The sequence below is a fragment of the Janthinobacterium sp. GW460-12-1-14-LB5 genome, assembly GCF_059423585.1.
In genome coordinates, this window is record NZ_JBWKYD010000003.1 from 177,048 (window position 1) to 234,718 (window position 57,671).

45 protein-coding genes (2 of these 45 cut by a window edge) are annotated in these 57,671 nt (G+C 64.4%); 15 read left to right on the plus strand and 30 right to left on the minus strand.

The features are described 5' to 3' along the window. The 15 genes from AC07X6_RS03995 to AC07X6_RS04065 form a co-directional block, all read right to left on the minus strand. Positions 1–890, minus strand: the 5' portion of a protein-coding gene (locus AC07X6_RS03995; RefSeq protein WP_494790167.1) for a tetratricopeptide repeat protein. Its footprint begins 703 nt before the window's first position; only the first 890 of its 1,593 coding nucleotides appear in the window; its start codon is at positions 888–890; its stop codon lies beyond the left edge, outside the window. Positions 891–892: 2 nt separating this feature from the next. Continuing rightward, positions 893–2,950 (minus strand): phospholipase D-like domain-containing protein, encoded by a 2,058-nt coding sequence (locus tag AC07X6_RS04000; RefSeq protein WP_494790168.1) that lies wholly within the window; start codon positions 2,948–2,950, stop codon positions 893–895. Between the two features lie 25 nt (positions 2,951–2,975). After that, positions 2,976–5,669 carry a type VI secretion system Vgr family protein gene (locus tag AC07X6_RS04005; protein WP_494790238.1) on the minus strand — a complete coding sequence of 898 codons (2,694 nt, stop codon included), beginning with the start codon at positions 5,667–5,669 and terminating at the stop codon, positions 2,976–2,978. A 226-nt stretch (positions 5,670–5,895) separates the two neighbouring features. Continuing rightward, positions 5,896–8,043, minus strand: a complete 2,148-nt coding sequence (locus tag AC07X6_RS04010; protein ID WP_494790169.1) for a S46 family peptidase — start codon at positions 8,041–8,043, stop codon at positions 5,896–5,898. Positions 8,044–8,130: 87 nt separating this feature from the next. Further along, the gene (locus AC07X6_RS04015; RefSeq protein WP_494790170.1) at positions 8,131–10,254 is read right to left on the minus strand and encodes a PAS domain-containing sensor histidine kinase; all 2,124 of its coding nucleotides are present in this window, start codon (positions 10,252–10,254) and stop codon (positions 8,131–8,133) included. Further along, the gene (locus AC07X6_RS04020; RefSeq protein WP_230540421.1) at positions 10,251–12,833 is read right to left on the minus strand and encodes a chemotaxis protein CheB; all 2,583 of its coding nucleotides are present in this window, start codon (positions 12,831–12,833) and stop codon (positions 10,251–10,253) included. The genes AC07X6_RS04015 and AC07X6_RS04020 overlap by 4 nt, the downstream gene beginning before the upstream one ends. A 128-nt stretch (positions 12,834–12,961) precedes the next feature. Beyond that, positions 12,962–14,392, minus strand: coding sequence for an efflux transporter outer membrane subunit (locus AC07X6_RS04025; RefSeq protein WP_494790171.1), 1,431 nt, complete (start codon positions 14,390–14,392; stop codon positions 12,962–12,964). Further along, positions 14,389–17,640: an efflux RND transporter permease subunit gene (locus AC07X6_RS04030; protein WP_494790172.1), complete on the minus strand. Its 3,252-nt coding sequence runs from the start codon at positions 17,638–17,640 to the stop codon at positions 14,389–14,391. The genes AC07X6_RS04025 and AC07X6_RS04030 overlap by 4 nt, the downstream gene beginning before the upstream one ends. Beyond that, positions 17,637–20,756, minus strand: coding sequence for an efflux RND transporter permease subunit (locus AC07X6_RS04035; RefSeq protein WP_494790173.1), 3,120 nt, complete (start codon positions 20,754–20,756; stop codon positions 17,637–17,639). Before AC07X6_RS04035 ends, AC07X6_RS04030 begins: the two co-directional genes overlap by 4 nt. Next, the gene (locus tag AC07X6_RS04040) at positions 20,753–22,120 is read right to left on the minus strand and encodes an efflux RND transporter periplasmic adaptor subunit (protein ID WP_494790174.1); all 1,368 of its coding nucleotides are present in this window, start codon (positions 22,118–22,120) and stop codon (positions 20,753–20,755) included. The genes AC07X6_RS04035 and AC07X6_RS04040 overlap by 4 nt, the downstream gene beginning before the upstream one ends. Before the next feature lie 438 nt (positions 22,121–22,558). Then, positions 22,559–23,098: a GNAT family N-acetyltransferase gene (locus AC07X6_RS04045; RefSeq protein WP_474292057.1), complete on the minus strand. Its 540-nt coding sequence runs from the start codon at positions 23,096–23,098 to the stop codon at positions 22,559–22,561. A 75-nt stretch (positions 23,099–23,173) separates the two neighbouring features. Further along, on the minus strand, positions 23,174–25,048 hold the full coding sequence (gene sppA / locus AC07X6_RS04050; protein WP_494790175.1) for a signal peptide peptidase SppA: 1,875 nt from the start codon (positions 25,046–25,048) through the stop codon (positions 23,174–23,176). Positions 25,049–25,111: 63 nt separating this feature from the next. Beyond that, a complete protein-coding gene (locus AC07X6_RS04055; RefSeq protein WP_494790176.1) occupies positions 25,112–26,590 on the minus strand; it encodes a sodium:solute symporter in 1,479 nt (492 codons plus the stop codon). A 68-nt stretch (positions 26,591–26,658) separates the two neighbouring features. Continuing rightward, a complete protein-coding gene (locus tag AC07X6_RS04060; RefSeq protein WP_494790177.1) occupies positions 26,659–27,876 on the minus strand; it encodes a YeeE/YedE family protein in 1,218 nt (405 codons plus the stop codon). A gap of 75 nt (positions 27,877–27,951) precedes the next feature. After that, positions 27,952–29,163, minus strand: coding sequence for an MFS transporter (locus AC07X6_RS04065; RefSeq protein ID WP_494790178.1), 1,212 nt, complete (start codon positions 29,161–29,163; stop codon positions 27,952–27,954). Positions 29,164–29,307: 144 nt separating this feature from the next. Here AC07X6_RS04065 and AC07X6_RS04070 point away from each other — a divergent pair, with 144 nt between their 5' ends. Continuing rightward, a complete protein-coding gene (locus AC07X6_RS04070; RefSeq protein ID WP_034749909.1) occupies positions 29,308–29,544 on the plus strand; it encodes a DUF3820 family protein in 237 nt (78 codons plus the stop codon). An 8-nt stretch (positions 29,545–29,552) separates the two neighbouring features. Here the strand turns inward: AC07X6_RS04070 and AC07X6_RS04075 are convergent, their stop codons facing one another. Next, a complete protein-coding gene (locus tag AC07X6_RS04075) occupies positions 29,553–29,936 on the minus strand; it encodes a glutaredoxin (protein WP_494790179.1) in 384 nt (127 codons plus the stop codon). Positions 29,937–30,055: 119 nt separating this feature from the next. Between AC07X6_RS04075 and AC07X6_RS04080 the strand changes: the two genes are divergently transcribed. Beyond that, complete coding sequence (locus tag AC07X6_RS04080) at positions 30,056–30,604, plus strand: hypothetical protein (RefSeq protein ID WP_494790180.1); 549 nt, start codon at positions 30,056–30,058, stop codon at positions 30,602–30,604. A 13-nt stretch (positions 30,605–30,617) separates the two neighbouring features. Here the strand turns inward: AC07X6_RS04080 and AC07X6_RS04085 are convergent, their stop codons facing one another. Next, positions 30,618–31,439 (minus strand): APH(3') family aminoglycoside O-phosphotransferase, encoded by an 822-nt coding sequence (locus tag AC07X6_RS04085; protein ID WP_494790181.1) that lies wholly within the window; start codon positions 31,437–31,439, stop codon positions 30,618–30,620. Positions 31,440–31,443: 4 nt separating this feature from the next. Continuing rightward, entirely contained in the window at positions 31,444–31,932 is a 489-nt protein-coding gene (locus AC07X6_RS04090) for an Lrp/AsnC family transcriptional regulator (protein WP_494790182.1), read from the minus strand. Positions 31,933–32,009: 77 nt separating this feature from the next. Here AC07X6_RS04090 and AC07X6_RS04095 point away from each other — a divergent pair, with 77 nt between their 5' ends. After that, the gene (locus AC07X6_RS04095; RefSeq protein ID WP_494790183.1) at positions 32,010–32,903 is read left to right on the plus strand and encodes an EamA family transporter; all 894 of its coding nucleotides are present in this window, start codon (positions 32,010–32,012) and stop codon (positions 32,901–32,903) included. Here the strand turns inward: AC07X6_RS04095 and AC07X6_RS04100 are convergent. Together AC07X6_RS04100 and AC07X6_RS04105 are read right to left on the minus strand one after the other, a co-directional pair. Beyond that, a complete protein-coding gene (locus AC07X6_RS04100; RefSeq protein WP_494790184.1) occupies positions 32,884–34,185 on the minus strand; it encodes an ATP-binding protein in 1,302 nt (433 codons plus the stop codon). The two genes, AC07X6_RS04095 and AC07X6_RS04100, sit on opposite strands and share 20 nt — an antisense overlap. Then, positions 34,182–34,859, minus strand: a complete 678-nt coding sequence (locus tag AC07X6_RS04105) for a response regulator (RefSeq protein WP_092794982.1) — start codon at positions 34,857–34,859, stop codon at positions 34,182–34,184. The genes AC07X6_RS04100 and AC07X6_RS04105 overlap by 4 nt, the downstream gene beginning before the upstream one ends. A gap of 203 nt (positions 34,860–35,062) precedes the next feature. Between AC07X6_RS04105 and AC07X6_RS04110 the strand changes: the two genes are divergently transcribed. The 3 genes from AC07X6_RS04110 to AC07X6_RS04120 are packed head-to-tail and all read left to right on the plus strand — an operon-like array spanning position 35,063 to position 37,103. After that, positions 35,063–35,641: a porin family protein gene (locus AC07X6_RS04110; protein WP_494790185.1), complete on the plus strand. Its 579-nt coding sequence runs from the start codon at positions 35,063–35,065 to the stop codon at positions 35,639–35,641. A gap of 8 nt (positions 35,642–35,649) precedes the next feature. Next, positions 35,650–36,417 (plus strand): MipA/OmpV family protein, encoded by a 768-nt coding sequence (locus AC07X6_RS04115; protein WP_494790186.1) that lies wholly within the window; start codon positions 35,650–35,652, stop codon positions 36,415–36,417. Between the two features lie 5 nt (positions 36,418–36,422). After that, positions 36,423–37,103 carry a hypothetical protein gene (locus tag AC07X6_RS04120; RefSeq protein ID WP_494790187.1) on the plus strand — a complete coding sequence of 227 codons (681 nt, stop codon included), beginning with the start codon at positions 36,423–36,425 and terminating at the stop codon, positions 37,101–37,103. Positions 37,104–37,115: 12 nt separating this feature from the next. On the opposite strand, the gene AC07X6_RS04125 is transcribed toward AC07X6_RS04120, so the two are convergent. Further along, a complete protein-coding gene (locus AC07X6_RS04125) occupies positions 37,116–38,339 on the minus strand; it encodes an MFS transporter (RefSeq protein WP_494790188.1) in 1,224 nt (407 codons plus the stop codon). Between the two features lie 85 nt (positions 38,340–38,424). On the opposite strand from AC07X6_RS04125, the gene AC07X6_RS04130 reads away from it, so the two are divergent. Then, the gene (locus AC07X6_RS04130) at positions 38,425–39,351 is read left to right on the plus strand and encodes a LysR family transcriptional regulator (protein WP_494790189.1); all 927 of its coding nucleotides are present in this window, start codon (positions 38,425–38,427) and stop codon (positions 39,349–39,351) included. Here AC07X6_RS04130 and AC07X6_RS04135 read toward each other — a convergent pair. Both AC07X6_RS04135 and AC07X6_RS04140 read right to left on the minus strand, forming a co-directional pair. After that, entirely contained in the window at positions 39,348–41,507 is a 2,160-nt protein-coding gene (locus tag AC07X6_RS04135; protein ID WP_230540401.1) for a putative bifunctional diguanylate cyclase/phosphodiesterase, read from the minus strand. The genes AC07X6_RS04130 and AC07X6_RS04135 overlap by 4 nt on opposite strands. 154 nt (positions 41,508–41,661) lie before the next feature. Next, complete coding sequence (locus AC07X6_RS04140; RefSeq protein WP_230540400.1) at positions 41,662–42,588, minus strand: LysR family transcriptional regulator; 927 nt, start codon at positions 42,586–42,588, stop codon at positions 41,662–41,664. A 166-nt stretch (positions 42,589–42,754) separates the two neighbouring features. Here AC07X6_RS04140 and AC07X6_RS04145 point away from each other — a divergent pair, with 166 nt between their 5' ends. The 6 genes from AC07X6_RS04145 (at position 42,755) to AC07X6_RS04170 (ending at position 49,564) form a co-directional block, all read left to right on the plus strand. Further along, positions 42,755–43,456: a pirin family protein gene (locus AC07X6_RS04145; protein WP_230540399.1), complete on the plus strand. Its 702-nt coding sequence runs from the start codon at positions 42,755–42,757 to the stop codon at positions 43,454–43,456. A gap of 27 nt (positions 43,457–43,483) precedes the next feature. Beyond that, a complete protein-coding gene (locus tag AC07X6_RS04150) occupies positions 43,484–43,870 on the plus strand; it encodes a DoxX family protein (RefSeq protein WP_230540398.1) in 387 nt (128 codons plus the stop codon). A 156-nt stretch (positions 43,871–44,026) separates the two neighbouring features. After that, on the plus strand, positions 44,027–46,270 hold the full coding sequence (locus AC07X6_RS04155) for a PhoX family protein (protein WP_494790190.1): 2,244 nt from the start codon (positions 44,027–44,029) through the stop codon (positions 46,268–46,270). A gap of 225 nt (positions 46,271–46,495) precedes the next feature. Continuing rightward, the gene (ribA, locus tag AC07X6_RS04160; RefSeq protein ID WP_230540396.1) at positions 46,496–47,149 is read left to right on the plus strand and encodes a GTP cyclohydrolase II; all 654 of its coding nucleotides are present in this window, start codon (positions 46,496–46,498) and stop codon (positions 47,147–47,149) included. A gap of 70 nt (positions 47,150–47,219) precedes the next feature. Further along, positions 47,220–48,587 (plus strand): S1 family peptidase, encoded by a 1,368-nt coding sequence (locus tag AC07X6_RS04165; protein WP_494790191.1) that lies wholly within the window; start codon positions 47,220–47,222, stop codon positions 48,585–48,587. After that, positions 48,584–49,564 carry an FHA domain-containing protein gene (locus AC07X6_RS04170; RefSeq protein ID WP_474292069.1) on the plus strand — a complete coding sequence of 327 codons (981 nt, stop codon included), beginning with the start codon at positions 48,584–48,586 and terminating at the stop codon, positions 49,562–49,564. The genes AC07X6_RS04165 and AC07X6_RS04170 overlap by 4 nt, the downstream gene beginning before the upstream one ends. Positions 49,565–49,656: 92 nt before the next feature. On the opposite strand, the gene AC07X6_RS04175 is transcribed toward AC07X6_RS04170, so the two are convergent. Then, entirely contained in the window at positions 49,657–50,313 is a 657-nt protein-coding gene (locus AC07X6_RS04175) for a CCXG family PEP-CTERM protein (RefSeq protein WP_494790192.1), read from the minus strand. Positions 50,314–50,834: 521 nt separating this feature from the next. On the opposite strand from AC07X6_RS04175, the gene AC07X6_RS04180 reads away from it, so the two are divergent. Beyond that, the gene (locus AC07X6_RS04180) at positions 50,835–51,173 is read left to right on the plus strand and encodes an MmcQ/YjbR family DNA-binding protein (protein ID WP_230540392.1); all 339 of its coding nucleotides are present in this window, start codon (positions 50,835–50,837) and stop codon (positions 51,171–51,173) included. A 12-nt stretch (positions 51,174–51,185) separates the two neighbouring features. Here the strand turns inward: AC07X6_RS04180 and AC07X6_RS04185 are convergent, their stop codons facing one another. Further along, on the minus strand, positions 51,186–51,806 hold the full coding sequence (locus AC07X6_RS04185) for a TetR/AcrR family transcriptional regulator (RefSeq protein ID WP_494790193.1): 621 nt from the start codon (positions 51,804–51,806) through the stop codon (positions 51,186–51,188). 92 nt (positions 51,807–51,898) lie between these two features. On the opposite strand from AC07X6_RS04185, the gene AC07X6_RS04190 reads away from it, so the two are divergent. Beyond that, on the plus strand, positions 51,899–53,113 hold the full coding sequence (locus tag AC07X6_RS04190; protein WP_494790194.1) for an MFS transporter: 1,215 nt from the start codon (positions 51,899–51,901) through the stop codon (positions 53,111–53,113). Positions 53,114–53,116: 3 nt separating this feature from the next. Here AC07X6_RS04190 and AC07X6_RS04195 read toward each other — a convergent pair whose 3' ends face one another. The 5 genes from AC07X6_RS04195 to ispD all read right to left on the minus strand — a co-directional run. Continuing rightward, positions 53,117–53,419 (minus strand): hypothetical protein, encoded by a 303-nt coding sequence (locus AC07X6_RS04195; RefSeq protein ID WP_494790195.1) that lies wholly within the window; start codon positions 53,417–53,419, stop codon positions 53,117–53,119. Between the two features lie 57 nt (positions 53,420–53,476). After that, complete coding sequence (locus AC07X6_RS04200; RefSeq protein WP_494790196.1) at positions 53,477–54,652, minus strand: PQQ-dependent sugar dehydrogenase; 1,176 nt, start codon at positions 54,650–54,652, stop codon at positions 53,477–53,479. A 115-nt stretch (positions 54,653–54,767) separates the two neighbouring features. Continuing rightward, a complete protein-coding gene (locus AC07X6_RS04205; protein ID WP_494790197.1) occupies positions 54,768–56,741 on the minus strand; it encodes a PKD domain-containing protein in 1,974 nt (657 codons plus the stop codon). 220 nt (positions 56,742–56,961) lie between these two features. Further along, entirely contained in the window at positions 56,962–57,462 is a 501-nt protein-coding gene (gene ispF, locus AC07X6_RS04210; RefSeq protein WP_494790198.1) for a 2-C-methyl-D-erythritol 2,4-cyclodiphosphate synthase, read from the minus strand. Between the two features lie 11 nt (positions 57,463–57,473). Beyond that, on the minus strand, positions 57,474–57,671 hold the end of the coding sequence (gene ispD, locus AC07X6_RS04215; protein WP_494790199.1) for a 2-C-methyl-D-erythritol 4-phosphate cytidylyltransferase. 510 nt of this gene lie beyond the right edge of the window; 198 of the gene's 708 nt are visible here — the last part of the coding sequence; its start codon lies off the right edge, out of view — the gene reads right to left on this strand; it ends in the stop codon at positions 57,474–57,476.

The following is a 57,671-nucleotide window of genomic DNA, read 5'->3' on the forward strand; positions in this document are numbered from 1 at the left end:
ACGCCGTAACGTTCCGCTCGCGCTTTATCAATGTACGGAACCAGCATGTTTGCAAGATCAAACGGATCGCCGAATTCAATCTTGAGTTTGTTTGCGCATTTCTCACAGCCCAGCCTTACTCCGGTATGTAATACCTGCAAAGCACGTTCTTTGGTTTCAGTTGTTCTTTCCCCATCAGACGTGCCGTCAGGCGTTCTTACTACAACATATAAATAAGATAAATCATATGCGGATGGGCCATATCCCTGCCCCAGCGCGCACTCCATCATCTTGATTGCCACAGGAATATTCCCCCACATTTCAGCACCTGGATAATCCTTCCCCGCAGTGAGTTTTTCTCCTAAAAAACCCAGCGCTTGCGGGTTACCCATCTGCGCCGCCTTTTGCCAAAAGGCATAGGCACGCGTGATGTCGCCATTAACACCCGTGCCATTCGCGTAATACGTTCCCATCCGGTCATATGCCGCCGGTATGCCCAGCCGCATCGCCTTTTCCACCAGTTGCACCGCCTCTTCCTCGCCAAATAAAGGATCGCGCCCTTCCACATACAGGCTGGCCAGATTGAGCATCGCCTTCCAGTGCAATCGCTCTGCCGCCTGACGCGTCAGAGCGACGATTTTTTTGTAGTCGCGGTCTTCCACGAAAATTTCAGGATCTTCCATGGCGCGCGCTTCGAGGAACCAGTCCTCGGCTTGCGCATCGATGGGCGGCACCTTGTTTGCCTCGATTTCGCAAATGAAATCAGGAGCATGCGGATTGAAGAGCGGCAGGCTTTGGTTACGTGGCAGGACTTTGTCGTTAGGCATTTTGCAAGCAATCAAAGGAACAAAGAGAAGAACTGCCAATGCAAGAAATGGCAGGCGAAAAAAGACGATACTTTTCTTATTCATGATCAACCCAGACGTATGGTGGAGCTGCGTTTATCTTCCAATGGCAGCAGGAAACCGGTCATTTTCTTTAAAAGTGCATTTTCAGATTTATCCCATTTTTTCCGGCGATTTGCGCCCATCAGCTCCACCCACTTCTCAAAAGCATCCACAATCTCCGCCTTCGTCCCGCCCCCTCCATCAACCAATCCCCCGCTATGCATGCGCCACACCCGCTTGCGCAAATCGCGGGCCACGCGGTGGTCGACGGTGGCGATATTGATTTCGCTGTCGACGGCCATGCTGCGCTGGTTCAGGTTGGCGCTGCCCAAGGTCATGAACGCGTCGTCGACCAGCATCAATTTGGAATGAATGTAGATTTCACGGTAGCGCCAGCGGTCCTTGTCAAACGCGCTGACATTGAGCATGGCCACCGACACCTTCAGCCCGAATTCGCTTTCGAGCGTCATCGCGCCGGGTTTGTTGATGCCGTTGGAATGCTGCACCACGTCGGGCAACTTGACTTCCGCCTCGGTGGAAATGCCGAATCCCGCCCTGACGCGCCGGGTTTTCGGTCGCTTGTTGTAGTCGTCGATCATGGTGTTTTGCCCCGTCATGCCGGCATGCTGCCCCAGCGCAGCCAGCGTGTCGTGGGTGCGCGGCACCATCTGCGCGCGCTCCGGCACGGGAATGACGATGAATACGTGCATGACCGGCATATCTTCAAGACTCTTGCCCGCCTTGACACTGCCGGCCTTCCAGGCGGCGACCACCTTCTTGCGCTCGGCCAGCAAGTGCCGGGCCCATTCTTCATACTGGAAATACTGGTTTTCCACGTACAGGTAGCCGGCCGCCAGGCTGGCCTGGGTCACGGCGCGAAAATAGGTTTCCTTGATCGTCTTGTCTTGTTCCTCGGGCTGCGTCAGAACGATCTGCACGGTGGAGTCGCCCGGCCCGGCCTTGCGCAACAGCCGCGCCGGTGGGCTGCCACATGGCAACTCCCGGCTAACACAGTCGGTGGAAGCCGAACGCGTGCGGTCGTCGATCGCGCGGTCCCATGCCTTCACGAAATTGTTGTAGAGCGCGATCAGCGCACGGCCGCCGTCGATGCGGCAGGCGTAATCCTGATAGGGCTTCAAGGTGGCGAAGCCGCCGTCCTCGGCCACTCCCTGCACACACTCGCGCCGCTCGTTGGCGCCGCCCTGTTCGCGGCGCGTATCGTCGAGCAGATGGGCCGTCGTATCCCAATAATCGGTCACCGAGTTCAGTCCCATCACGTAACCGACGGCCTTGGCTCCCTCTTCGTGGGCGAAATCGATCAGGACCGGCTTCTGGTGATGCGTGCCCAGGTATTGCATGCCGGGCTTTTCGATTTCCCCCATCGTCAAGCCGTGCGGCTGGTTGATTTCGGTCGCGATACTCTTGCTGATCGCGGCGCTGTCGCCGTGCCGCAAACGAATTTCCAGCCCCCCGAACAGGCCCTTGAAAGCGGCCGCATACCAGCTGTAACAATATTCTTGACGTGCCATTATCGGAATATCCTCAGGCCGGAGGTACTCGCCCCAATAACCGTTGCCTAAAATATGTTTCTTTTTTTGGACAGCATCGTGCAACATCGCCAGGCTGGCTTTTGCGCTGATGTCATCAAAGCGTTGTCCATCGGCTTTCCATGATGAGGTACCGTGCGAATAGCCCGGCATACTGCGCACCATCGGCGAACCGATCCGGTCATACCAGACCAGCAGGCGCACCCTGACGTGACGCCGTGCGGCGGCGATCAGCAAGTCGCCAAACGTTTCGCCGCGCGGCCAGGTGGCGCTGTTGCCGCGCACCAGTTCCATGCCCGGGTCGAAACCCCAGCAGCACAGGTCGATCGAATGTTTAGCCTTGGCGATCTCGCCGGCGATGTCGGCGAACCCTTCCTGTCCGCAGATGAACAGTGTCAGCTTGTTGTTATGCGTAATCGGATGAGTGGCCTTGCCCTTCAGGTTGCGGTTTTCCAGCAGCCACTGGAGCGAACTCGTCGCAGTGCGTCCGACTTCGTCGATGTGGGTGGTTTCGATGCGGCCGCTCGATTCCGGCATGGCGCTCTCCAGTCAGTGTCGTGAATCATTGAACCCCGCGGCCGTCGGCCGTGTCGTCAAACGCGCGCAAGCCGCGGTTCGACAGCGTGTGTTCGCCGTCCGGCGCCGCGTCCGGGTCGAAGCGTGCACTCGCCTGCAATGAAAACTCTTCGCCATTGCCAAGGACGACACGGTAGCGCGGCGTGCCGTCCTGATGCGCGATCAGGATGCGGCCGAATTCGTCGGTCAGGCCTTGCTCGACTTCGGCTTCCCCGTTGTACAGCGTGTACGGCACCTGCGCGTATTGCCCGCCATCCGCATGGGCCTGTATCGTATGCTGCAACTGCCCCGCTACCGGCGCGATGGGCGGCTCCTGCTCCGGTTGCGGCCGGTTCTTGGGCGCCAAGGTTTCCAGGTTTCCATGGAACAGCGTCGGCGACGCGGTAAAAAACTGTACCTTGTCGCTAATTTCAAGCATGCAATCGGCGCCATGCAGGCGCACGCCTTTGCGGCCGCGAATATGCACCCAGTCGGTCTGACTGATCAATTCCAGCACCTTGTTGGCGACGATATCGACCGTATCGGTTTGCGCCGCGATCTGCACCGGGCCAGCTGCGGCGATCAGTTTCATGCCAGCCTTGTGGACGAACAGGCGGAACGCTGCGCCGATGCTGGCGAACAGGCCGCCGCCGGCCGCCAGCGACAGGTCGCGCCCGGACGTCAGCGCAGTGTGCTCGGCGCTGGCAATGTGCGTCGATTGCGCGGTCGTCGTTTCGATACCGGCCGGACTGGCCAGCACCAGATGTGGTTTGGATAGTTCGGGAAATGCGCTTTCGCCACTGCCGGCACCGCCCTTGATCGCGGCATGCTGGGCATTGAGCACATCGGCGGCGGCGCCCTGCTGGGCGGCGCTTTCTTGCGCGCCGTAATGCTGCGCCAGGGCGGCAAGCGCCTTGTGCCGTTCAGCAGCCTCGGCCAACCGGCGCAAGGTTTCATCCATGCTCTTGATATGCGAGGCGGCGCCAGGGCGCGCTTCGGTGGTCAGCAACATGCCGCGGCCGGCGCGCGCCACGCCCCAGGCGTCCGACGCCAGTTCCCAGCCCTCGCCACGCGCATCCTTGCGCCCGCTGGCGTCTTCGATGCGGCTGATGCAGCCGAGCGACAATTGGCTGTGCTGATGATCGCTTTTCAGTTGCGCCTGGATACGCTGGTGCGTATCGTCGAGTACCAACTGGTTGCCGCGCACGCCGTAGCCGCCGCCAGGCATCAGCTCGGCGCTGCGCCAGCCGCCCAGCATGCGTTGCCCCGGCAAATTCCACGGCGGTGCATGGTTGCCGTTGTACACCCCGCCGACGATGACGGGACGGTCGATATTGCCGTCGAGAAATTGGATCAGCACTTCCTGGCCGATGCGCGGCAGCGCGATCTGGCCGAAGGTCTGGCCCGCCCATGGCGTCATGACCCGGATCCAAGGCGAACTGCCCGCGTCGAACTTGCCCAGCCGGTCCCAGTGAAATTGCACCTTCACCCGGCCCAGACCGTCGGTATGGATGGTTTCACCTGCCGGCCCGGTGACGATCGCCGTCTGCACGCCGGGCAAGGCACAAGGCGTGCTGTTGAACTGCCGCCCCGGATACCAGCGGATGCTCTTGCGGATGCAGCTAAAACGATTCTCATAATGCGACTTCGCTCCCGTGCCTGCCTGGTAATTGTTGCTGGCGAGATGATCGACCGACAGGATCAGGTATTCGCGCGAGCCGATGTCCGGGCGCGCCGCCTCACCTCTGGCCGGCATGGCTTGCTGGGCACTGAAGTGTCCGCCCAGCGTGAAACTGCGCCCGGCCTGGGCGCAGCGGTGATTGCCGCCAGCGTCGAAGTATTGCGCCTGGCAGTTCTGCTCCTCCAGGCGGCGTTGCGCCAGCGCTTCGCCGTCGCCCATGCCGGCATAGCCATAGCCGGTGTCTTGATACAGTTCATGGGCAAACACGTCGCCCTGCTCGTGCAGCGCGTAGCCGCTGGCGCGGCTGGCATACGGATGCTTGTAGTTGAAGCTGGCCAGCGTGAGCGAGCCTGAGGCGATCTTGCGTATTGCCTGCCAATCGCGTATGCCGTCGCGCTCCAGCGAGCCGGCGCCGCTGCGAAACGCCATCTCGTCGGCTTCGCCGGCATGGCCGTCGCCTGGATCGATGCTGTCGTTCAGCCAGGTATTGTCGCCCAGACACAGCGTATGGCCGTCGGCGCGATGTTCATACCAGTAATGGATACCCTGGTCTTCCCAGCGCCGGTGCAGATGGTTGTAATCGGTTTCATTATGCTGGTTGGCACAGCTTAATATCGCTTTTTCCTCCTGCAGCCGGTTTTGCCAGTCGCGCTGCAAATAATGATTGAAGGTCGTTTCGCTGATGTCGATGACCGTGCGTTCGTGGAACGAAACGTTGTCCATGCGCAGCCTGGAAAACGCCAGCCAGGGTTGCAGCACCATCTGGTAGAACGCGAAACCGCCATCGCTGCGCAACAAGCGAAATTCGCCGACGTAACCATTAAAATAGCGCAAGCTACCGTCATCGCGTACCAGCGAAATCGTGACCATGCGTCCCATCATCGCCGTCAGGGGAACGTGGAGATTGTCCGACAGCACTTCGACGTCGAAGCGGAAGTCGCGTGACATTTCCTCGTGTGCCCGCAAGCTGTTGACCAGCAGCGCGGTATCGGACGGACCGTCCTCGCGCGGAAAATCCATGCGCAGCAAGCGGCTGTCCTGAACTTGTCTACCTGCTCCGAAAAGGCGCGCAAGATCGGCTGCCAGCTCGCCATCATCCATATTGCCTCCATCGCATAGTCTCCCTGGTTCATGCTAACCATGGCGGACGCTGGCATATTGATGGAACTCAAAATAGTTGGCCATACGCAAAAAAGCCGCATCGGCCCTGAGGCGGATGCGGCTTTGCGCTAGCGCAAGCTGAAGATTACTTCTTGGTAGCTTTCGGATACTTGACCGTCATTTCCTGCAGCAAGTTATCCGCGTGGTCCACTTCCTTCATCACCCACAGCATGTAGCGGATGTCGAGGTGGATGGCGCGCGTGATGGCCGTGTCGAAGTACCAGTCCTTGGTGATCGATTCATACGTGGAATCGAAGTTCAGGCCGATCAGCTCGCCACGCTTGTTCATCACGGCCGAGCCGGAATTGCCGCCCGTGGTGTCCGCGCTGGTCAGGAAGTTGACGGGAACCGTGCCCAGGGCCGGGTCGCGGAACTGGCCGTAGCGTTTTTGCTTGACGGCGTCGATCAAGCCTTGCGGCGCTTCGAACGGGGCCTTGCCCGTGACTTTCTCGACGATGCCTTCCACGGTCGTGAACGGTCCCTTGGTGATGCCATCGCGCGGCGAGTACGGCGAGACCGTGCCGTAGGTCACACGCAGGGTCGAGTTGGCGTCAGGATACACCGGCTTGCCTTGTGTTTTCTTCCAGGCAATCACAGCTTGCATGTATTGCGGAATCACGCGTTCCAGGTTGCCGTCGATTTCCTTGCGGCGCTCTTCCAGCGCCGCTTCCACGGGTTGCAGCTTGATGGCCAGCTGCATGAAGGCGTCGTCGGACCGGGCCACGGCAACCTGGTCCTTTTCCAGCCAGGCCAGGCGCTTGGCCGTGTCAGCCAGTTGCGTCTGCTGGTACAGGGCCGCCACGGCGCCTGGGGCCGGCAGCAGCGCGTCCAGGCCTTGCGGATGGCTCTTCGCCGCCAGCTGGGCATAGCGCTTCAGGCCGGCTTCAAAACGCGCCTGGTCCACCTTGTTGACGTACGACTGTTCCAGGCGCGCCAGGCGGGCCTTGATGAAAGCCAGGTCGCGCTGCTGGAAGCCCGATTCGCGCTCGGCGTCCGCTTTCTGGCGCTCCAGCGACAGGCGGTAGACGGTGCGGGCGCTCTTCAGCAAGTCGCTGTTGGTGGCGACCGACCAGGCGAATTCTTCTTCGCTCAGGGCCATGTCGCTGGCGATCGCCGCGTCCAGTTCCGCCAGCAGGGTAGGCGACACGTTCGGCTGCTTGGCGTACCAGGCGCGGAATTCGGCATCCTGCACATCCTTGATGGCGGCGATGTCCTTGCGCGCGAAACCGTCGAGCAAGCCCTGGGTTTTCTTCAGCACGTTGTTGATGCTTTTCACCACGCTCGCATAGCGCACGGCGGCGGCGGCATCGCCCTGCGTCGCGTCGGCCATCACGGCCAGGTCGGCTTGCAGTTCTGATACTTTCAGGGGGAAAGCCGTATCGCGCGCGAAGCGGATTTCCGCCGGCAGCTTGTAGCGGCTGGTGCGGCCGGGGTAGCCGGCCAGCAGGATGCCGTCGCCGGCCTTCAAGCCTTCGGCCGAGACCACCAGGAAGTCCTTCGATTTATACGGCACGTTGTCGGGCGACGGGTCGGCCGGACGGCCATCCTTGCCCACGTAGGCGCGCAGGAACGAGTAGTCGCCCGTATGGCGCGGCCATTCGTAGTTGTCGGTGTCGCCGCCGAAATTGCCGATCTTGTCCGATGGCGCGTACACGAGGCGCACGTCGCGTATCATCATCTGGCGGATGCGGTAGTACTCGAGGCCGCGGTGGAAGGCGGGCACGGAGCAGCGGTACATCTTGTCCGTTTCGCATTCGGCGATCAGGTCCTTGATGCGCTTTTCCACGGCTTCGTGGCGCGCGCGGCCGCTCATGTCGGCCGTCAAGCCTTTCAGGACGCGGTCGCTGACGTTCTCCACCTTGTCCGTCACATACACGAGACTGTTCGGACCGCCAGGAAGCTCTGCGGCGCGCGTCTTGGCCAGAAAGCCGTTGGTGATGTAATTGTGTTCCGGCGTGGAATTGCGCTGCACGGCGCCATACGCGCAATGGTGGTTCGTCACCACCAGGCCCGCGTCGGAGACGAAAGCGGCCGAGCAGCCGCCCAGCGACACGATGGCGCTCATCGGGTGCTTGCTCAGGTCGGCGAGTTTTTCTGCAGGAATGTCGATGCCGACCCGTTTGAGCTCGGCTTTCAGCTGTGGCAGCTGGTGTGGTTGCCACTGCCCTTCGTCGGCGTGTGCGCCGGCGAACGCGCCCAACAAGGCGACTGGTAAAACGATTGTTTTGAACAAGATATGCCCCTCCATGAATAGCAGGCGAAAGTATAGCCTGTCCAGGAGAGCCGAGTCGGCAAAAATTAACCCATTGCAATTTCCGTATCAGGTGGCCGGCCGTCCCGTCCCCTGCAGGGGAATCTGCAGGGCCAGCCGGCAACCGGCGCCCGAGACCGGCAAGCCCACCTCGAAGTGGCCGCCCAGCGCCGTCACCCGCTCGGCGATGCCGATCAGGCCAAAACACTGTTTCTTGCGCTGCTGCTGCGGCGTGATGCCGACGCCATTGTCGCTGATGGCCAGGTACACGGCGCAGGCATCCGAACTGAGTTCGATCTCGACCTGGCTGGCCTGGGCGTGGCGCATGACGTTGCTGAGCGCTTCCTGCACGATGCGGAACAGCACGATCTCGACCTGGCTGCCGATGGCGGCGAACAGCGCCTCGTCGCGTATCAGCAGGCGGCAGGCGACGCCGCTGCGCTTGCGGAAGTCGCCTACCTGCCATTCGATGGCCGCCTGCAAGCCCAGGTCCAGCGCCATCGGGCGCAATTCGTTCATGATGCCGCGCACGCTCTTGATGGTGGTGTCGACGTTGCTGAGCACGGCGCCGACCCGGCGATGCAGGCGCGGATGGGAGCCCTCGGTGCGCGCGCTGAGCATGGAAATATCGATGCGCAGCGCCAGCAGGTTTTGTCCCAGTTCGTCGTGGATATCGCGCGAGATGCGCTTGCGTTCATCTTCCTTGGCCGTTTCCAGGTGCAGCGCCAGCTGGCGCAGCTGGGCATGCGACTGGCGCAGCGCGCCATCCATCAGCTTGCGTTCGGTGATGTCCGTGTGCGCCACCACCACGCGCAGCGGCCCTTCGCCGAGGAAACGGCTGGTCCGGGCCTGCGACCAGCGGGGGCCCGAGCGCGTGGCAAATTCGTATTCGAGCGCAAACGTGTCGGCAGTGCCGGCAATGACGGCGCGGATGCCGGCGGCCAGCTCGCGTCCGGCGCTGCGCTGCCAGCGCGGGTCCGCCTCGCAAAATTCCAGGTAATTCAGCGGCCGCGGGATTTGCCCGACGAAGGCCAGGCAAGCCTGGTTGGCATGCACGATACTGCCGGCCTGATCCAGCACCAGCACCCGGTCCGTCAGCGAATCGATGGTGGCGTGAAAGAAGCGCTCGGCGTCGCGCAAGGCTTCCTGTGCCCGCTCGCGCTGGTGCACTTCCAGCTGCAGGTGCTGGTTGGCCCGCAGCAATTCGGCCGTGCGGTCGACGACCCGCTGATCCAGTTCGCGGTGCAGTTCGCGCAAATCGGCCTCGGCCAGCTTGCGCTCGGTAATATCGGAAAACACGCCGACAAAATGGCTGATGCCGCCATCCTGGCTGCGCATGGGCGTAATCGACAGCGATTCGACGAAGCGTTCGCCATTCTTGCGCCGGTTCACCAGTTCGCCATACCAGTTGCCATCCTGGTGCAGGCTGCGCCACATGGCTTCATAGAACTGCGGCAAATGCGTGCCGCCGCCGAGGAAGGACGGGTCGCGCCCGATGGCTTCCTCCGCCTGATAGCCGGTGATGGTGGTGAAAGCGGGGTTGACGGAAATGATGCGGTTGTCGCTGTCCGTCACCAGCACGCCTTCGCGTATGCTGTCGAGAATGACAAAGGCGCGCCGCAAGGCCGATTCGCGCGCATGCTCGTCGCCCAGGTCCGTCACCAGCATGCGCGCCGTGGCGCTGGCCGCGTCGAGATTGGCCTCGATGCGCACCATGCCGCCCGTGCCGCCCGCCTCGCCTTCGAACAGCTGCGCTTCGAGCACCTGGCGCGCGCCGCTGTTGAAGACGGCGTCGAGGAAACGCCGGAAGCCGCCCTGTGCATGGGGCGCGACGAATTGCTCGAAGCGCCGCCCCAGCAGCTGGTTCTTGTCGCGCTGCAGCAAGCCGCACGCCGCCACGTTGACACGCGTGACGAGCCCATCGCGCGCCAGCGAAAAATAGCTGACGGGCGCCTGCTCATACAGCTCCGCATAACGGTCGCGGCTGCTTTCAAATTCATTCTTCAGCTGCTCCAGCTCGGCCAGGGCCGCGTTCTGCATTTCCAGCTCGATCTGGCTGACCTGCAGCTCATGCAGCTGACGCATCACGTCTTCATTCGACTGCGGCGGCACGGCCTGGCGCTGCTCCGCCGCCAGTTGTTCGGCCTGCTCCCTCAGCCTGCCCGGCACGCCGCCGTCGAATGGTTCGCTCATGGCGCGCTTTCTCCGGCCGCCCCGTCGGACTGCATCTGCCGCAACTGGGCTTCCAGCAGCTTCGATTCCGTGATGTTGATGAAGGTCACCACCACGCCATCGATCACGTTTTCGATCGTGCGGTACGGCATGATGCGCACGTTGTACCAGCGCCCCGTCTTGGTCGGCACCTGCCGCTCGCAAAACACGAGGCTGCGGATGACTTCCAGCGCATCGTCTTCCAGGCCCGGATAATCGAGGTCGTTGACGATGTCGCTGAGCGGACGGCGCAAGTCCGTCTGGATCAGCTTATAGATTTGCGTGGCCGGCGCCGTGAAGCGGCGGATGCGCAAATCGCTGTCGAGGAAGATGGTGGCGATATCCGTACTATTGAGCAGATTCTTCATGTCGCTATTGACCAGCGACAAATCATCGACCTTCGATTGCAGCTCGGCATTGACCGTGTACAACTCTTCATTGAGCGACTGCATCTCTTCCTTCGAGGTGGTCAGTTCCTCGTTCGTCGATTGCAGCTCTTCATTGGTCGACTGCAGCTCCTCGTTGGCCGATTTCAGTTCCTCGCGCGAGGTCTGCATCTCGTCGCGCACGGCCTGGATCTCATTGCGCGCCTGCGCCAGCTGCTGTTCCAGCTCCAGCACCTTGGGGTTCGGCGAACGGCCGCGGCGCGCTTCGGCCACCAGGGGCACGCTGGAAAACGTGACGAAGACCATGCCGCGCAGGGATTCCGGCTGGCTCAGGGCTTCGGCGCTCAAGTCCACGCCCAGCGATTGTCCCAGGTGGTCCTTGACCACCAGGCCCTTCAGGCGCACCACGCTTTCGCTTTGCAGCGCCTGCTTGATCAGACCGGCCAGCTCGTAGCGCAAGCCTTCGCGCGCCATGGCGTGGATATTCCAGTTGGCCTTGCCGGCCGCCGGCTCCAGGAAGGCGCCCGTGCGGCCATTGATGTACAGGATGTCCCCATCCTGGTTCAGCAGCGCGGCGGCCGGTGAATATTTCTGGAGCAATAATTGCTCGACATGGGATTGAATCTTTCCGGTCATGCTGACTTCTCTCGTGTCGCTAGGTGTGGGGGGGGATGCCAACGAAACCTTGGTGGGAAAATACGTGGGCAGGCGCTGGCGCGCCAGGTTGTCGAGGCGGCGGTACAGCCGGGTCGACGTGGTCAGCGGCGAAAACAGCTCGGAAAAGTGGCCGGGCGTATCGGCGCTGCCCAGCAGTAAGATCCCATCGCGGTTCAAGGCGTAATGAAACAGGGGAATCAGGCGCTGCTGCAGCTTGGCATTGAGATAGATCAACAGGTTGCGGCAGCACAAGATGTCGAGCTTGGTGAACGGCGGGTCCGAAATGATGTTTTGCTGGGCGAAGATGATCGTGTTGCGGATCTCTTTCTTCACATGGTAGCCGTTCTTGTCATTGACAAAGAAGCGCTCCAGCCGTTCGGCGGACACGTCGCTGATGATGCTGTGCGGAAAGCGCCCCTGGCGCGCGCGGTCGATGGCGTCGGCCGACAGGTCGGTGGCGAAGATCTGCAGGCTGTATTTCGACGGCGGGTTGATGCCGGCTACCACTTCATGGAACACCATGGCCAGCGAATACGCCTCCTCGCCCGTGGAACAGGCGGGCACCCAGGCCTTGAAGGCGCGCCCGTCCGGGTGGGCCGCCAGCATTTGCGGCACCACCACCATCTTCAGGTATTCCCACACTTTCGGATCGCGGAAAAAGCTCGTCACGCCGATCAGCAATTCCTTGAACAGCAAGTCGATTTCCGCGGGATTGGCGCGCAGATACGGCACGTAGTCTTCCATCGACGTCATCTGGTACAAGCTCATGCGCCGCTCGATACGGCGCAGCACCGTGTTGATCTTGTAATCGGTAAAACTGTTGCCCGTGTGCTCGGACAGCAAGGCGACGATTTCTTGCAGGGAATTGCGGCCGTTCGGTTCATGGCCCGGCAAGCTGAGGAAACTGCTGCGGAACAGATAGGTGATGATCTTGTCCGGCATCTTGTCGGGAAAATCGACGAGGTCCACCACTTCGGCGGAAATCGCGCTTTGCGGCATCATGTCGAACTTGGCCGTATCGGGATGCTGCGCCAGGGTCAGGCCGCCCGCCTGCTTGATCGCCTGCAAGCCGCGCGTGCCGTCGCTGCCCATGCCGGAAAAGATCACGCCGACGGCCAGCTCGCCCAGTTCGGCCGCCAGGCTTTCGAAAAAGGCATTGATGGGCAGGCGGTGCCCGCGCAGCTGCAGCGGCTCGCTGAGCACGAATCGGCCCTTGGACAGGCCCAGATCCGCATTCGACGGAATCACATAGATATGGTTCGGGCGCAATTCCGACTGATGCGTGATTTCCGCGACGGGAATGCTGGTGGCGCGCTGCAGCAATTCCGGCAGCATGGCTTTTTGCGTAGGATCAAGATGCTGGATCACCACAAAGGCGATGCCGCTTTCCTGCGGTACGTTGGCCAGGAAAGCGACGATGGGATCGAGTCCGCCGGCGGAAGCGCCAATGGCCACCACGGGAAAGACGATGGTGGCCACGTCGGGAACGGACAAATTGCTGTGTTTGCTGCGTGTCATCGTCGGCAAGATAGCAGCCACGGCCAAACCGTCAGGCTGGGAATTGATAATCTTGCATTCTAGCACTCAAGATGCGCAGGAAAACGCGAATTTGGCGCAGGTTTTTCAGCCCGCGCCAGCCTGTCCCCTTACTGCGCCTGCGGCGCATGCCAGCCGCCGCCCAGCGACTGGATCAGCGCCACGGCCGTCGTCTGGCGGTCCGCCTGGGCTTGCACCAGCGAACGGCGCGCCGACAGGGCCGTCACCTGCGCCGTCACCACGTCCGTATAGCCGACCTGGCCCGCGTTGTAGCGGTTCAGCATCTGCTGCTCGACCTGGTCGGCGGCGGACGATGCCTGCTGGCGCAGGGCCAGCTGTTCGGCCAGCGCGCGCGTGGCCGACAACTGGTCTTCCACGGCGCCAAAGGCACTCAATACCGTCTGGCGGTAGCGCGCCACGGCCGCCTCATGCCCCGCCTTGGCCGCATCCACGCTGGCCGTGGTGGCACCTGCGTTGAACAGCGTTTGCGCGGCCGACACGCCCAGCGACCACAGGCTCGACGATGCATTGAACAGGTCGCCCACCTTGCTGGCGCCGGAACCGTACGATCCCGTCAGGTTCAGGCTCGGATAGTAGGCGGAACGGGCGATGCCGATCTGCTCGTTGGCCACGGCCACCCTGCGCTCGGCGGCGGCGATGTCGGGACGGCGCTGCAGCAGGGTCGACGGCACGCCCAGCGGCACCTCGGGCACGGTCAGCGTCCACGGCGCCACGGCCAGGCTGAAATCGGACGGCGCTTTTCCCAGCAGGATGGCGATCGCGTGTTCCAGCTGGGCGCGCGCGCGCGTCTGGCTCGACAGGTCGATCTGCGCATTGGCCAGCTGCGTCTGCGCCTGCAGCAGGTCGGACTTGGCGGCGATGCCGGAGTTAAAACGGTTGCCGGTGATCTCGAGCACGCGCTTGTAGCCGTCGATGGTTGAATTGAGCAGCGCGATCTGCGCATCGCTCTGGCGCAGCGAAAAGTAATTGGTGGCCAGCTCGCCCTGCGCCGACAGGCGCGCCGCGGCCAGATCCGCCGCGCTGGCGGACGCGCTGGCGTCGGCGCCCGTCACGCCGGCGCGCAGCTTGCCCCACACGTCCGGCTCCCACGAGGCGCCGATGGCCGCCTTGAAGTTGTTGTTCGTCTGCTGCTCGCCGCCGCCACCGGAACGGGCGCCGCTGCCCGTCAGGTTCACCGTGGGGAACAGCGAGGCGCGCTGCTCGCGCACCAGCGCGCGCGCCTGCTCGTACGAGGCGATGGCGGCCGCCACGTTCTGGTTCGAGATGTCGATGCCTTCGGCCAGCTGGTTCAGCTGCGCGTCGCCGAACAGGGTCCACCAGGGACCGCGCTCCAGGGTGTCGGCCGGCACGGCGGGCTGCCAGCCGGCCGCCTCCTTGAACGTTTGCGGCGCGGCGGCCGTGGGCGTTTCATACGCGGGGCTGACGGCGCAGCCGGCCAGCAGGAGGAAAGCGGTGGCCGCGCCCAGTGCCAGCAGGTGGCGTGCGGGGACGGTCGATACGATAGGTTTTACTTGCTTCATGATTGTGTGCTCGGGTTATCTGGCCCAGGAATGCGGCTCAATTGCTGCTCGTCGGCGCTGCGCGTGCGCAGCTTGTCGAGCAGGATGTAGACCACCGGGGTGGTCAGCAATGTGAGTAACTGGCTGGCAATCAGGCCGCCGATGATGGCGACCCCCAAGGGCTGGCGTAGCTCTGACCCCTCGCCGAAACCGATCGCCAGCGGCAAGGCGCCAAGCGCCGCCGCCAGGGTGGTCATCAGAATGGGGCGGAAACGCAGCAAACATGCCTCGCGCACCGCCTCCACTGCACTCAAGCCGCGCGAACGCTCGGCCTCCAGCGCGAAGTCGATGATCAATATAGCATTTTTCTTGACGATACCGATCAACAGGAACACGCCGATCAGGGCGATGATGGAAAACTCCATGCGGAACAGCAGCAAGGCCAGCACGGCGCCCACGCCCGCCGAGGGCAAAGTCGACAGCACGGTGACGGGGTGGACCAGGCTTTCATACAGGATGCCCAGCACGATGTAGATCACCACGATGGCCGCCAGGATCAAGAGCGGCTGCTCCTTGTTGCTGTCCTGCGCGCTCTTCGCCGAACCCTGGAAGCTGCCGCGCACGTTGACCGGCATGCCGATTTCCGACTCCGCCTGGGCCACGGCCGCCTGCCCGTCGCTGAGCGGATAGCCGTCGGCCAGGTTGAACGACACGGTGGTGGCCAGTTCGCCGCCCTGGTGGTTGATCGAGGTGGCCGTCGCGCTTTCGGCAAAGCTGCTGAACGACGACAGCGGCACCATATGCGCCAGGGTCGTGGACAGGGCCGAGCCGCTGGACGGGTCGCGCGCCGCCGTCGTGCTGGACGTCACCGCGCCCGTCGTCGCAACGGTGGTGCTGGCCGCCGCCGTCGTGCCGGTGGCCGCGACGGCCGCCGCATTCGAGGCCGGCACGTACACGGAGCGCAGCGCTTCCGGGCTTTGCGCATAGCGGGGCGCCACTTCCATGATCACGTGGTACTGGTTCAGCTCATCGTAGATGGTCGCCACCTGGCGCTGGCCGAAGCTGTTGTACAGCGCATTGTCGATATCCTTCACCTGTACGCCCAGCTGCGTGGCGCGGTCCTTGTCGATGGAGACAAAGGTTTCCACGCCGTTTTCCGCCTGGTCCGTGTCGACGTCGATCAGGGCCGGCTGCAGCTTCATCTGGTCGGCCAGCTTCGCCGCCCATTTCTTCAGGTCGGCCTGGTTGTCGCTGATCAAAGTGTACTGGTAGGTGGAATTGCTCGAGCGCCCGCCCATGCGCAAATCCTGCACGGGGTTGAGGAACAGCGAGATGCCCGTCACCTTGGCCAGCTGCGGGCGCAGGCGCGCGATCACGGCCTGCCCCTTGTCGGTGCGCTGCGACGCGGGTTTCAGGTCGATGAACATGAAGCCGCCCCCTGCCCGTCCGCCCCCCGTAAACCCGACGACGGTGGCGACGGCCGGATCGTCCTTGATGATGTTGACCAGCTGGCGCAATTTACTCTGCATGGCCTGGAACGAGATGCTCTGGTCGGCGCGCATGCCGCCATTGATCTGGCCCGTGTCCTGCTGCGGGAAGAAGCCCTTGGGCGCGGCCGCGAACAGGTACACGTTCAAGCCGACGACGAACACGAGGATGGTCATCACCAGCGCGGCACTCGACAAGGCCCAGTCCAGGCAGTGTTCATACACGTTCAGCATGCGCTCGAAACCCCGCTCGAACCAGCGCGCGACCGCACCCGGCTTCTTATGCTGCTGGCCGCTTTTCAGCAGCCAGGCGCACATCATCGGCGTGGTCGTGAGCGAGATCACCAGCGAAATCATCACGGCGGCCGACAGGGTGACGGCAAATTCGCGGAACAGCCGCCCCACCTGCCCGCCCATGAACAGCAGCGGGATGAACACGGCCACCAGCGACAGGCTGATCGACAGCACGGTAAAACCCACTTCGCGCGCGCCCAGCAGGGCCGCCTTGAAGCGGTCCATGCCGGCCTCGATGTGGCGCTGCGTGTTTTCCAGCACCACGATGGCATCATCGACGACAAAGCCCGTGGCCACCGTGAGCGCCATCAAGGAAAGGTTATTCAGGCTGAAACCCAGCATGTACATCACGCCGAAGGTGCCCAGCAGCGAGACGATGGTGGCCACGGCGGGAATGATGGTGGCGCGCACGCTGCGCAGGAAGGCGCTGACCACCAGCACGACCAGCACGATGGACAGGATCAAGGTGAATTCGATCTCGTGCAGCGAGGAGCGGATGGAGTTGGTGCTGTCGGACGCCACTTGCAGCTTGATGTCGCCGGGCAGCTGCGCCTGCAGTTGCGGCAGCAGCGCGCGCACGCCGTCCACCGTGGCGATGACGTTGGCGCCCGGCTGGCGCGTGATCAGCACGATGACGGCCGGGTCGCCATTGAACAGGCCCAGGGTATTGTTGTTCTCCACGCCGTCGACCACCTCGGCCACGTCGTCGAGGCGGATGGCGGCGCCGTCGCGCCAGGCCACCACCAGGCTGCGATAGTCGTTTGCTGAGCGTCCGCCCGAGGCCGTCGCCGCGCCCGAGTAGATCTGCAGGCTGCGCGCGTCGCCGGAAATCGCCCCTTTCGGCCGGTTGGCGTTGCTGGCCTGGATGGCCGCGCGCACGTCTTCCATCGACACGGCATAGTGATTGAGCTGATATGGCAGCAGTTCCACGCGCACGGCCGGAAGCGAGCCGCCGCCCAGTTCCACGTCGCCCACGCCCTTGACTTGCGCCACCTTCTGCTGCACCAGGTTCGACACGGCGTCGTAGATCTGGCCCGGCGTGCGCGTCTTCGACGTCAGCGCCAGGATGATCACGGGCGCGTCGGACGGATTGGCCTTGCGGTAGGTCGGGTTGCTGCGCAGGGTGGCTGGCAAGTCCACGCGCGCGGCGGCAATGGCCGCCTGCACTTCGCGCGCGGCCGAATCGATCTTGCGGTTCAAGTCGAACTGTAAATTGATGCGCGCCGAGCCCGTGCCCGACGACGACGTCATCTCGTTCACGCCCGAGATCACGCCCAGGCGCCGCTCCAGCGGCGTGGCCACGGAAGTGGCCATGGTCGCGGGGCTGGCGCCGGGCAGGCTGGCGCTGACGGAAATGGTCGGATAATCGACCTGCGGCAGCGGCGAGACGGGCAGCACGAAGAAGGCGCCGATGCCCGCCAGCGCGATGCCAATGGTCAGCAGCACGGTGGCGATGGGACGCTTGACGAACGGTTCGGACAGGTTCACGCGGCACTCCCCGCGTTATCGGCCGGCTTGTCCAGGTTCACGCCCCGCGTTTTGGATGCGAAGCGCTGGCCCAGGCGGTCGAAGCCCAGGTAGATGACGGGCGTGGTAAACAGGGTCAGCACCTGGCTGACGATCAGGCCGCCGAAAATGGCCAGGCCCAGCGGACGGCGCAACTCGGCGCCCTCGCCCCAGCCCAGCATCAGCGGCACGGCCGCGAACAGCGCCGCCAGGGTGGTCATCAAAATCGGGCGGAAACGCAGCAGCGCCGCCTGGTGGATGGCTTCCTGCGGGCTTTTCCCTTCATCGCGTTCGGCCTCGATGGCGAAGTCGATCATCATGATGGCGTTCTTCTTGACGATGCCGATCAGCAGTATGATGCCGATGATGCCGATCACGCCCAGGTCCTGCCCGGAAAGCATCAGCGCCAGCAAGGCGCCCACGCCGGCCGACGGCAGGGTCGACAGAATCGTCAGCGGGTGGATGTAGCTTTCGTACAGCACGCCCAGCACGATGTAGACGCAGACGACGGCGGCAAGAATGAGCCACAGCTGGTTCGACAGCGAATTTTCATACGCGCCGGCCGCGCCGAGGAACGTCAATGTCACCGACGGCGGCAAGGCGATGTCCTTCGCCGCCTGGCGGATGGCGTCGACGGCGCTGCCCAGCGCCACGCCTTGCGTCGTATCAAAGCCCAAGGTCGTGGCCGGGTACTGCGCCACGTGCGTGATTTGCAGCGGCGCCTGTTTTTCGCTGACGCTGGCAAACGCGGACAGCGGCGTCGACTTGCCGGAACCCGTGCGCACCTGCAGCTCCGACAGGTCGGCCGGCGTGGTGACGATGCCCGGCTGCGCTTCGAGGATCACGCGGTACTGGTTGGTTTCCGTGAAAATCGTCGAAATGATGCGCTGGCCGAAGGCGTTATATAAGGCGTCGTCGACGGTGGCCGTGGTGACGGACATGCGCGCGGCGCTGTCGCGGTCGATGGAGACCGTGACGGCGGCGCCCGTGGCGCCCGCATCCGTGACGACGTTGCGCAACTGCGATTGCTCGCGCATGCGCGCGGCCAGCTTGCCGGCCCACTCGGTGACGGTGGCCGTGTCGGCCCCTTCCAGCGAGACGCGGTACTGCGTCGGGCCCGATTCCGCATCGATGGTCAGATCCTGCGTCGGCTGCAGGTACAGGGTCACGCCGGCCACCCTGGCCACGCGGTTGCGCAGGCGTTCCATGACCTCGTCCTGGCTGCCGCTGCGCGGACGCTTGAGATTGATCAGCATGCTACCCGTGTGCAGCATGGTATTGTTGGCCGCATCGACGCCGACGAGGGAACTGAGGGTATCGACAGCGGGATCTTCCAGCAGCGCGCTGGCGGCGGCCTGCTGCAAGGTGGCCATGCGTTCGTACGAAACGGCTTGCGACGTTTCGATGCGCGCCTTCAGCTGCCCCGTGTCCTGCGTGGGGAACAGGCCTTTCGGAATCGTGATGTACAGGACGACGGTCAGCAGCAAGGTGGCCAGGGCGACGAGCAGGGTCAGGCCCTGGCGTTTCAGCACCCACACCAGCGCGTGGTCGTACTGCACAATCACGCGGTCGAGGAAAGCCTGGATGCGCTGGCCCGTGGCGCTGATTTTTTCATCGGCATGGCTTTTCAGCCAGCGCGCCGACATCATCGGCACCAGGGTCAAGGACACGACGGCGGAAATGAGGATGGTGATGGCCAGGGTCATGGCAAATTCGCGGAACAGGCGGCCCACCACGTCGCCCATGAACAGCAGGGGAATCAGCACGGCGATCAGCGAGACGGTGAGCGAGATGATGGTAAAGCCGATCTGCGACGCGCCTTTCAGGGCGGCGGCCATCGGCGTTTCGCCCTCCTCGATGTAGCGGGCGATGTTTTCGATCATGACGATGGCGTCGTCGACGACGAAGCCCGTGGCAATCGTCAAGGCCATCAGGGACAGGTTGTTCAGGCTGTAGCCGAGCAAATACATGACGCCGCAGGCGCCGATCAGCGAAATCGGCACGGACAGGCTGGCGATCACGGTGGCGCGCAGGCTGTGCAAAAAGGCGAAGATCACCAGCACCACCAGCAGCACGGACAACAGCAGTTCCATTTCCACGTGTTCGACCGAGGCGCGGATGCCCGTCGTGCGGTCGCTCAGCACGTCGAGCTTCATGGCCGCCGGCAGGCTGGCCTGCAGGTCGGGCAGCAGGGCCTTGATGGCGTCCACCGTCTTGATGACGTTGGCGCCCGGCTGGCGCTGCACGTTCAGGATGATGGCCGGCTGCTTGCCCGACCAGGCGCCGAGGCGCGTGTTTTCCGCGCTGTCGACGACGTTGGCCACGTCAAGCAGGCGCACGGGCGCGCCGTTTTTATACGTGATGATCAGGCGCTTGTAGTCTTCCGCCGTCACCAGCTGGTCGTTGGCGTTGATGGTGAACGAACGCGTGGGGCCGTCGAAACTGCCCTTGGCGCTGTTGACGTTGGCCGCCGCGATGGCCGTGCGCAGGCTGTCGAGGCCCAGGCCGTACGAGGCCAGCAATTTGGTGTCGCCCTGGATGCGCACGGCGGGACGCTGGCCGCCCGACAGCGAGACGAGGCCCACGCCGTTGACCTGGCTGATTTTCAGCGCCAGGCGCGTGTTGACGATGTTCTGCACCTGCGTCAGCGGCATCGTGTCCGAGGTAATCGCCAGTGTCAGCACGGGCGCGTCGGCCGGGTTGATCTTCGCGTACACGGGCGGCGCCGGCAAGTCCGTCGGCAGCAACGAGCCGCCCGCGTTGATGGCCGCCTGCACTTCCTGCTCGGCCACGTCCAGCGTCTGCCCCAGGGTGAATTGCAGGGTGATGAGGGAGACGCCGGCCGCGCTGGTGGAACTCATGCGCTGCAAGCCCGACATCTGCCCGAACTGGCGCTCCAGCGGCGCCGTGACGGTCTGCCCCATGACTTCGGGACTGGCGCCCGGGTACAGGGTCTGCACCTGGATGGTGGGGAAATCCACCTGCGGCAAGGCGGCCAGCGGCAGGAACTTGAAGCCGACCAGCCCCGCCAGCACGATGGCCAGCATCAGCAGCGCCGTGGCGACGGGGCGCTTGATGAACGGAGTCGATGGACTCATTGCGCTGCGCCCTTCGCCGGCGCCGTGGCTGGCGCACTGGCCGGCGCCGATGCCGATGCGCTGGCCGCGCCGTCAGCCTGCTGGCGGCGGTGGCGGCGTTCGCCGTTCGCGCCAGCTGCACCGCCGGCACCGCGCGCGCCGGCCGGCTTGTCGCCCGCCAAGGTGACTTTCGCGCCTTCCTTCAGGCGGTCGGCGCCTTCCGTGATGACTTGTTCTCCCGCTTCCAGGCCGGCGCGGATTTCCACCATGTCGGTGGTGGCCTGGCCCCGCGTGACCATGCGCACGGTGACGGTTTTATCCGCTTTCAGCACATACACGAAGTCGCCGTTGTTACTGTGACGCAAGGCCGTGACGGGCACCAGCACGGCGCCCGTGATATTGCCCAGCTCCAGCCGCACGTTGACGAACTGGCTGGGGAACAGCGCCATCTTGTCGTTCGCATAACGGGCCTTGGCGCGCACGGTGCCCGTCTGCACGTCGACCTGGTTGTCCAGCGCGCTCAGGCTGCCCTTGTCCAGCGTATGCGTGCGCGTGCGGTCCAGCGCCAGCGCCGCCAGGGCCGACCCCGAATTCAGGCGCTCCTGGATGGTCTGCACCTTATCCTGCGGCACGGAAAACTGCACGTCGATGGGCGACAGCTGCGTCACCACCACCACGCCGCCCGCATCGCTGGTGCTCACCAGGTTGCCGATATCGACCACCTTCAGGCCCGCGCGGCCGCTGATCGGCGACACCACCCTGGTGTAGCCCAGGTTCAGCCTGGCCGTGCCTTCGGCCGCGCGGTCCGTCATGACCGTGCCTTCCAGCTGTTTTACCAATGCGGCCTGCGTATCGACGTCCTGGCGCGCGATGGAATCCTGGCCCAGCAGGGTTTGATAGCGCTTCAGGGTCAGGCGCGCGTTTTCCAGTTGCGCTTCATCGCGCTGGCGCTGGCCCGTGGCCTGCATCAGCGCCATCTCGAACTGCGCCGGGTCGATCTGCGCCACCACCTGGCCCGCCTTGACCATGCCGCCTTCCTTGAATTTCAGCTCCTTCAAGATACCCGACACTTGCGGGCGCACCGTCACGGTGGACGCCGCCGTCACCGTGCCCAGCGCATCGAGCACCACGGGCAGGTCGGATTTCACGGCCGTGGCCACGCCGACGGTGGTCGACGGCGCGCCGCGCCGTCCGCCAGGCCCGCCTGGGCCGCCCGGACCGCCGGGGCCGCCGGCACCGGCACCGCCCGGGGCGCTGGCGCCGGAGTGGGTCAGGTACCAGGCACCGCCGCCCAGCGCGGCCATCACGGCCAGCGCGATGACCGTGCCGACGATTTTCGAGCGGCGGCTGCGCCGCGGGGTATGGGGTGCTGTCTGCGAATCCATCGCTTATCCTTTTATAGGCCGCTGGCACGGCGAGTCTGTGGCGCCGGCCGAGGTGGAACACACTCAGGCCGGACGACCGTTTTTCGGGGTTGTTTCGGTACACAGCCGGGGGAGTCAAGAGCTGAAAGTCAGCTGAAAAAACATCGCTCCCTAGCGTGAAACGACTCTAGCATAGTCATGTAACTGTTTCATTTCTACTTGAAACAATTACACACAGCCAGGCAGGCATGGGAGGAGCAGGCGGGCCGGCAAGCAGGCCGCCAGTGCGGGGGAATGGTGAAAAAATCAGGCTTGCGGGGCGCCGCGCCCCGGCGAGCACGTGACGCGGGCGACTCGCATGCAGATACAAACTCGCTACAAATCTCCCGCCATCCGGCTTGACCAGGCGCCACGCGGGTGCTCAGGCGGCGCCGGATGGCAGCGATTCTTTACCTGGCTTTACAAGGTCATGCCGAGGATGACATCCTGATAGTCGGTGCGGCCCACGCGGAAGGTGCGCCGGCCCACTTGGGCAAAGCCGCAACGCGCATAGAACGCCAGCGCATCGTGGTTTTCCGCGTACACGCCCAGCAGCACGCGCCCTGCCCCGCCGGCGCGCGCCTGCTCCACCGCCGCCTGCATCAAACGCTGGCCCACGCGCTGGCCCTGGAAGCGGTGCAACAGGTAGATGCGCTTGATTTCCAGGTCGTCCGGGCGCGGGTCCGCCACCGGCAGGCTGGCGGGGCTGAGCACCAGGTAGCCGACAGGCGCGCCGCCGGGCGTGGCCTCGGCCAGCCACAGCCGCATGGCCGGCAGCGCCAGCCAGTCGCGGTACAGCTGCGCGTCGTGCTGGCGCTGGCAATGGGCGATGACGTCGGCGCCATCGAGGATGCCGGCGAACGCCTCAAGAAAAGTGGCCTGTCCCACCAGCGCCAGCGCCGCTTCATCGCCCTTCGCGCACGGCCGGATGGCGATCGCCGCGTCAGTGTGTGTACTCATGTCGCTTGCCATGCTGTGCTCCTGATATGAAACAAGCCGGACGAAGCCGGCTTGGGTATGCTGTTGATGTGGGTGTTACTTGCCGCCCAAAGGCACCTCGCACAGGCAGTGCGTAAGGGCCATGAACGGTTTGCGCTCGCGCGTGATGCCAGACAGCCAACTCAAGTCCTGCGCCATGCCCAGCGCCGCGTCGGCCGGCAAGCCGGTCGTGGCCAGGCCCAGTTTCACGTGCTCGCCCAGGCCCAGCGAGGCCATGGCCTTGGAGCCGAACATGCCCAGCAAACGGTCGACGTTCGACGTTTCCTGCTCCAGGTAGGTCACGCGGTAGTCGGCGCCCAGCTTGGCGCGCTTGGCGGCCGACGCCAGCGCATCGCCATAGCTGCCGATGCGGTCGACCAGGTTGCGCTCTTTCGCCTGCAAGCCCGTCCAGACGCGGCCCTGCGCCACTTCATTGATTTTCTCGGGCGTGGTCTTGCGCGCCTTGGCGGCCAGGTTCAGGAAGTCGCCATACACGTGGTTGATCGAACCCTGGATCACTTGCGCGAAGCGCGGGTCGAGCGGGCGCAAAGGATTGCCCGCGTCGGCCAGCCAGGTGGTCGGCGAGCCGGCCGTGTGGATGCCCAGCTTTTCCACCACCTTGTCGGCCGTCGGCAACAACGCGAACACGCCGATGGAACCGGTGATGGTGGCCGCGTCGGCGATCACTTCATCGGATGAGGTGCTGATCCAGTAGCCGCCCGACGCGGCCACGTTGCCCATCGAGACGACCACGGGCTTGCCGGCGGCGCGCGTCAGCTCCAGTTCGCGGCGGATCAGTTCCGAGCCGAAGGCGCTGCCGCCCGGCGAATCGACGCGCAGCACGACGGCCTTGATCGACTTGTCTTCACGCGCCTGGCGGATCAAACGCGAGGTGGACAGGCCGCCGATGGCGCCCGGTGCCGCGATGCCGTCGCCGATTTCACCCGAGGCGATGACCACGCCGACGGCGTCGCCGATGTGCACGGGGCGCAGGCGCGCCAGGTAATCGGTGTAGTTCACCTGGCGGAAATTCGTGCCTTCCGTGTTCCTGGCGCCGCGCGCCATCATGAACTGGCGCAGTTCATCGCGCGTTTTCAGGCCGTCGACCAGCTTGGCGTCCAGCGACAGCTTGCCCAGGTCGCCGCCGGCAGCCGTCATCAGCGCGGGCAGCGCATCGATAGCCTGCATGATGGCGCCGGCCGGCAGCTTGCGCGCCTTTTCCACGTCCGCCGTGTAGGTAGCCCACAGGCCGCTGTTCAGGTAGCGGTCCGCCTCGGCCGCCGCTTCGGACGGGCCGTTGGCGATGAAAGGCTCGGCCGCGCTTTTATATGTGCCCACTTTCAGCAGGTTCACCGTCACGCCCACCTTGTCGAGCGCGTCGCGGTAGTAATTGCGGTAGCGGCCAAAGCCTTCCAGCATGACGCCGCCCATCGGGTGCAGGAATACCTCGTCGGCCTTGGCCGCCACCAGGTACTGGCGCTGGTTGTAGCTGGAACCCCAGGCCGTGACTTTCTTGCCCGTGGCGCGGAAGCGTTCCACGCCGGCCGCCACTTCGCGCAGCGACGCCAGGCCGCCGCCCTGCAATTCGTCGAGCAGGATCACCATGGAGCCGATGTTCTTGTCCTTGCCCGCCGTGTCGAGCACGGCCAGCACGTCGCGCAGCTGCACGCTTTTCTTGACTTCGCCGCTGACATTGGCCAGCACCGCCTCGCGCACGCCGCCCGGGGTTTCCTCGACCAGCGGGCCTTGCAGGTCCAGCACCAGGGTGGTCTTCTCGGCCAGGGGCTTGGCGCCGCCGCCAAAGATGGCGATCAGGATGGCGATGACGATCAGCAGGAAAATCAGATTGATGACCGCGCGGCGGGTGGCGTCCAGCGCGCGCCAGAATGCGCCAAAACCGCGGCGTAGCGGCGGGAAGGGGTTGAGTGACATCGATGCTCCGTGAGGTTATGTACCTAAAGGAAATCAATATAACTGAAAACGGCCTGAATCGTCTTATTTTGACAACTGTAGCGTGCCCGCGCCGCCCTGCCCTGCCGGCGTGGAAATGAGGAACAAGCCAGCAAGTACCAGGGCGCCATTCAGGATCAGCAATTCCAGGCCGATGCGGTAATGTTCGAACAGCCGCGCCTGCTCCCCTTCGATCAGCGCGCACAGCAACGGCCCCGCCACGGCCACCAGCGGCACCCAGCGGTCGCGCACGCCGCGCTGGCTGAGCAGGCCGAAGGCGAACAGGCCCAGCAGCGGACCATAGGTATAGCTGGCCAGTTTCAGGATCACGCCTATCATGCTGGGGTCGTTCAGCCACTTGAAGGCCATGATCAATATCAAGAACAATGCGGAAAAGCCCAGGTGCACACGGCGGCGCCAGCGCATCTGCGCCGCCGCGCTCAAGTCCGGCCTGCGCTGCACGCCCAAAATGTCGATGCAGAAAGTGGACGTCAGGGCAGTGAGCGCCCCATCCACGCTGGGAAACAGGGCGGAGATCAGGGCGATGAAGAAAATCAGCTGCACCACGGCGGGAAAGTGCCCCAGCACGACGGCCGGGAAGAGTTTATCCCCTGTCGCCGTCACGCCAGCCAGCGGCGCGTACAGGTGCAGCAGGCCGCCCAGAAACAGGAACAGCAGCAGCACGCCCGTCAGCACCACGGTGAGACTCAGCATGTTTTTTTGCGAATCGCGCAAGGTCCGCACGGAAATGTTCTTTTGCATCATTTCCTGGTCCATGCCCGTCATGGCAATCGTGATGAACATGCCGGCGAGAATGTGCTTCCACACATACGCGGGGCTGTCCGGGTCGGTAGTGAACATGCGCGTGAGGCCTTGCGCGCGCATGCGTTCGAGGCTGTCGATGAGCGACAAGTCCATCTCTCGCAGCAAAAACACGCTGCAGATGACGAGGCCGGCCAGCATGCACGCCGTTTGCAGGGTATCGGTCCAGACGATGGTCTTCACGCCGCCCTCGTACGTGTAGAGCAGGATCAGCAGCAGCACGATGCACGACGTCAGCCAGAATGGCACGCCCAGGCTGTCGAGTATGGTGGCTTGCAGGATATTAACCACCAGATACAGCCGCGCCGTGGCGCCCAGCAGGCGCGAGACGATGAAAAACGCCGCCCCGCTCTGGTAGGAACGCCGGCCCAGGCGCACTTCCAGGTAGCGGTAGATGGACGTCAGCTGCAGCCGGTAGTACAGCGGCAACAGAATGAAGGTGATGACCAGGTAGCCGAGCACATAGCCGAGCATCAGCTGGATGTAGCCGAAACCGTTGCTGCCCACGGCGCCGGGCACGCTGATGAAGGTCACGCCCGTGAGCGTGGTGCCGACCATGCCGAAGGCCACCAGCATCCAGTTGCTGTCCTTGTTGCCGATGAAGAAACTGTCATTGGTGGCATGGCGCGAGGTGCGCCACGCCACGCCCAGCAGGATCAAAAAATACGCGAGGACGACGGAAAACAGGGTGACTGGGGACATGGGCGAGACGCTGGCGGCAAGGGGAACAGGGGCAGAAATATACAGCAAAGCCCCTGTTTATGCCGGCCTCAGCAGCCAGTCGGTTTGACTTTCTCCACTTCCAGGCCGAACCACGGACGCAAACGCGTGCCGACGACGTTGCCCAGGAAGGCGCAGACCAGCCACAGCCACCCGTGCAAGCTGCCCGAGACGATGCCGCTGAAGTAGGCGCCGATATTGCAGCCATAGGCCAGGCGCGCACCGTAGCCGAGCAGCAAGCCGCCGACGATGGCGGCGATGACCGAGCGGCGCGGGATGCGCCACACGGGCGCATAGCGGCCGGCCAGGGCCGCGGCCAGCATGGCGCCCAGCACGATGCCGATATCCATCACGGAAGTCTTGTCCTGCGTCAAAGGCGCGGCCAGCGCGGCCGCGTTGGCCTTGGTCGACCAGTAGGCCCAGCTGGCCGTGTCGATGCCGACCACGGACGCGGCCTTGGCGCCCCACAGGGCAAACGCGGACGTCACGCCCCACGGCTTGCCCGACAGCGCCAGGGTGATGAAATTGAGCACGACGAGCGCGATGGCGCCCGCCACCAGCGGCCAGGGGCCGTGCAGCCAGGGCGACGCTTGCGACGGGCGCAGGGGCGTGGCGACGAGCTTGCCGTGGCGGCGCTTTTCCACCAGCACCGTGATGCCGGCGATCAGCGCGAAGACGATCCAGTTCAGCGCCAGCGCCGGTACCAGGCCCAGCGTCGTGACGAGGGAAATGGGTTTCAGTTGCGGCAACGCCGTCCAGAACGGCATGTGCGCCGTGCCGATCACGGAGCCGACGATGAAGGCGGCCAGGGTGATGAGCATGCGCGTGCTGCCCCCGCCCACCGTGTACAGCGTGCCGGAGGCGCAGCCGCCGCCCAGCTGCATGCCGATGCCGAAGATGAAGGCGCCGAAGATGACGGAAGTGCCGGCGGGCGACACCAGCCCGGCGACGGGCGTGCCGAACAGCGTGCCGGCCGACAATGCCGGGAAAAACAGGGCCACGCCCACGGCCAGCATCAGCATTTGCGCGCGCAAGCCGTCGCCGCGGCCATCGGCGATGAAGACGCGCCAGGCGGACGTGAAACCGAAGGCCGCGTGATACAGGGTGATGCCGAGCAAGGCGCCCACCACGTACAGCGCGGCCTGCGTGGCGCCGACGGTTTGCGCCAGGTAGCAGGCGCCGAGCACGATGAGCAAGAGCGCCACGCCCAGCGGTTTAGGATTGATGGCGGCGCGCAGGCGCAGCGGTGACATTGCGGTATCGGACATGGGGAGTATGGGCGAGAGGAAAGTAAACACCATTGTAAACCCTACTCTCGTCCGTACCAGCGACTTGCCTGTAGATTAATGCCCCACCGCATGCATCGACTTTTCGCCGCCAGCACGCACGGGAATGGGATGCAGGCGGTCCATGCGGCCGCTCAAGGCCGTCAAGCCAAACGCGCCCAGCACGACGAGCGCGCCGATCCAGCCCGTGTGCACGAGACCCAGGTGTTCCACGATCAAGCCGCCGCCCCAGGCGCCGCCGGCGATGCCCAGATTAAAAGCGGCGATATTCAGGCCGGAAGCCACGTCCACGGCGCGGGGCGTGAAGTGTTCGGCTTGCTGTACGACATACACTTGTAAACCAGCAACATTGCCGAAAGCCACGGCGCCCCACAGCAGCACGGTGATAACGACGAGCACCGGGTGCGGCGCAGTGAAGGTCAACAGCAGCAGCACGGCTGCCAGCAGCAGGAAGATCCGTTTCAGGGCGCGCACGGGCCCCTTGCTGTCGGCCAGCTTGCCGCCCCAGATATTGCCGAACGCCACGGACACGCCATACACGAGCATTACCGCGCCCACGGCGCCGGCGCTGAAACCCGACACTTGCTGCAAGATCGGCGCCAGATAGGTAAAGGCGATGAAGGAGCCGCCATAGCCGACGGCCGTCATCGCGTACACCAGCAGCAGCCGGGGCTGGCCCAGCACCTGCACTTGCTGCAGCAGCGAGGCAGGCTTGCTGTGCTTGATGGTCGACGGCACGTACAGCAGGCTGCCGATGAAGGCCACCAGGCCCAGGGCCGAGACGGCGAGGAAGGTTTCGCGCCAGCCGAAGTGCTGGCCGATGAAAGTGCCCAGCGGCACGCCCGTCACCAGGGCCACGGTCAGGCCCGTAAACATGATGGCAATCGCGCTGGCCGCCTTGTCTTTCGGCACCAATGACGTGGCGATGGTCGAGCCGATGGAAAAGAACACGCCATGCGCCAGCCCCGTCAGGATGCGGGCGACGACGAGGGTTGCATAGCCGGGCGATTTCCACGCCAGCAAGTTACCCAGGGTGAACAAGACCATCAGCGACAGCAGCAGGGTCTTGCGCGGTATCTTGCCCGTCAGGGCAGTCAGCACGGGTGCGCCGACGGCGACGCCCAGCGCGTACAGGCTGACCAGCAGGCCGGCCGAGGGCAGATTGACGCCCAGGTCAGCGGCGATGGTGGGCAACAGTCCCACGATGACAAACTCGGTGGTTCCGATGGCAAATGCGCTGAGGGTCAGCGCGAGCAAGGCAATGGGCATGACAAACTCCGATAAATGATGTTGGCATGCAGTATCGGGGTTTTCTTTGTTCCGAAAAATACGTCAGCGGGCAGAAGATAGTTGCGCCAAACTCAACAATGTAGAGGTCTGCTACACTGGGCAGGTCAACACGAGATTTCCACCATGAATTCAGAAAAACTGGCGCTGCTGGTCACGCGCGAAATGCCATACGGGAAATATCAGGGAAGGCTGCTGGCCGACTTGCCGGGCCATTACCTGGGCTGGTTCGCGCGCGAGGGCTTCCCCTCGGGCGAACTGGGCAGTTTAATCGCGCTGATGTACGAGCTCGACCACAACGATTTACGCAGCTTGCTCGACCCCTTGCGCACGCGCAAGTCGCCGTGGCGGCCGGGCGAATAGGACCGAGCTTAAATCGCGCGCAGCTTCTTCGCCAGCATGGCGCTGAACTCGCCATTTTCCACGAGCTTGTGCAGCTCGCTGGCGCCGCCGATGAGCACGCCATTCACGAAAACCATGGGAAACGTGGGCCAGCCCGTCCACATTTTCAGGGCATTGCGGCGGTGCCACTGGTTCAGATAGCTGCCGTATTGCAGGTACTGATAAGGCGTGCCCAGCACGTCGAGCATCTTGCGCGCCTTGCGCGGGAACGGGTTGAGCGCCATGCCGACCACCACCACCTGGTGCGCGGCGATGGCTCGCTGCACTTCGCGCACGATGTCCTGGTGCTTGCTGCCGATCAAGGAGCGGGCGGCGGGATGGATCTGGGCTTCGTCGAGGATGGCGCGGGTCATGAAAGTCCTGGGGTCAGTGGCACGGGGCGTGCGGATCACGCATTGTGCCACGCACTTGTGCCATGCGCACGGGCTGGGGTGGGCTACACTGCGCCTCTTCTCCCCTTCACATGAAATATATGCAAGCAATCACTCCCATGCCGGCATGCCGCACCCGCCGCCTGCTCGGCGCCCTTCTGCTCGCCGCCGCCACTGGCGCCAGCGCCGCCGCTGCCGTTACCGATGAGGGGCTTGAAAGCGGCCTGATCCAGGCGCTGCACCTGAAAAAGGGCACGACAGCCAGAGTGGGCACCTCCGGCAAGGCCATCCGGGCCTACATGCGCGAAGGCTACATCGGCAAGCGCCCCGACCAGCGCTTCGATTACACCGATTACTACCTGCTGAAAAAGCCGGCCAGCTTCATGGGGCATGCACTGGTGCTGATCGAGGAAGAATACATCGCGCAATACATCGGCTGCTGCGTCAGCCCCGGGGCGGGCGTGACGGTCAAGGTGCAGGGCAGCACGCAGAAGCTGCAAGCGTTCGCCAGCGCCCAGCGCTGCACCTTGAGCGACCCCGTCGATATCGGACATGCACTGAACGAAGTGGCCATCAAGAACAGGATGCCCAAAGGCCATTACGCGTCCCTGAGCTGCCGCGAACGCGATGCCGAGCGTGAAGAGCCGTGATCGCGGGCGGCGCTCAAAACAGCTCGTCGAGCAGCAAATGAAATTGCAGCTTGCCTTGATCGATATCAAGCAGCCCATATTGCTCAGCAAACCTTTGCTGTAGCGCGGCGTCCAACTCACCGAGAGCACGCCAGACGATGGCCAGGTCTTGGTAACGGTCGGCAACGCCGGCCCGTCCCACGTCGAGGCAGCCGACGACGGCGCCGTCCTGCATCAGGATATTTTCCAGCGAGAAGTCGCCATGCGTGACGACGAGGTCGGGCGTGAGCGGCAGGCAATCCTGCAGCGCCAGCCACACCTGCTGCGCCGTCCAGCCTTGCCGCCCGGCATCGAAATCGTCGGCGTCGACGAGGCCCGCATCGATGCGCCGGCGCGCCTGGGCCAGCCGGACGGCATGGCCGGCGTCGAACGGGCAGGCGCTCGCGGGCAGCGCGTGCAGGCGGCGCAGGAAGGCCGCCAGCGCGCCGGCCGCGGCGGAGCCAAGCCCGGGATCGGCGTCCAGCAATGCGGACGCCGGCTTGCCCGGCAGCGCCGCCGTCAGCAGCCATGCCTGGTCTGGGTCCGCCACGCGGGCGAACTGGACCACGGCCGGCACGGGCAGCTGCGGCGCCAGCCAACGCAGGCGCGCCAGTTCATCGGCGAGGTCGGCAGCGGCGGTACCCTTGCCGTGCTTCAAGAACAGGTCCGGCGCACCGTTCCGGCCCTGCAGACGGTAGACGGCAGCGTCCGATTCGCCGATGCTGTCGCGCGCCCATCGATATCCGGCAACGGCGGCGCGCAGGCTGGCGGGCATGGCCGCCGTCACGGAGGTTGGCATCTTGTCGGAGGTAGTCATCGCTCTAGCCCAGCGGCACGTGCAAGCCCATCTTGAGGCAGGTCAAGGCCACGGAAGTGCGGTAGCGCCGGATATTGTCGTCGCCGCCAAACAGGCGCTCCGTCAGCGCCTCGTACTCGGCCATGCTGCTGGCCGTGATGACCAGCAGGTAATCGGCCTCGCCCGTGATGCCGTAACACTGCTGGATGGCGGGTTCGGCCATGATGCGCGCGCGCATGCCGGCCGTGCGCAGCGGGTGCTCGTCGTGCAGATGCACTTCCACCGTGAGTATCAAAGGGCGGCCCAGGCGGCTGGCGTCGAGCACGGCCACCTCGTTGCGGATCACGCCGCTCTCGCGCAGGCGGCGGATGCGCCGCTGCACGGCCGGCGCCGACAAATGCACGGCCTGGGCGATTTCACGCTGCGAAGTCGTGTTATCGCGCTGCAAGATGTCGAGGATGGCCAGGTCGAAGGCATCGAGGTCGGGGGAAGACGTGAGCGAAAGTTGCGTCATGGAGGTCAAAATGCAGTGCAAATATCGGAGCAGACACAATAAACTTTCGCTATTCCGATATCAAGCCTTTTATCACCATGCCATTACGCCGCTATTCCTCGTTCATTCCCCTGCTTGCCATCCTCGGCTCCGTCACCGCGCTGGGGCTGGGCACTTCGTGGGCCAAGCACAGCCTGTTCCCGCTGGTCGGTGCGCAAGGCACGACGGCCGTGCGCGTGGGCTTTTCCGCCCTGCTGCTGTTGCTGTTCTGGCGCCCGTGGCGCTGGCAGCTGAGCCGTGCCGACCTGCGCACGGTGGCCCTGTACGGCGCGGCGCTGGGCTTGACCAACCTGTGCTTCTACATGGCCTTGCGCACGATCCCGTTCGGCATCGCCGTGGCCATCGAGTTTTCCGGCCCGCTGGCTGTGGCCCTGCTGGCCTCGCGCCGCCCGCTCGACTTCGTCTGGGTGGCCCTGGCCGTGGCGGGACTGGCGCTGCTGTTGCCGCTCGGCCACGACATCAGCAATCTCGATCCCACGGGCGTGCTGTTCGCGCTGGCGGCGGCCGTCTGCTGGGCCTCGTACATCGTCTTCGGCAAGCGCGCCAGCCATTTGCATGCGGGCCATTCGGTCTCCCTGGGCCTGACCATGGCCGCGCTGGTGGTGGTGCCCGTGGGCGTGGCGCACAGCGGCGCCGCCCTGCTCTCGCCCGTCGTGCTGGGCGTGGGATTAGGGGTGGCGCTCATTTCCAGCGCGATACCGATTTCGCTGGAAATGGTGGCCCTGAAACGGCTGACGCCGCAAGCGTTCGGCATCATGAGCAGCATGGAACCGGCCGTGGCCGCCATGCTGGCCTTCATCCTGCTCGACGAACGCCTTGACGCCGCGCAATGGCTGGCCATCGCCATGATCATGGCCGCCTCCATGGGCAGTTCCTACATGGCGCAGCGCCAGAAGCGCGATGCGCCGGCGCTCATGGCCGAATGCAGATAGTGAAGCGGGCGCCGCCCAGCGGCGCATCGTCGACGGCGATGGTGCCGCCGTGCAGCGCGACGGCCCTGGCGGCGATGGCCAGTCCCAGGCCGTGGCCCGCGGCCGCATGGTCCTGCTCGCGCTCCAGGCGGTAGAACGGGGCGAACACCCGTTCGCGCTGGTCTGCGGGAATGCCGGGACCATCATCCTCGATGACGATGCGCAGCGCCTCGCCATCGCGCACGGCCGACAGCGCGACGCGCGCGGCGGCATATTTGGCCGCATTGCCCAGCAGGTTGCCGATGGCGCGCGCCAGCAGGCGGGGGTCGCCGCGCACCTCGCCCAGGTCGGCGGCGATGCAGGCTTCCACCTGGCGCGGCAAGGCAGCCGCCAGGCAGCCGTGCAGCAGGGGCGCCAGGGGGAAGGACTGGCGCGGCAGCGCCTGCGCATGATCGAGCTGCATCAGGCCCAGCAGCTCATTGACGAGGGTTTTCAATTCCCCGACGTCGGCGCCCATGGCGTCGACGCGCCGCTGCAGGTCGGGCTGGCCGTCCGCATGCCGCGCGGCCAGCAGTTCCAGGCCGAATTCCAGCCGCGCGATCGGCGTGCGCAGCTCGTGCGAGACCGACAGCAGCAAATGCTTGCGCGCCTCCAGCAGGGAGCCGATGCGCCCGGCCATGTCGTTGATGCGGCCCGCCAGCGGCGCGATGCTGGACCCGGGGCCGACCCGCGCCCGCGCGCTCAGGTCGCCCCGTCCGAAATCGTCGGCCATGCGCGACAGCGCCGCCAGGTTGCGGCCGTGCGCGCGCGTCCACCACCCGAGCGGCAGCAGCAGGCACAGGGCGATGACGGCGAAACGGATCGCCTCCATGCGCAGCGCCTGGCCCACGTCGATGGGCAGCTTCTGCGCGTGGAGCACGTCGTCCTCGCTGCCGGCATAGCGCGCGCCCGTGGCGTCGACGCGGCGGTAAAAGCCCTTGCCGCCCACGTCCATCACCACGGCGCCTTGCAGCAGCGGCGCGCGCCGCGCCGCCGGCAGCGCCGCCAGCACGGCGGCCAGCGGCTGCAGTTCCAGCGTGACGTCGGACACTTCGCGCACCTTGTTCAGGCGCGGCAGCCATTCGTCGGCGGGCGCCTGGTCGATGTACTGCTCCAGCAGGAAGATCTGGCCGGCGGCCTGGTCGCGCGCGATGTGTTCGAGCGGGTCGCCGAACAGGCCGCTGAAGGTGAAGTAAATGACGCCGCTGCCCAGCGCGATGGCCAGCAGCACCAGCAGCGCGAAACGCCAGAACAGGCGGTTCATTCCCAGGCCGAGGGCGTGAGCAGATAGCCTTCGCCCCACACCGTCTTGATGCGCTCGGCGGCGGCGTCGTCGAACTTGCGGCGCAGGCGCGAGATGCAGTTGTCGATGCTGCGGTCGAGGCCATCGAATTCGATGCCGCGCATCTTGACGAGGATGTCGTTGCGCGACATCACCTTGCCCGCGGCGTCGGCCAGGATGGCGAACAGCTTGAATTCGGCGCTGTTCATGGCGATTTCCTGCCCGCGCCAGTGCACGGCGCGGTTCTCGCGCGACACGCGCAGCTGGCCGATGACGATATCGCCGCCGGCCGCCGCGCTGCCGCGCCGCTGCAGCGCGCGCAGGCGGGCCAGCAGCACGCGCGGCTGGATCGGCTTGTTCACGTAGTCGTCGGCGCCCTGCTCCAGGCCCGAGACTTCGTCGAAGGTGTCTTCGCGCGCCGTCAGTATCAGGATGGGCACGGCGCTGAGCTGGCGCAGCTGGCGGCACACCACCAGGCCGTCGACGCCGGGCAGGGTCAGGTCGAGTATCACCAGCTCGGGCTGGGTATCGCGAAAGCGCGCCAGGGCCTGGTCGCCGCGCGTGACGACGTCGACCGCATAGTCGTATTGCTCCAGGTATTCCTTGACCAGCGCGGCCAGCCGCGCATCGTCTTCCACCAGCATGACACCTTGCATCGCTCCTCCGCGCCGCCATTTTTGTGGCGTATTGTAGTGGAGCGCGGCGCGAAAGTGGCATATTCGACAATCAGGTACACATTTGTACACTTTTCATACAAATGCGGCCTACAAATTGCGGACAATTCAAGGACAAACACAGGCGGATTCCGGGACGATGTTTGCCTAACATTCATGGCTCCTACCTCAACCGGAATCCGAACATGAAAAAATTTGCATGCAGCACCCTGCTCGCCGTCGCCGCCACCTCGCTCGTCCACGCCGAAGGCCTGTACGTGGGCGCCAACGTCAGCCCGGCCAGCGACGGCAAGATCCAGTATGCGGCCGGTGGCGCGGCGAGCCAGCGCGGCGCGAGCGGCAAGGCGCTGCCGTTCGGCGTCTTCGCCGGCTATGAACTGACGCCGGCCTGGGCCCTGGAAGGCGGCTACCGCGCCAGCGGCGGCGCGACCCGCTTCGACCTCGACCCCGGCTACCGGCTCAGGGTGCGCGCCAGCGCCGCCTACCTGGCGGCGCGCGGCACCTGGCGCCTGGACGAGGACTGGTCGCTGTTCGCCAAGGCCGGCGTGGCGCGCAGCCGCGTCGAATTCACCATCGACGGCAGGAATGCGCCACCCGGTGAATCGGCGAACAAGACGGGCCTGTACGCAAGCGTGGGAGCGGCCTACCAGCTCAACAAGGACGTGGCGCTGCAGCTCGAATGGGAGCACGCCCCGACAGTCAAATACGAAGGACTGGACAGCACGATGAACCGCATCGCGCTCGGTGTCCGCTTCGGTTTTTAAAGGATGGCATGAACAAGTTCGCTCCCCGTTTTTCTCCCCGGTTATTGCTGCCGGCGCTGCTGCTGGCCGGCGGCGCCGGCGCGCAGATGATGCCCGACGGGAGCAGGGATATGTACGTGGGAGCGGCCGTCACGGGCAGCTCCGCGACGGACGATGGCGCGCCGCGCGCCGCCGTCCTGCGGCCGCTGCTGCAGGTCCAGTGGAGCAACGGCGTGTTCGTCTCGGCCAGCGGCGTGGCGGGCATGCACCTGTCGGCCACGCCGGGCGTGGAATACGGTCCGCTGCTGGCCGCCAGCAATGCGCGCGATCCGGAAGATGGCTGGCGCCTGCGCGGCACGCGGCGCATCAAGGGCTCGCCCGACGTGGGCGGATTTTATGGCCATTACCTGGGCGACGCGGCGCGCATCACGTCGATCCTGGTGTACGACACGAGCGCGCACGGCTGGCGCGCGCAACTCGCAGTGCAAAAGACCCTGCCCTCGCTGGCGGCCCATCATACGGTGACCCTGTCGGCCGGCGTCTCGCTGGCCAGCGGCGCCGTGATGGAGGAGCGCTACGCCGTCAGCGTTGCTGCCGGCGGCGCGCGCGACTACCGTCCGGCCGGCGGCGTCACCGCCATCGAGGCGGGCGTCAACTGGAACTGGGCCCTGAGCAGCAAGTGGCTGCTCAACAGCGCCGTGACGGGCACGCGGCTGGGCAGCGGGCCGGCCCGCAGTCCCGCCATCGAACGGCGCAACGTCATCACCTGGTCCAGCGGACTCGGTTACCGGTTTTAAGCGCCATGCTCAAGCCCCTGCTTCTCGGCCTGGCACTGTTGCCCGCGTTCGCCGGCGCACAGGAAGGCAGCGACTGGACCGCGTATCGCGACGCCTACCGCCACATGATCTGGTTCGAGAAGTACGGCAAGCCCAAGCAATTGCTGCAGCAGCATCTGCGCTTGCGCGCGCGCGACGCCGGCGTATCCACGGATGGCTTGCGCCTGGCCTTGCACGGCAAGGACGCGCAGCTGGCGCTGCCGCTCGATGCGCTGGGCCGCGCCGTTTTCCCGTTTTCCAAGGCCGCCTATGACGACAACGCGGAGCTGACCTGGAACCGCAAGCCGGGGCAGATCGCCTGGGGAGCGTGGGTCTCCATCGTCACGCGGCCCGATGGCGTGTATGCGGCGGCCGACCTGCGCGCCGCCTGCGAACAATTCCTCGCCTATACGCGCTACACCGGCGGCACTGGCGGCAAGCGCTGCGCCGGCGTGCAGTTTGCGTATGCGAGGACGGATGCGGCGCAAGTGCGCTACCAGGGCGGCGATGGCGCGGCAACACCGCTGGCGGCGCAGGACGGCCCCGCCTTTCCCGGCGACGCCGTGGCCGGTTTCCGTATCTTCGCCTACCGTTTCCATGCGCACCCGGACGGGGGCCAGGTCCTCACCGGCGGCACGCCGCTGGCGATCGCCGCCCTGCTGGAATAAGGCAGGCCGCGTTCAGTGCGCGGCCGCGCCCGCCACGTGGGACGCCAGCTTGCGGCGCGCCAGCCACGCCAGCGGCAGCAGGGCCAGCAAGGCGGCGGCCACGCCGGCCCACGGCGACGATGCCATCAGCTGGCGCGACACCATCAGCGCGCCCAGCATGGAACCGAAGGAAATGCCGAGGTTAAACGCGGAAATGTTCAGGCCCGAAGCGAAATCGACGGCTTGCGGCGTGTAGCGCTCGGCCGTGGCCAGCATGCCCGCCTGCAGGGCCGGCGACAGGCCGAAGGCGAACACGCCCCAGACGAACAGCATCACCGTCATCATCCATGGCGAGCTGATGCTCAAAGCCACGCCCACTTGCGTCACGGCAAGCAACAGCAGCATCGATCGCAAGGCCTTTTGCCAGCCCAGGTGGCTGGTCAGGTAGCCGCCCGCCAGGTTGCCGGCAAAGGTGGCGATGCCGAACACGATCAGCAGGGCGCTGGCCATGGTGGCGGAAAAGCCCGTCACGTCCGTGAGGATGGGCGTAATGAACGTGAAGGCGGCAAAGCTGCTGCCGAAGCCGAACGTCGTCACGGCCATCATGGTCAGGATGGGGCCGCTGCCCAGGGCCGCCAACTGCGTCATGGCCTTGCCGCCCTTGCCCTGCTGCAAACCGGCCGGCAGCCAGCGCGCCATGGCGGCCAGGCCCAGCGCGGCCAGCACGACCACGGCAAAGAACGGCAGGCGCCAGCCCATCAGGTTGCCGAGGAAGCTGCCCAGCGGCACGCCGATCACCATGGCCAGCGTCAATCCCGCAAACATCACGGAAATCGCCCTGCCCGCCTGCGCCTTGCTGACCAGGCCGGCGGCCACGGTGGCGCCGATGGCAAAGAAGGTGCCGTGCGCCACGGCCGTGATGACCCGTCCCGCCAGCAACAATTCGAACGTGTGGGAAAACGCGGCCAGCAAGTTACCGGCGAGAAAAACGCTCATCAACCCCAGCAAGGCCGCCTTGCGCGGCAGGCGCGACATCAGCAGCACCAGCAGCGGCGTGCCGATGGCCAGCGCCAGCGCATACAGGCTGACGAGGGAACCGGCCGATTCGATGGAAATCCGCAAATCTTTCGCAATCGCGGGCAGGATGCCGACGACGATGAATTCGGTCACGCCGATGGCGAAGGCGCCGACGGCCAGCGCCAGCACGCCGGGCGGCATCTTGGTGGATGAAGTGGAAACAGGGGCTGCGGTGGTCATGATGGCTCCAACAATGGTTCAAGCGGGCCAGTGTATCGGGATAAACACTTTTGATATAGACTCCAATAATGGAAACACCTGTGAAATGGATTCAATAATGGCGCGGCAAGACATCAACCGTTCGTTCGAAATGGCCGTCTTCGTGGCCGTGGTGGAAACGGGGGCTTTTTCCGCCGCCGCGCGCCGCCTGGCCCTGACGCCGTCGGCCGTCAGCAAGCTCGTCAATCGTCTGGAAGCGCGGCTCGGCGCCCGCTTGCTGCAGCGCAGCACGCGCCAGCTGCACACGACGCCCGAGGGCGACGCCTTTTTTATCCAGTGCAAGCGCATCCTCGACGATATCGACGGCGCCGAGCGCGAAGCGGCGCAGGGGGCGGCGCCGCGCGGGCGCCTGCGCATCAACTGTTTCGTGCCGTTCGGCGTGCGCCATCTGCTGCCCATCCTGCCCGAGTTCGCCCGCCGCTATCCCGACATCGTGCTTGACGTCGTCGTCAGCGACGCCATCGTCGACTTGCTGGAAGACCGCACCGACATCGCCATCCGCACGGGCCAGCTGAAGGCATCGAACCTGGTGGCGCGCAAACTGGGCGAAGACGCGATGGTCGTCGTCGCCTCGCCCGCGTACGTGGCGCGCCACGGCTTGCCGCGCACGCCGCAGGACTTATCCGGGCACAATCTGCTGGCGTTCAACTTCCGCTGCCAGAACGAAACCTGGCCCTTCCTCGATGGGAGCGGAGGAACGTTGCAGGTGGCGCCGCAGGGCAATACCTGCGTCAGCGATGGCGAAAGCATGCGCCAGCTGGTGCTGGCGGGCATGGGCCTGGGACGCTTTTCGCGCCAGCACGTGCAGCGCGATATTGCGCAAGGTCAATTGGTGGAAGTGCTGCAGGATTACAATCCGGGCGACAAGGAACTCGTGCACGCCGTCTTCGTGGGTCCGGGCCTGCAAGTGCCGGCCCGGGTGCGCGTGATGCTCGATTATCTGCTGGAAAAAGTGCAGCTGGGCGTACCTTAAGCCAGCGCTTCGTTCAAACGCAAACTCCGGCCTTCGTCGAGCATCACTTCGAATTCCGCCGCAGGCACGGCCGGGCTGAACAGATAGCCTTGCAGCTGGTCGCAACCCAGTTCGCGCAAGAAACGCATCTGCTCGGCCGTTTCCACCCCTTCGGCAACGATTTCCTGGCGCAGCTGCTGCGCCATGGTGACGATGGCGCGGGCGATGGCGCAATCGTTTTCCTCGAAGGGCAAGCCGACGACGAAGGAGCGGTCGATTTTCAGGGTGCTGATGGGGAATTTCTTCAGGTAGGCCAGGCTGGAATAGCCGGTGCCGAAGTCATCCAGCGCCAGCGCCAGGCCCATGGCCACCAGCTGGTTCATGATGTCGATGACCTTGTCGGCGCCCCGCATCAGCAGGCTTTCCGTGATTTCCAGCATGATCTGCTCGGGCCGCACGCCATAGCGTTCGAGCACGGCCGCTATGCGCGCCGGCAACTGTTCATCGAACTGGCGCGCCGACAGGTTGACGGCGATGGCCGGCATGTGCAGGCCCCGGTCTTCCCAGCTGCGGATCTGCCGGCAAGCCTCGTCCAGCACCCAGGTGCCCAGTTCCAGAATCAGACTGGTTTCCTCGGCAACGGGGATGAAGACGCCGGGCGAGACCATGCCGCGCATCGGATGCTTCCAGCGCAGCAAGGCTTCCGCGCCCACGATGCGTCCGCTGGCCAGGCTCACTTTCGGCTGGTAATGCAGTTCCAGCTCCTTGTCGCCCAGGGCCAATCGCATTTCGCTTTCCAGGCGCAAATGTTCCTTGGCGCGCCGGTTCATGTCTTCACGATAAAACAGGAAGGTAGATTCGATGGTCTGCCCCGCCTTGGCCACGGCTACGTCGGCAAAGCGGAACAGGGCCGGCGCTTCCAGGCCGTCTTCCGGATACACGGTGATGCCGATGCTGGCGCCCACGTGCAGCGCGTGCGCATCGATATTGATGGGCGCTTCCAGCAGATTGAGCAGCTTTTGCGCCACGTTGGCCGCGTGTTCGCGCTTTTCGATGTGCAGCAGGGCCACGACGAATTTGCTGTTGTCGACGCGCGCCAGGATATCGGCGTCGCGCAGGGCGCCGCGGAACAGCTGGCCGATGGCGATCACCAGCTGGTCGCCCACTTCATGGCCCAGCGTGTCGCTGATGGAACCGATGCGGCTGATGTCGATGACCATCAGCGCGCCATGCGAGCCCTGGCGTTTCGCCTCGGCCAGGCCCTGGTCGACCAGCTGGTTCAGCAGGCACCGGTTGGGCAAGCCCGTCAGGCTGTCGTAGTTGGCCATGCGCTGCATGCGCGCTTCCGCATCCTTGTGCACCGAGATATCGGAAAACAGGGAAAACACGTGGCTGATCTCGCCATACTCGTCGCGCACGACGCTGATGGTGACGTCTTGCGGGAATAGTTCGCCATTCTTGCGCTTGCCAATGATTTCGCCGCGCCAGGAACCGTGGCCGCGCATGGCGGCGCGCACCTTGGCGCGGAAATCGGGATCGTGCACGCCCGAGCGCAGCAAGTCCGGCGTGCGGCCGATGGCTTCGGCCGGCGAATAGCCGGTGATGCGGGAAAATGAACTGTTGATGGAGACGATGCGCTCTTCCGCGTCCGTGATCAGCACGGCTTGCTCGCTGTCTTCGATGATGCGCGCGTGCAACCTTACCTTGTCGACGTCGGACAGCGGCTCGCTCAGCGCCGACAGGCGCACGGCCATGCCGCAGCCCTTGCCCGCCTGGTCGTGGATCACGTGGCGGTGCATGCGCAGCCACGTCACCATGCCCGACTTCTTGCGCCGGCGCACATCGGTGGCCACGTCGCCCTGCGTGAAATGCAGCTCCAGCACGCTCGCTTCCGCGTCGTCTTCGGGATACAAAAACAGGATGTGCTGGCCCAGGGCTTCCAGTTCGGAATAGCCGAACATCTGCTCGGCGCCATGGTTCCAGCCGATCAAAAAGCCGTCGGGGTCGATTTCCAGCAAGGCATCGGGCGGCGCCACGCGCACCACGGGCCGGCTGGCGCCGCGCAGCCGTTCCAGTTCTTCCTGCAGCCGCGCCAGGGTGGCGGCCTGCTGCGGCCCCGCCTGTTCACGGGCATCCTGGGCCAGGCGCAGGCACAGCGCAACCTTCGCCTCAAGCATGGCTACCCCACGCTTGGGCCAGGTCGGGGGAAGGTATCAGGGGCGCTGCAGTGTGTGTAATCATCAAAATCCCACTATGGGGCATGGAGGTCGGGCGGGAAATACTGTGAATATGGTAACTTAAAAATGTTGGCGTATGTCAACATTTTAAGGCCTACGCCGAATGGCCAGGCAGATGCTGCGCCAGGCGGGCAAACACGTCCGGTTCGCGCATGCGCGCCATCCACCAGCGCAGCGCGGCGCCATCCTCGCCCACGCGCCAGGCCAGGTAAAACGTTTCCGATGGTTTCGGCTCTTCCACGGCCTTTTCCACCAGCAAGCCACGCGCGATGGCGGCGCGCGCACACGGCCCCGGCAGGAAGCCAAAGCCCAGCCCCAGCACCTGGTAATCGAACTTGACCTGCATGTTGGGCACGCTCAAGGCATCTTGTCCCAGCAGCAACCCCACCGTGCGCGGCGCCATCTGGCGCGCCGAATCGGCCACCACCACGGCCCGGTGCTGCTGCAGGTGGCCGCGCGACAGGGGTTCCGGCACCTGCGCCAGCGGATGCGTGGGCGCCACGGTGAAGACGAAGTCGAGCATGCCGATCGGCTGCGCGATATAGCCGCCGCCGGCCGGCCCGTCGCCGGGCGCGCCCACCAGCAAGTCGGCCCTGCGGTCCAGCAGCGCTTCCCAGGTGCCCGACAGGGTGTCTTGCGACAGGCGCAAGCGCGTCTGTTGCGCCACGTCATAGAAGGCGCGCACGTCGTCGGCCAGCGCCACGGCGGAAAACATGGAATCGATGCCGATGGACAATTCCGTTTCCCAGCCGGAAGCCACGCGGCGCACGCGGTGCTCGAGGTCCTGCGCCGCCTTCAGCAGATACCTGCCCTCTTTCAGCAATTCCTGGCCGGCCGCCGTCAGCATGACTTTCGGGCCATTGCGCTGGAACACCTGCACGCCCAGGTCGTCTTCCAGCTTGGCCACCGTATAGGAAATGGTGGACGGCACTTTATGCAACTCCTTGCCGGCCGACGAGAACGATCCGCGGCGGTCGATGGCGTCGACGATTTGCAGGGCTTCCAGGCTCAGTCTTAACATTCGATTTTTTCGATCATAGCTCGGTAGATTTTCCGTTTTTCTTTCTCGGTTGGGCGCCCTATACTTTCTCCATCGTACAGCGACGGGCAGATCAGGCGCCACGGCAACTGCCAGGCAACGGCCCTTCGAAATTATCGCACATTAACCTTTAGAAACGGAGTCCACCATGTTACAGATTCGTCATAGCGAAGAACGCGGCGCCGCCAACCACGGCTGGCTCAATTCCCACCACAGCTTTTCCTTCGGCAGCTATCACGATCCGCTGCACATGGGCTTTGGCCCCTTGCTGGTGATCAATGAAGACCGGGTCACGCCAGGCCAGGGTTTCGGCACGCACGGCCACCGCGACATGGAAATCATTTCGTATGTGCTCGACGGCGCGCTCGAGCACAAGGACAGCATGGGCACCGGTTCCGTGCTGCACTACGGCGATGTGCAGCGCATGAGCGCCGGCAGCGGCGTGCGCCACAGCGAGTTCAACCACTCGGCGACGGATGGCTTGCACTTCCTGCAGATCTGGATCCAGCCGAACGTGACGGGCATTGCGCCCAGCTATGAAGAGAAACACTTCACGCCGGAAAGCAAACGGGGCAAGCTGCGTTTGATCGCCTCGTCCGACGGCCGCCAGGGTTCCGTGCTGATCCACCAGAATGCGGCCATCTACGCCAGCATCCTGCAGGAAGGAGAACAGGCCGAACATGCGCTGGACGAAGGCCGCCTTGCCTATGTGCACCTGATCCGCGGCAGCCTGGTCGTCAACGGCACGCCCTTGAAAGCGGGCGATGCGCTGAAATTGACGCAGGAAGCGGCCGTGATCATCACGCAAGCAGAGGACGCAGAGTTTCTGGTCTTCGATTTACCGAAATAATTGATAAATACAAAGAAAGAAAAAATCATGGAAAACAGAACCAACGTCTTGCTCCCCCTCGGCCGTGCCGCCCTTGGCGTGCTGTTCTTTGTCTCGGGCTTGCTGAAAATCGGCGGCTTTGCCGGTGTGGCCGGCTACATGGCCAGCCAGGGCTTGCCAATTGCCAATATTTTGCTGGTGGGCGTGATCGTCCTGGAAGTGGGCGGCGGCCTGCTGCTGATCACGGGCTGGCAGGCGCGCTGGGCGGCGCTGGCCCTGGCGCTGTTCCTGATCCCGACGACGCTCATCTTCCACGCCTTCTGGAGCGCCGATGCGGCCCACTTCCAGGACCAGCTGACGAACTTCCTGAAGAACCTGTCCATCTTCGGCGGCATGCTGTTGCTGGTGGAGCGCGGCTTTCGCCAGGCCAGATAAGGCCAAGGCCGCCTGACCGGACGGGCCCGTCATGGACGCGGCCCGCCCGGCCGGCAGCCTGTCACCGTTTTGTCATCAAGCTGACATGGCGCTGTCACATTCGACAACTATCATGCGGTTGCCTTTAAATCACGCAACCACAGGACATCGCAGCCCATGAACAAGCCCAACGATCTGGCCATCCGCGCCACCGATCTGAACGACATTGACAGCAACGCGTCCCACGACAACCATTTCAACAGCATCCTGAACGCCCGCCTGAGCCGCCGCAACTGGCTGCGCGGCAGCGCCGTCACGGCCGCTACCGCCGTCATGGGTTCGATGGGCCTGTCCGCTTGCGGCGGCGGCAGCGATGCGGCCGCCGTCACGCCGACGCCAACGCCGACGCCCGAAAAACTGCTGGCCTTCACGGCCGTGCCAAAAAGCCTGGCCGACATCGTGTCGGTGCCGGCCGGCTACACGGCCACCGCCCTGTATGCGCTGGGCGACTCGCTGCGCGCGGCCACGCCAGCCTACAAGAACGACGGCAGCGATACCGATTTCGACAACCGCGCCGGCGACCACCACGACGGCATGGAATACTACGGCCTGTCCGCCGCCGGCGCGCCGCTGGCATCCGGCGCCGAACGGGGCTTGCTGGCGATGAACCACGAAGCGACCACCGACGAAAAACTGTCCTCGCACTTCCTGCACGTGAATGGCGGCACCACCACGCTGCCGCGCCCCGCCGCCGAAGTCGACAAGGAAGTGGCCGTCCATGGCCTGAGCGTGGTGGAAGTCAAGAAGACGGGCAGCGCCTGGGCCACCGTCAACGATTCCGCCTTCAACCGCCGCGTCACGCCGCTGACGGATATCGAGCTTGCCGGCCCCGTGCGCGGCAACGCCCTCGTGGTGACCAAGTACTCGCCGACCGGCACCAAGACGCGCGGCACCATCAACAACTGCGGCACGGGCAAGTCGCCATGGGGCAGCTACCTGTCCGGCGAAGAAAACTGGGCCGGCTACTTCACGCGCTCGGCCACCGACAACGCCGCGCGCGGCGACAAATCCGTGGTGTCGCTGAACCGCTATGGCCGCAGCCAGGGCGGCGCCTCGCGCCACGGCTGGGAAACGGGCGGCAGCGACGACAAGTACGCGCGCTGGAACCTGAGCAAGACCGGCGCATCGGCCGATGGCAGCGACGACTACCGCAATGAGCTGAACGGCATGGGCTACATCGTCGAGATGGACCCGTACGACAAAACCAAGGCGATCCGCAAGCGCACGGCGCTGGGCCGCTACGCGCACGAAAGCGCCGCCTTCAGCGTACCGGCCGTGGGCCAGCAGCTGGCCGTCTACATGGGCGACGATTCGCGCAACGAATACATCTACAAATTCGTCACGGCCGCCGTCTGGGCCGCGGCGGACGCCAACCCGGCCGACCGTATCGCCACGGGCGACAAATACCTCGATTCGGGCAAGCTGTACGTGGCCAAGCTGGCCGCCGACGGCACCGGCCAGTGGATCGAGCTGGCCCTGTCGAACGCGCTGATCCAGGCGTACGGCGCCTACAAGTTCGCCGACCTGGCCGACGTGCTGGTCAACGCCCGCCTGGCGGCCGACGCCGTGGGCGCAACAAAAATGGACCGCCCGGAATGGTGCTCGGTCAACCCGGCCAACGGCGAGATCTATTACACACTGACCAATAACTCGAACCGCACCGTCAATCCGAGCGGCTCGTCGCAGCTGGCGCCGGACGGCGGCAACCCGCGCGCCTACACGGACATGAAGGGCAGCAGCGCGCAAAACGGCAATCCGAACGGCCATATCATCCGCTTCAAGGAAGGCACGGGCGCGGCGGCAGCCACCAGCTTTACCTGGGATGTCTACCTGTTCGGCGCCGAGAGCGGCGCCGACGCCAGCAAGATCAACCTGTCGAACCTGACGGCCGACCAGGATTTCTCGAGCCCGGATGGCCTCGCCTTCAGCCCCTACACGGGCATCTGCTGGATCCAGACCGACGATGGCGCGTACACGGACGTGACCAACTGCATGATGCTGGCCGCCATCCCCGGCAAGGTCGGCGACGGCGCCAAGTCCACCCTGAACTACGCCACGGCGGCAGGCGGCAACCTGGCCGTCGATACCTTCATCGGCAAGAAACCCACGGCCGACACGCTCAAGCGCTTCCTGGTGGGGCCGGTCGGCTCGGAAATCACGGGCATCAGCGAAACGCCGGACGGCAAGACCATGTTCATCAACATCCAGCATCCGGGCGAAAACACCAAGCTGGAAAATATCGGCGATCCGTCCAAGTACACGAGCCAGTGGCCGGCCAACGCCGGCTATGGGACTGGCAAGCGCCCCCGCTCGGCCACCATCGTGATCACCAAGAACGATGGCGGACGCATCGGCAGCTGACGTCCCGTGCCTGGCGGCGGCATCCGCCAGGCAAAGCCAGCCATCCATCCACCTTGTAAAAGGAGGAAGTGCCCCTAAGTAAGGTTCATCACCAGACATTGCAACGACCGAAAGGCAGCCGGGGAAAAACGTTTCCCTGCTTTTTGGTATGATGGCAAGGCGCGCCGGCACCGGAGTGGTGTCGCGCGCCTTTTATTTTTGACAATTACTTATATGAGCACAACCATGCAAAGCGGCGCAGACCTCCTGGCGACAGGCGAATTGGATTACACGACTTCCTGCGCACTGCCGACGCCGTGGGCCCAGTTCACCCTGCACGCCTTTGTCGAGCACGCCACGGGCAAGGAACACCTGGCCATGGTGCTGGGCGATATCGGCAACGGCGAGCCGGTGCTGGCGCGCGTGCATTCCGAGTGCCTGACGGGCGACGTGCTGTTTTCCCAGCGCTGCGACTGCGGCGCCCAGCTCGAAGGCGCCTTGAAACGCATCGCCGAGGAAGGCCGCGGCATCTTGCTGTACCTGCGCCAGGAAGGACGCGGCATCGGCCTGATCAACAAGATCCGCGCCTACCGCCTGCAAGAGGCGGGCGCCGACACGGTGCAGGCGAATGAACAGCTGGGCTTCAAGGCCGACGCGCGCAACTACACCTTGTGCAAGCCCATGTTTGCGCAATTCGGCATCGACAGCCTGCGCTTGATGACGAACAACCCGCGCAAGATCGCCGCCATGGAAGCGCTGGGCATCACGGTGGCCGAACGCGTGCCGCTGCTGGTCAACCGCAACGCCTTCAACCAGCATTACCTGAATACCAAGCAAAGCAAGCTGGGCCACATGATGACGCCGGAAACGGCGCCGGCGCTGGAAGACGGCGCCCTGTAATTGCCCGGCCGGCGCGCAGCGGCGCGCCCTCTGGGCGCCAGCGTCGCTCCTGCTCACGCACAAAGGATGCATGAAATTATCTAACTTCGCCTGCTTGCTGGCCTGCCTGTGCGCTGCCGCAGGCGCCCACGCGGCCCCCGCCGCTGCGACTCCTCCTGTAAAACCGCCGCCGGCCACCGCCGCGCCCGCCGCCACCGAACATGCGTCCCTGCCGCCGCCCTCGTCCGCCGCGCAAAAACTGTACACGGCCGCGCGCGCCGATATTTTGCAAGTGCGCGTGCTGCTGAAAAACGGCCGCACGCAATCGTCGGTCGGCTCAGGCTTCTTGATCGGCACGGGCAACCTGGTAGTGAGCAACTATCACGTCGTGTCGCAATTCGCCCTCGACCCGGACACCTATGTGGGCGAATGGGTCGACACCAGCGGCCAGCGGGGCAATGTGGAATTGCTGGCCGTCGACGTGCTGCACGACCTGGCCGTGCTGCGCGTGAACCGCCATGGCACGGGCTTTTTCAAGATGCCGGAGCCGCTGGCACCACTGACCCAGGGCCAGTACCTGTATTCGATGGGCAATCCGCTGGACCTGGGCTTCGCCATTTCGGAAGGTTCATACAACGGCGTCGTCACGCGCAGCTTCTACGACCAGCTGATGTTTACGGGACCGATCAATTCCGGCATGAGCGGCGGCCCCAGCGTCACGGCGAACGGCGACGTCGCCGGCGTGAACGTGTCGAAACGCCTCGATGGCGAACTCGTCAGTTTTCTCGTGCCGGCCCGCTATGCGCAGCAATTGCTGGCCAGGGTGGCGCAGCAAGGCAAGCCGCCGAAAGACTTCAAGCCGCTGGTGACGGCGCAGCTGCTGGCGCACCAGGAAGTCATGCTGGCGCGCCTGCTCGACACGCCGCTGAGCTTGAAAGCCATGGGGCCGTACCGCGTGCCCGTGCGCGAGTCGGACCAGATGCGCTGCTGGGGCCGCTCCAACGTCAAGTCCGACAAGCCCTATATGCTCGACAACACGAGTTGCGCCATGGAATCGGCCATCTTCATTTCCGGCGCCCTGCAGACGGGGCAAGTGTCAATGCGCCACGAATTCTTGCGCAGCAGCGAACTGGGCGCCCTGCGCTTTTCCGAGCTGGCCAGCGCCTCGTTCAAGAATGAAAGTTTCGGCAGCTACAAGAGCGCGCACCTGACGGGGCCCCATTGCACCGAACAGTTCGTCAAGAACAAGACCCTGCCCCTGCGCGCCGTCCTGTGCGTGCGCGCCTACCGCAAGTTTACGGGACTGTACGACTTTGCCCTGCTGGCGGCCAGCACCGATGAGCCACTCATGAGCCTGCAAAGCCGCATCGACGCGCGCGGCGTGTCGTACGCCAACGGCATGCGCGTCACGCGCACCTTCCTCGAAGCGCTGTCGCGGGAAAGCGGCCGCAAGCCATGAAGCCTCCCTATTACATCGAAGTCCTCGCCGAGAATGGCGAGGTACGGCAGCGCCAGCGGATGGAATCCCTGCCGATCCACATCGGCCGCGGCTACGACAACGACTTCATCCTCGACGACGCGCATACGGCGGCCCGGCACGCCATCGTCGAGGACGACGGCGCGGGCGGCCTGCTGCTGCGCGACCTGGGCAGCCAGAATGGCGTGGTCCACCGGGGCCAGCGCCAACTGCACGTGGCCTTGAGCGGCAACAGCATCGTGCGCCTGGGCCACACGCGCCTGCGCGTGCGCGCCAGCGACCATCCGGTGGCGCCTGAACTGGGCGATACCACCAGACATGACTGGGAAGGCTTGCGCCCCGCCGTCGCCGGCCTGGCCATGATCGGCGCCTCCGCCGCCTTCAGCAACTGGCTCAGCGATGCGGAAGCCTTCGACCCGATTTCCTACCTGATGATCATCGCCTACGCGCTGGCAGGCGGCCTCGTGTGGGCATCGATCTGGGCCGTGGCAAACCGCCTGTTCGGCCACGTGGCGCGCTTCGGCCGCCACCTGTTCATCATCGGCTGCGGCTTGCTGGCCATGGAAGTGTGGGAACTGGCAAGCAATGTGACGGCGTATGCATTCTCGCTGGAAGTGCTGACGCGCTACGGACGCCATATGTTCATCGTCATTGTATGCGCGATGATCTACTACCATTTGTGCACGATCAAACCGCAGCATCCGCGCCGCTTCGGCCTCGTTGCCGTCGTGCTGGCCATCCTTGGCTCGACCCTGATTTTACTGAGCAACCTGCAGATCAGCGGCCGCCTGGCCGACGAGGCCTACATGTCGGCGATCTACCCGCCTGCCCTGCGCCTGAGCCCGGATCACACGACGGACGCCTTCTTCCGCGGTGCGGCAGGCCTGCAGCGCGCCGTCGATGCCGAACGGGGCAAGGCGGCCAAGGGGGCCGACGAAGACGAGGACAACGGCGATTGACGCGCCGCCATGCAAAAAGCCCGCCGTGTCCTGACAGACCGGCGGGCTTTTTTACGTGCAGCACGCAGCGTTTCGCTGCCTGGAACCTGCGCTTAAAACTTCTCGTCCTGCGGGCGGCGCGCCGTGAAACCCAGCAGGCCCAGGCCGATCAGCAGCATGGCGTAGGTGCTTGGTTCCGGCACGGCCGACACCAGGCCGTCGTTGCTGGAAAAGCTGGCGAAATTGCTGTTGCCCGCCTTGAACTGGACTTGCTGGCCGCCATCGCAGCAGCCTTCCAGGCCATAGATGCTCAAGGTATGGTTGCCGGCTGACAAGGAGCTCGAACCGCTGAGGAACTGGCTGCCATTGTTGTAGTTACCTTCCCACCACATGTCGTTGCTCTTGAAGTCCAGCGCCACGCCGTCGAGGAACAGGGCGCCGCCGTTGCCGAAATCGACGCCGCTGCGGAAGCTCCAGGCGCCCGCGTCGGCCACGCTGACGCCAAAATTGATGACGGATTTGAAGGCGATGTTCGAGCCGCTGCCGAACAGGCCGCTGTTGTTGACGTTATCGTAGCTGGCAATCGTCGTCGCGCCATAGCTGGCGCCCGGCGTGGCCACGGCGGCATTCACCACGGACTGGTAAGCGGCGGCGGAGCTTTGCGCGCCAGCGTCCGAGTAGCCGGTGGAAACGGTAATGGTGCTGGCGTTCGCGTGGGCAAACACACCAGCGGCGATCAGGGACAGGGCAATTTTAGGCAAGTTTTTCATGATGGATATCCAGTCATCAATAAGTATTCAACGGGCGCAACAGGCGTGAGGGCGCTTGAGCTGAATACACGCTGCATTGTGGCGTGTCGGCGTAGCGCAGGAAGTGCAAGGATGAGCGGTCGGGGACGTGGCTGCCGCAAAACATCGCGGACTTGCGGCGTGCCATGGCGGCACTGCAAGCGTCCTGGAAAGGGTTCGGGTTCCCGGGACAAAACCAGACAGTTGACGGGTCAGGTGAAACGTTGAATCTATTTTATCTTAAATTCCCTGGAAGAAAAGTATTTTTCTTTTAGTCATGTAAGATACTTTTATGGCAAGCAGCCGAAAACAGGCTGGACAGCCCTGCCTGCACGGGCATTGGGCCCCTTGCGCGGCAGCCGGACGTGTCGCTCAAGCACCACAAGCGTGCGCGGCAGTGTCGCATCTTGCGCATTTCTTTTCGCACGCCGCTGCACCACGGGGCGAAACAGCGTGGCAAAATGTAGTCACGCTGCTATCTATCCGAACAGGGGGAAAGAGGAATGGTCGACCTGGAAGAACTACGCTATCTGGCACTGTCGTTTCCCGACACCACCGAGGAAGATCACCACGACCGTCCAGCCTTCCGCGTGGGCGGGAAGATCTTTGCCACCCTGCCCGACGACGAGCACATCAACGTGCTGCTCGATGCGGAAGCGGCGCATATCGCCACCGTCATCACGCCCTCCGGCTGCGAAAAACTGTGGTGGGGCGAACGCCTGGCCGGCATCACGGTATGCCTGGCCGATGCCGAGCTGGACATGCTGGCCGCCGCCCTGACGGCCGCCTGGCGGCGCAAGGCACCGAGCGACTTGGCCAAGACCATCTCGCCGACGGGGTAGTTACATCGGTAGTTACATTGGCCAATTGCGCAGCAGCAAGCCCACCATTTGCTGCAATTGCTCGCGCGATACGCCCGCCGCCGCCTGGATGGCCATGCCCTGCGACAAGGTCACGACGAAGCGCGCCTGCTGCTCCGGGCAGGAATCGGGCGGCAAATCCCCCTCCTCCTTCGCGCGCCGCAAACGGTCGCGCAGCTTGATTTCACCGCGCAGCCGGCGCGCAAACAATTCATCGCGGATCGGCAAGGCATCGTCGCTGCACGCCAGCGCCGCATTCACGCCCATGCAGCCGTGCGGGCCGTCCGGCATGGTTTGCGCGTCGACATACTGCGTCAGCAAGACTTCCACCACCTGGCGCGCCGTCGGCTGTTCCAGCGCCGCATCGAAAAAGCGCATGCGCGTGTCGCTGTAGCGCTCGAGCGCCTTGTGGAACAGCTGCTCCTTGTTGCCGAAGACGGCATACAGGCTGGGCCGGTTCATGCCCATGGCTTTCGTCAATTCCGGCAAGGAACTGCCTTCATAGCCTTTTTCCCAGAATACCTTCATGGCGCAATCGAGCGCTTCGTCCGCATCGAAGGTGCGCGGCCGGCCCGTTTTCGCCTTGCCCTCTTGCTCTTTTTTATCTTGTTTCATACCGTTCGGTAAAAAATTATTGACAACACTGTCTGCCTGCCCTGATTATATACCGACCGGTTAAAAACCTCCCGGCTTTTCAGGAACCTCACATGCAAACACTTTCCAACGCTACTGGCGACGATACCACCGTGGCGCCCTGGCTGGCGGTATTATCCGTCGGCATCGGCGCCTTTGCCCTCGTCACTTCCGAATTCCTGCCCGTCGGCCTGCTGCCCGCGATGGCGGCCGAACTGGCCATCAGCAAGGGCCAGGCGGGGCTGATGATCACCACGCCCGGCATCGTCGCCGCGTTTGCCGCCATTCTCGTCACCGTCGGCTCGGGCCGCCTGGACCGCCGCATCGTGCTGCTGGCCCTGACGGCCCTGCTGGTCGCGTCGAACCTGCTGGTGGCGCTGGCGCCGTCATATGGCTGGATCTTGCTGGGGCGCGCCCTGCTGGGCGTGGGCGTGGGCGGCTTCTGGGCCATCGGCAGCGCCATCGGGCCGCGCCTGGTGGCGCCGCAACATGCGTCGCGCGCCATGTCCATCATCTTCGCCGGCGTCTCGCTGGGCACGGTGGCGGGCGTGCCGGCCGGCGCGCTGGTGGGCGAACTGGTCGGCTGGCGGGTCGCCTTCGGCGCGGCCAGCGCCATCGCCGTGCTGGTCTTTATTGGCCAGCTGTTGCTGCTGCCCAGGTTGCCGCCCACGCAAGCCGTCCGCTTGCGCCAGCTGCCGATGATCTTCGGCATCCGCAAGGCCAGGCTGGGCCTGATCGCCACGGCCATGCTGTTCACGGGCCAGTTCGCCGCCTACACGTATATCGCACCGTTCCTCACGCAGATTTCTCACCTGGCGGCCGGCACGGTCAGCGCCATGCTGCTCGTGTACGGCGCTGCCGGCTTCATCGGCAACCTGGTGGGCGGCTGGGCCGCCGGCCGCTACGAAAGGGCCGCGCTGATGGCAACGGGCGCCGTGCTGGGCGTGTCCACCTTGGCCCTGGCCGCGCTGGGCAGCCATGCGCTCACGGCGATGCTGCTGGTGGCCGTCTGGGGTTTCGGTTTCGGCGCCATGCCGATTGCCGTGCAGACGTGGATGTTCAAGGCGGCGCCAGAACTGATGGAAGGCAGCAGCGCGCTGTTTGTTGCCATTGTGCAAGTATCGCTGGCGTCGGGCGCCTTGCTCGGCGGCATGGCCGTCGACCGGCTGGGCGTGTCCAGCGCGATGGTGGTGGGCGGCGCGTTCGCCCTCGCCTGCGCGCTGACAATCGCGCTCTTCGGCAAGCCGCGCGCCAGCGCCAAGGCCGGCGCGGCCTGCGCCGCCTCGTAGGTATCAGATGCGGCCGCGCCTGAATTCCCCGAGGAACTTCGTCACTTCGGCCGCCATCATCACGACATCCGCATCGCCGTGATACGCATACAGGAAGGGCGTGCCGCCCAGGCGGTCCGTCAGCTTGGCAAAGAGTAAAAAGCGGCTGCCCAGCGGGTAGCGCTGCAAGTCCGACAGGCGGCGCGAGCACTGCACCGCCAGCTCCGGCGAAAAAGCCTGGCCCGGCACGGGGCGGATTTCCACGCGGCCGTGTATGTCGCGCGATTCGACGGCAACGTGCCGGTATGCATAAGTATCACGGGCCATGCCGCCACCTTGAATGAAGTAAAGGCGCCATCTTAAGCGAAGATGGCGCCTGGAGTGCTACTGCAGCACGATGCGCAGCAAACGGCCATTGTCTTCATCCGTCAGCGCATACAGGTAGCCGTCCGGCCCCTGGCGCACGTCGCGCACGCGCGCGCCGATGGCCAGGCGGTCCTGCCCCGTCACCTTGCCGTTCGCATCGACGGCGATGCGGCGGATATCCTTGGCCGCCAGGCCGCCGCTGAAGATGCTGCCGCGCCAGGCACCAATCTTGTCGCCCGTGTAGACGGCCAGCCCCGACGGGGCCGGCGACGGCACCCAGGCTACGCTGGGATTGAGCATGCCCGCCACCTCATGCTTGCCGACCGGTTCATGCGTCGTATAGTCGGCGCCATAGCTTTGCAAGGGCCAGCCGTAGTTGCCGCCCGCCACCACGAGGTTCAGCTCGTCGCCGCCGTATGGCCCGTGTTCCGTGGCCCACACGCGGCCGGAAACAGGATCGAGCGCCAGGCCCTGCACGTTGCGGTGGCCATACGACCAGATTTCCGGCAAGGCCCCCTTGGCGGCCAGCGGATTGCCGGGCGCCGGCTTGCCGTCTTCCGTCAGGCGCAGGATGGAGCCCTGGTGCGTGGCCAGGTTTTGCGCCTGCTCGCGCGCCAGGCGGTCGCCTATGCGCAGCGGCGGATTGCCGCCATCGGCCACGCTCATCAGCAAAGTGCCGTCCGGCAGCCACAGCAGGCGCGAACCGAAATGCTGGCCGCCGCTCTTGTCGGTGGACACCTTGAACAGGGTCTGAATGCCCGTCACCTTCTTGCCGTCGAACACGCCGCGCACCAGGGTCGTGCGGTTGGCGTCATTGTTGCCCGTGGACACCGTCATGTACACGCGCGGATGCGGCTTGCCCGCATCCTGCGGATGCAGCACGATATCGAGCAAGCCGCCCTGCCCGCCCGTAAACACCTTGGGCATGCCTTCCAGCGCCACGTCGGCAAAAGTCTTGCCATTGAGCAAATGCAAGGTCCCCTGCTTGCTGGTGACGAGCGCGCGCCCCTCGCCCAGCCAGGCGATGCCCCACGGCTGGCGCACGCCCTGCGCGACAGTCTCGGCCTTCCAGCCCTGTCTTGCGGCGGGCGGCTCGCCCGTCGCTTGCAGTTCGGCGTGGGCGGGCACGGCGCAAGCGGCGAAGGCTCCCAGCAGCAGTGCGGTGGCAAGGTATGTGCGCTTGATGGTTGGCATCCCGGATTCTCCTGTGTCGGCTATGAAAAAGGGCGGCCGGGATGGTCTGTGCCATCGCGCCGCCTTCTAAAAATAGCACAGATTGCCAGGCGGGCGCGCCGCCTGACAGCGACTATCAACGATAAATCAGATGGTACTTGACGCGCGGCGTGTTTTTCTGTGCGCCACCGGTCTGCACCAGCGCCACAGGCTCGCCAGCGGCCGTATGGAAGATGCCGATGCCATAACTTTGTTCGCCGCCAATGACGGGCAAGGTGACGCTGCCATCAGGGAACAACAACTCGCCACTGAAACGCTTGTAGCTGGCTTGATATGTCGCATCACTGCCGAGATAGCCGAGGCCATCGCGTTCCATCACCAGTGCCTCCGCCTTGACGGGCGAATAGCTCATCGACAACACACCATTGTTCGTATTACTCAGAGCGAAGCGACCAACGTACACGAGCGTATCAGACTTGAAGTAGGTCCCACTTGCCGTGAACAACAGATCTTCGCTGGCAGACAAGAAAAACGGTGCTGCCATCGGGATTGGATGCGGCATGAAAATAGAGTAGGACGTTTGCAGAATATAGCCTCGCTGCGAATCAACGAGAAAATCCGAAGGCTGAAACAAGGGCTCGTCATTGATAGTGACGAGTCCCTTGTTCAGCGATGCCACGAATATGCCTCGCATCTCACCATAAAAACCTCCGCGCGTGGTTTTCTTCTCTACAAGCTGGCCAGTGCGTGCGTTGAAGCCTTCCAGTACTGGCTCTCTCACCGAGCCCTTGGATTGACCGGCTAAAAAGACGATGCCCGCATCGGTCGTAAACACTTCCGTCTGCGAGCCGGCTGTGCCGGTCGAACGCAGCAGTTTCCCCGCTTCCAGATCAATCAGGCTAACCACCCCCTCATGCAGCACACCGGCCAGTTTCCCGTCAGCACTCAAACTGAATGACTTCACGGCGGCAGGCAAACTGATACTACTGAAAGTGCCATCGACGGGATTGATAATTTTTAAGGTATCGGGATTTGGCGTCGCCACGATCAGGCGGTCCAGCCCCTTGCTGTAACGCGCCTCCAGCGGCCTGAACGGCAGTGCCACGACACTGTAAGTCGGAACGATCACATTGAGCTTCAGGTAGGCCACCGCCGTTTGCCGGCCACTGGTGACCGTCATCGATAGCACATACGGGCCGGTCACGTCTGGCGTGAATGACGGCACCACGGCCGTCGCTGCCCCGATCACCGCGACGGAACCAGCCGGCCCGCTGTCAACAGCCCAGGTATAACTGAGCTTGCCGCCCCCATCGCCGTAGCTCAGGATGCCGCTGGTCACCACCGGCTGGCCAACGGGCACGGTTTGATTGTCACGACTGATGACAGCGACCGTGCCCTGGATCACGCCACTTGGAATCGTGTTACTAGCATCAAACTGGTACACGGTCTCGGCATAGGCACCCTTGCCGTCCGCGCCGCGGGCGCGCACTTTGTACAGGCCCAACACGTCCGGCGAGAAACGCGCCGTTTGATCCGCGACAAACAGCGTGGCGCTGCTACCGGCCGGCTTCTGGATCAGCTCCCACGTTGTGGTCACCTTGTCGCCGTCGGCATCGGTGCTGCCCGTGGCGTCGAGCACGATGCCGGAACCTGCCGAGACGCTCACGGCATCCTTCACGAGCGGTTGCGCCGTAAACGTCGCATTGACCACCACCACCGCATTCGGTACCCGGTTATTCACCAGCACGGTAGCATTCTTTTCTGCAAAGCCGCCCTTGCCATTCGTCACGCGCAACTTGAAGACATACGTGCCCAGGGCGTCGGGCTGGAAGTTCAGCTTGGGGGTCGCGACAGCGCCCATGTTCAAGCCGCTGCCGGCAGGTTTGGAAACCATGCTCCAGGCAAAACTCAGCGTCCCGCCGTCGCTATCCTTGCTGCTACCGGCATCGAGTTCAATCTGCCCGCCCATGCTGCCGACGGCATCGGCGCCTTCTGCTGCCGCCGAAACGGCACCGGCAAACAGGATGGCAGGCTGCGGCACGGCCGCTACGGGCGGCGGCGCAGTTTCACTGCCACCGCCACCGCCGCCACATCCGGCCAGCATGGCCATGGCCAGCACACCAGTCCCCAACCAGCGCACGACTGGTCCCTGCATACGACTACGCATATGATTCCGTTCTCTCAATATTTCCCATGGTTATAAAGTGACGTCTTGTCGCGTCCGAAAAAACGGACAAATATTATCATGACAATAACGTTAAACTTTCACCAAATTCCACCTTGGAAATATTAATTTTCAGGAATCATTAAAAAGGTACGGCAGAGTTAGCTCAGGCGCGCAGCAGCAAGGCCACGGCTTCGGCCGCGATGCCCTCTTCGCGGCCCAGGTAGCCGAGCTTTTCATTCGTCTTGGCCTTGATGTTGACCTGGCCCACGGTCACGCCCAGGTCTTCGGCCACGTTGGCGCACATGGCGGCGATGTGCGGCGCCATTTTCGGACGCTGGGCGATGATGGTGGCGTCGATATTGCCGATGATATAACCGGTCGCCTGCACGCGGCGCACGGCTTCGCGCAGCAGGGTGCGAGAATCGGCACCCTTGAATTGCGCGTCCGTGTCGGGGAAATGGCGGCCGATGTCGCCCAGCGCGGCGGCGCCGAAGATGGCGTCCGTAATCGCGTGCAGCAGCACGTCCGCGTCGGAATGGCCCAGCAAGCCCAGGTGATGGGGGATTTTCACGCCGCCGATGATCAGGTCGCGGTGCTCCACGAGCGCGTGGCAGTCATAGCCCTGGCCGATGCGGAAAGGCAGTACGGGTGTCGTTGTGTTCATGCAGGTCTCTTTCAAATGCGGGGATTAGCCAGGTACAGCTCGGCCGTGTGTATGTCGCGCGGCAAGGTCACCTTCAGGTTGCGCGGGTGGCCTTCGACCAGTTTCGGCGCCAGGCCCAGCGCTTCGACGGCGCTGGCGTCGTCCGTGATCGCCAGCGGATCGGGCGCTTCGGACAAGGCCCGGTGCAGCAGCGCATAGCTGAACATTTG

What these genes read in the sequence shown, in the direction of transcription:
- AC07X6_RS04120 (WP_494790187.1), top strand. Translation starts at nt 36,423, where the DNA reads ATGCTCAAGCCCCTGCTTCTCGGCCTGGCACTGTTGCCCGCGTTCGCC.
- AC07X6_RS04000 (WP_494790168.1), bottom strand. Translation starts at nt 2,950, where the DNA reads ATGCCGGAATCGAGCGGCCGCATCGAAACCACCCACATCGACGAAGTC.
- AC07X6_RS04065 (WP_494790178.1), bottom strand. Translation starts at nt 29,163, where the DNA reads ATGCCCATTGCCTTGCTCGCGCTGACCCTCAGCGCATTTGCCATCGGA.
- AC07X6_RS04135 (WP_230540401.1), bottom strand. Translation starts at nt 41,507, where the DNA reads ATGCTTGAGGCGAAGGTTGCGCTGTGCCTGCGCCTGGCCCAGGATGCC.
- AC07X6_RS04035 (WP_494790173.1), bottom strand. Translation starts at nt 20,756, where the DNA reads ATGAGTCCATCGACTCCGTTCATCAAGCGCCCCGTCGCCACGGCGCTG.
- AC07X6_RS04070 (WP_034749909.1), top strand. Translation starts at nt 29,308, where the DNA reads ATGAATTCAGAAAAACTGGCGCTGCTGGTCACGCGCGAAATGCCATAC.
- AC07X6_RS04060 (WP_494790177.1), bottom strand. Translation starts at nt 27,876, where the DNA reads ATGTCCGATACCGCAATGTCACCGCTGCGCCTGCGCGCCGCCATCAAT.
- AC07X6_RS04080 (WP_494790180.1), top strand. Translation starts at nt 30,056, where the DNA reads ATGCAAGCAATCACTCCCATGCCGGCATGCCGCACCCGCCGCCTGCTC.
- AC07X6_RS04020 (WP_230540421.1), bottom strand. Translation starts at nt 12,833, where the DNA reads ATGACACGCAGCAAACACAGCAATTTGTCCGTTCCCGACGTGGCCACC.
- ribA (WP_230540396.1), top strand. Translation starts at nt 46,496, where the DNA reads ATGCAAAGCGGCGCAGACCTCCTGGCGACAGGCGAATTGGATTACACG.
- AC07X6_RS04115 (WP_494790186.1), top strand. Translation starts at nt 35,650, where the DNA reads ATGAACAAGTTCGCTCCCCGTTTTTCTCCCCGGTTATTGCTGCCGGCG.
- AC07X6_RS04075 (WP_494790179.1), bottom strand. Translation starts at nt 29,936, where the DNA reads ATGACCCGCGCCATCCTCGACGAAGCCCAGATCCATCCCGCCGCCCGC.
- AC07X6_RS04165 (WP_494790191.1), top strand. Translation starts at nt 47,220, where the DNA reads ATGAAATTATCTAACTTCGCCTGCTTGCTGGCCTGCCTGTGCGCTGCC.
- AC07X6_RS04090 (WP_494790182.1), bottom strand. Translation starts at nt 31,932, where the DNA reads ATGACGCAACTTTCGCTCACGTCTTCCCCCGACCTCGATGCCTTCGAC.
- AC07X6_RS04005 (WP_494790238.1), bottom strand. Translation starts at nt 5,669, where the DNA reads ATGGATTTTCCGCGCGAGGACGGTCCGTCCGATACCGCGCTGCTGGTC.
- AC07X6_RS04125 (WP_494790188.1), bottom strand. Translation starts at nt 38,339, where the DNA reads ATGACCACCGCAGCCCCTGTTTCCACTTCATCCACCAAGATGCCGCCC.
- AC07X6_RS04055 (WP_494790176.1), bottom strand. Translation starts at nt 26,590, where the DNA reads ATGTCCCCAGTCACCCTGTTTTCCGTCGTCCTCGCGTATTTTTTGATC.
- AC07X6_RS04015 (WP_494790170.1), bottom strand. Translation starts at nt 10,254, where the DNA reads ATGAGCGAACCATTCGACGGCGGCGTGCCGGGCAGGCTGAGGGAGCAG.
- AC07X6_RS04180 (WP_230540392.1), top strand. Translation starts at nt 50,835, where the DNA reads ATGGTCGACCTGGAAGAACTACGCTATCTGGCACTGTCGTTTCCCGAC.
- AC07X6_RS04110 (WP_494790185.1), top strand. Translation starts at nt 35,063, where the DNA reads ATGAAAAAATTTGCATGCAGCACCCTGCTCGCCGTCGCCGCCACCTCG.
- AC07X6_RS04100 (WP_494790184.1), bottom strand. Translation starts at nt 34,185, where the DNA reads ATGAACCGCCTGTTCTGGCGTTTCGCGCTGCTGGTGCTGCTGGCCATC.
- AC07X6_RS04085 (WP_494790181.1), bottom strand. Translation starts at nt 31,439, where the DNA reads ATGACTACCTCCGACAAGATGCCAACCTCCGTGACGGCGGCCATGCCC.
- AC07X6_RS04175 (WP_494790192.1), bottom strand. Translation starts at nt 50,313, where the DNA reads ATGAAAAACTTGCCTAAAATTGCCCTGTCCCTGATCGCCGCTGGTGTG.
- AC07X6_RS04045 (WP_474292057.1), bottom strand. Translation starts at nt 23,098, where the DNA reads ATGAGTACACACACTGACGCGGCGATCGCCATCCGGCCGTGCGCGAAG.
- AC07X6_RS04140 (WP_230540400.1), bottom strand. Translation starts at nt 42,588, where the DNA reads ATGTTAAGACTGAGCCTGGAAGCCCTGCAAATCGTCGACGCCATCGAC.
- AC07X6_RS04095 (WP_494790183.1), top strand. Translation starts at nt 32,010, where the DNA reads ATGCCATTACGCCGCTATTCCTCGTTCATTCCCCTGCTTGCCATCCTC.
- AC07X6_RS04105 (WP_092794982.1), bottom strand. Translation starts at nt 34,859, where the DNA reads ATGCAAGGTGTCATGCTGGTGGAAGACGATGCGCGGCTGGCCGCGCTG.
- AC07X6_RS04170 (WP_474292069.1), top strand. Translation starts at nt 48,584, where the DNA reads ATGAAGCCTCCCTATTACATCGAAGTCCTCGCCGAGAATGGCGAGGTA.
- AC07X6_RS04205 (WP_494790197.1), bottom strand. Translation starts at nt 56,741, where the DNA reads ATGGCCATGCTGGCCGGATGTGGCGGCGGTGGCGGTGGCAGTGAAACT.
- sppA (WP_494790175.1), bottom strand. Translation starts at nt 25,048, where the DNA reads ATGTCACTCAACCCCTTCCCGCCGCTACGCCGCGGTTTTGGCGCATTC.
- AC07X6_RS04025 (WP_494790171.1), bottom strand. Translation starts at nt 14,392, where the DNA reads ATGAAGCAAGTAAAACCTATCGTATCGACCGTCCCCGCACGCCACCTG.
- AC07X6_RS04195 (WP_494790195.1), bottom strand. Translation starts at nt 53,419, where the DNA reads ATGGCCCGTGATACTTATGCATACCGGCACGTTGCCGTCGAATCGCGC.
- AC07X6_RS04040 (WP_494790174.1), bottom strand. Translation starts at nt 22,120, where the DNA reads ATGGATTCGCAGACAGCACCCCATACCCCGCGGCGCAGCCGCCGCTCG.
- AC07X6_RS04200 (WP_494790196.1), bottom strand. Translation starts at nt 54,652, where the DNA reads ATGCCAACCATCAAGCGCACATACCTTGCCACCGCACTGCTGCTGGGA.
- AC07X6_RS04145 (WP_230540399.1), top strand. Translation starts at nt 42,755, where the DNA reads ATGTTACAGATTCGTCATAGCGAAGAACGCGGCGCCGCCAACCACGGC.
- AC07X6_RS04185 (WP_494790193.1), bottom strand. Translation starts at nt 51,806, where the DNA reads ATGAAACAAGATAAAAAAGAGCAAGAGGGCAAGGCGAAAACGGGCCGG.
- AC07X6_RS04190 (WP_494790194.1), top strand. Translation starts at nt 51,899, where the DNA reads ATGCAAACACTTTCCAACGCTACTGGCGACGATACCACCGTGGCGCCC.
- AC07X6_RS04130 (WP_494790189.1), top strand. Translation starts at nt 38,425, where the DNA reads ATGGATTCAATAATGGCGCGGCAAGACATCAACCGTTCGTTCGAAATG.
- ispF (WP_494790198.1), bottom strand. Translation starts at nt 57,462, where the DNA reads ATGAACACAACGACACCCGTACTGCCTTTCCGCATCGGCCAGGGCTAT.
- AC07X6_RS04155 (WP_494790190.1), top strand. Translation starts at nt 44,027, where the DNA reads ATGAACAAGCCCAACGATCTGGCCATCCGCGCCACCGATCTGAACGAC.
- AC07X6_RS04150 (WP_230540398.1), top strand. Translation starts at nt 43,484, where the DNA reads ATGGAAAACAGAACCAACGTCTTGCTCCCCCTCGGCCGTGCCGCCCTT.